48 protein-coding genes, 1 tRNA gene, 1 pseudogene and 1 riboswitch (1 of these 51 only partly in view) are annotated in these 56,553 nt (G+C 60.3%); of the genes and pseudogenes, 18 read left to right on the forward strand and 32 right to left on the reverse strand.

Translation table 11 applies throughout. The annotated features are described in order from the left end of the window. Positions 1 to 511 (forward strand): annotated as a pseudogene (locus AB5Y76_RS16030) (IS630-like element ISAhy2 family transposase); the annotation flags it as partial. Between the two features lie 15 nt (positions 512 to 526). Here the strand turns inward: AB5Y76_RS16030 and AB5Y76_RS16035 are convergent. The 3 genes from AB5Y76_RS16035 to AB5Y76_RS16045 form a co-directional block, all read right to left on the reverse strand. Then, positions 527 to 1,192 (reverse strand): hypothetical protein, encoded by a 666-nt coding sequence (locus tag AB5Y76_RS16035; RefSeq protein WP_368177759.1) that lies wholly within the window; start codon positions 1,190 to 1,192, stop codon positions 527 to 529. Between the two features lie 98 nt (positions 1,193 to 1,290). Further along, positions 1,291 to 2,310, reverse strand: a complete 1,020-nt coding sequence (locus tag AB5Y76_RS16040) for a site-specific integrase (protein ID WP_263718953.1) — start codon at positions 2,308 to 2,310, stop codon at positions 1,291 to 1,293. A 112-nt stretch (positions 2,311 to 2,422) separates the two neighbouring features. Next, positions 2,423 to 2,508 (reverse strand) — tRNA-Leu (locus tag AB5Y76_RS16045). A gap of 143 nt (positions 2,509 to 2,651) precedes the next feature. Here AB5Y76_RS16045 and AB5Y76_RS16050 point away from each other — a divergent pair. Then, positions 2,652 to 3,185: an RDD family protein gene (locus AB5Y76_RS16050; RefSeq protein WP_263718951.1), complete on the forward strand. Its 534-nt coding sequence runs from the start codon at positions 2,652 to 2,654 to the stop codon at positions 3,183 to 3,185. A gap of 74 nt (positions 3,186 to 3,259) precedes the next feature. Here the strand turns inward: AB5Y76_RS16050 and lptG are convergent, their stop codons facing one another. Together lptG and lptF are read right to left on the reverse strand one after the other, a co-directional pair. After that, positions 3,260 to 4,330 carry an LPS export ABC transporter permease LptG gene (gene lptG / locus AB5Y76_RS16055; RefSeq protein WP_106843441.1) on the reverse strand — a complete coding sequence of 357 codons (1,071 nt, stop codon included), beginning with the start codon at positions 4,328 to 4,330 and terminating at the stop codon, positions 3,260 to 3,262. 25 nt (positions 4,331 to 4,355) lie between these two features. Continuing rightward, positions 4,356 to 5,468 carry an LPS export ABC transporter permease LptF gene (gene lptF, locus AB5Y76_RS16060; RefSeq protein WP_005356742.1) on the reverse strand — a complete coding sequence of 371 codons (1,113 nt, stop codon included), beginning with the start codon at positions 5,466 to 5,468 and terminating at the stop codon, positions 4,356 to 4,358. A gap of 172 nt (positions 5,469 to 5,640) precedes the next feature. Here lptF and pepA point away from each other — a divergent pair, with 172 nt between their 5' ends. From pepA to AB5Y76_RS16075, 3 genes are all read left to right on the forward strand, one after another. Then, positions 5,641 to 7,149 (forward strand): leucyl aminopeptidase, encoded by a 1,509-nt coding sequence (pepA, locus tag AB5Y76_RS16065; RefSeq protein ID WP_005336423.1) that lies wholly within the window; start codon positions 5,641 to 5,643, stop codon positions 7,147 to 7,149. A 174-nt stretch (positions 7,150 to 7,323) separates the two neighbouring features. Then, positions 7,324 to 7,779 carry a DNA polymerase III subunit chi gene (locus AB5Y76_RS16070; RefSeq protein WP_040068777.1) on the forward strand — a complete coding sequence of 152 codons (456 nt, stop codon included), beginning with the start codon at positions 7,324 to 7,326 and terminating at the stop codon, positions 7,777 to 7,779. Positions 7,780 to 7,843: 64 nt separating this feature from the next. Continuing rightward, complete coding sequence (locus tag AB5Y76_RS16075) at positions 7,844 to 10,696, forward strand: valine--tRNA ligase (RefSeq protein WP_263718945.1); 2,853 nt, start codon at positions 7,844 to 7,846, stop codon at positions 10,694 to 10,696. A gap of 70 nt (positions 10,697 to 10,766) precedes the next feature. Here AB5Y76_RS16075 and AB5Y76_RS16080 read toward each other — a convergent pair whose 3' ends face one another. Beyond that, complete coding sequence (locus AB5Y76_RS16080; RefSeq protein ID WP_263718943.1) at positions 10,767 to 11,753, reverse strand: sodium:calcium antiporter; 987 nt, start codon at positions 11,751 to 11,753, stop codon at positions 10,767 to 10,769. A gap of 88 nt (positions 11,754 to 11,841) precedes the next feature. Continuing rightward, positions 11,842 to 11,948, reverse strand: a riboswitch (yybP-ykoY riboswitch). A 171-nt stretch (positions 11,949 to 12,119) separates the two neighbouring features. Between AB5Y76_RS16080 and AB5Y76_RS16085 the strand changes: the two genes are divergently transcribed. Then, positions 12,120 to 12,707 carry a superinfection exclusion B family protein gene (locus AB5Y76_RS16085; RefSeq protein WP_005336432.1) on the forward strand — a complete coding sequence of 196 codons (588 nt, stop codon included), beginning with the start codon at positions 12,120 to 12,122 and terminating at the stop codon, positions 12,705 to 12,707. 96 nt (positions 12,708 to 12,803) lie between these two features. Here AB5Y76_RS16085 and AB5Y76_RS16090 read toward each other — a convergent pair whose 3' ends face one another. Both AB5Y76_RS16090 and AB5Y76_RS16095 read right to left on the reverse strand, forming a co-directional pair. Next, positions 12,804 to 13,664, reverse strand: a complete 861-nt coding sequence (locus AB5Y76_RS16090) for a GyrI-like domain-containing protein (RefSeq protein ID WP_263718940.1) — start codon at positions 13,662 to 13,664, stop codon at positions 12,804 to 12,806. A gap of 4 nt (positions 13,665 to 13,668) precedes the next feature. Continuing rightward, the gene (locus AB5Y76_RS16095; protein ID WP_263718938.1) at positions 13,669 to 14,166 is read right to left on the reverse strand and encodes a GNAT family N-acetyltransferase; all 498 of its coding nucleotides are present in this window, start codon (positions 14,164 to 14,166) and stop codon (positions 13,669 to 13,671) included. Between the two features lie 161 nt (positions 14,167 to 14,327). Here AB5Y76_RS16095 and AB5Y76_RS16100 point away from each other — a divergent pair, with 161 nt between their 5' ends. Next, positions 14,328 to 15,776: a catalase gene (locus tag AB5Y76_RS16100; protein ID WP_263718936.1), complete on the forward strand. Its 1,449-nt coding sequence runs from the start codon at positions 14,328 to 14,330 to the stop codon at positions 15,774 to 15,776. 75 nt (positions 15,777 to 15,851) lie between these two features. Here AB5Y76_RS16100 and AB5Y76_RS16105 read toward each other — a convergent pair whose 3' ends face one another. Beyond that, positions 15,852 to 16,376, reverse strand: coding sequence for a GrpB family protein (locus AB5Y76_RS16105; RefSeq protein ID WP_263718935.1), 525 nt, complete (start codon positions 16,374 to 16,376; stop codon positions 15,852 to 15,854). A gap of 321 nt (positions 16,377 to 16,697) precedes the next feature. Further along, a complete protein-coding gene (locus AB5Y76_RS16110; RefSeq protein ID WP_263718934.1) occupies positions 16,698 to 17,015 on the reverse strand; it encodes a YnjH family protein in 318 nt (105 codons plus the stop codon). Positions 17,016 to 17,238: 223 nt separating this feature from the next. Here AB5Y76_RS16110 and AB5Y76_RS16115 point away from each other — a divergent pair, with 223 nt between their 5' ends. Together AB5Y76_RS16115 and AB5Y76_RS16120 are read left to right on the forward strand one after the other, a co-directional pair. After that, on the forward strand, positions 17,239 to 18,540 hold the full coding sequence (locus AB5Y76_RS16115) for a hypothetical protein (RefSeq protein ID WP_263718933.1): 1,302 nt from the start codon (positions 17,239 to 17,241) through the stop codon (positions 18,538 to 18,540). Positions 18,541 to 18,649: 109 nt separating this feature from the next. Beyond that, positions 18,650 to 19,426: an ABC transporter substrate-binding protein gene (locus AB5Y76_RS16120; protein WP_263718931.1), complete on the forward strand. Its 777-nt coding sequence runs from the start codon at positions 18,650 to 18,652 to the stop codon at positions 19,424 to 19,426. A 12-nt stretch (positions 19,427 to 19,438) separates the two neighbouring features. On the opposite strand, the gene AB5Y76_RS16125 is transcribed toward AB5Y76_RS16120, so the two are convergent. After that, positions 19,439 to 20,287: a helix-turn-helix transcriptional regulator gene (locus tag AB5Y76_RS16125; RefSeq protein WP_263718929.1), complete on the reverse strand. Its 849-nt coding sequence runs from the start codon at positions 20,285 to 20,287 to the stop codon at positions 19,439 to 19,441. Between the two features lie 146 nt (positions 20,288 to 20,433). Between AB5Y76_RS16125 and tyrS the strand changes: the two genes are divergently transcribed. From tyrS to AB5Y76_RS16140, 3 genes are all read left to right on the forward strand, one after another. Further along, entirely contained in the window at positions 20,434 to 21,699 is a 1,266-nt protein-coding gene (tyrS, locus tag AB5Y76_RS16130; RefSeq protein WP_263718927.1) for a tyrosine--tRNA ligase, read from the forward strand. Between the two features lie 168 nt (positions 21,700 to 21,867). Next, positions 21,868 to 22,779, forward strand: a complete 912-nt coding sequence (locus AB5Y76_RS16135) for a triacylglycerol lipase (RefSeq protein ID WP_031227935.1) — start codon at positions 21,868 to 21,870, stop codon at positions 22,777 to 22,779. Next, positions 22,776 to 23,525: a lipase secretion chaperone gene (locus AB5Y76_RS16140; RefSeq protein WP_263718925.1), complete on the forward strand. Its 750-nt coding sequence runs from the start codon at positions 22,776 to 22,778 to the stop codon at positions 23,523 to 23,525. The genes AB5Y76_RS16135 and AB5Y76_RS16140 overlap by 4 nt, the downstream gene beginning before the upstream one ends. A 35-nt stretch (positions 23,526 to 23,560) precedes the next feature. Here the strand turns inward: AB5Y76_RS16140 and AB5Y76_RS16145 are convergent, their stop codons facing one another. The 4 genes from AB5Y76_RS16145 to sgrR all read right to left on the reverse strand — a co-directional run bounded on the left by AB5Y76_RS16145 (position 23,561) and on the right by sgrR (position 28,993). Then, a complete protein-coding gene (locus AB5Y76_RS16145) occupies positions 23,561 to 24,262 on the reverse strand; it encodes a hypothetical protein (protein WP_042655738.1) in 702 nt (233 codons plus the stop codon). A gap of 44 nt (positions 24,263 to 24,306) precedes the next feature. Then, the gene (locus AB5Y76_RS16150; RefSeq protein ID WP_005336457.1) at positions 24,307 to 24,702 is read right to left on the reverse strand and encodes a thioesterase family protein; all 396 of its coding nucleotides are present in this window, start codon (positions 24,700 to 24,702) and stop codon (positions 24,307 to 24,309) included. Between the two features lie 264 nt (positions 24,703 to 24,966). After that, on the reverse strand, positions 24,967 to 27,144 hold the full coding sequence (katG, locus tag AB5Y76_RS16155) for a catalase/peroxidase HPI (RefSeq protein WP_263718922.1): 2,178 nt from the start codon (positions 27,142 to 27,144) through the stop codon (positions 24,967 to 24,969). 145 nt (positions 27,145 to 27,289) lie between these two features. After that, a complete protein-coding gene (gene sgrR, locus AB5Y76_RS16160) occupies positions 27,290 to 28,993 on the reverse strand; it encodes an HTH-type transcriptional regulator SgrR (protein ID WP_368177760.1) in 1,704 nt (567 codons plus the stop codon). 100 nt (positions 28,994 to 29,093) lie between these two features. Here sgrR and AB5Y76_RS16165 point away from each other — a divergent pair, with 100 nt between their 5' ends. From AB5Y76_RS16165 to AB5Y76_RS16175, 3 genes are all read left to right on the forward strand, one after another. After that, a complete protein-coding gene (locus AB5Y76_RS16165) occupies positions 29,094 to 29,270 on the forward strand; it encodes a hypothetical protein (protein ID WP_005336463.1) in 177 nt (58 codons plus the stop codon). Between the two features lie 150 nt (positions 29,271 to 29,420). Then, on the forward strand, positions 29,421 to 30,689 hold the full coding sequence (locus AB5Y76_RS16170; RefSeq protein WP_263718919.1) for an O-acetylhomoserine aminocarboxypropyltransferase/cysteine synthase family protein: 1,269 nt from the start codon (positions 29,421 to 29,423) through the stop codon (positions 30,687 to 30,689). Between the two features lie 106 nt (positions 30,690 to 30,795). Beyond that, the gene (locus AB5Y76_RS16175; protein ID WP_263718917.1) at positions 30,796 to 31,422 is read left to right on the forward strand and encodes a glutathione S-transferase family protein; all 627 of its coding nucleotides are present in this window, start codon (positions 30,796 to 30,798) and stop codon (positions 31,420 to 31,422) included. Between the two features lie 63 nt (positions 31,423 to 31,485). Here the strand turns inward: AB5Y76_RS16175 and AB5Y76_RS16180 are convergent, their stop codons facing one another. Next, on the reverse strand, positions 31,486 to 32,385 hold the full coding sequence (locus tag AB5Y76_RS16180; RefSeq protein WP_005336466.1) for a DMT family transporter: 900 nt from the start codon (positions 32,383 to 32,385) through the stop codon (positions 31,486 to 31,488). A 143-nt stretch (positions 32,386 to 32,528) separates the two neighbouring features. Beyond that, positions 32,529 to 32,969 (reverse strand): DUF2214 family protein, encoded by a 441-nt coding sequence (locus AB5Y76_RS16185; RefSeq protein WP_111901590.1) that lies wholly within the window; start codon positions 32,967 to 32,969, stop codon positions 32,529 to 32,531. Between the two features lie 83 nt (positions 32,970 to 33,052). Here AB5Y76_RS16185 and AB5Y76_RS16190 point away from each other — a divergent pair, with 83 nt between their 5' ends. Beyond that, positions 33,053 to 34,687 (forward strand): sensor domain-containing diguanylate cyclase, encoded by a 1,635-nt coding sequence (locus AB5Y76_RS16190; RefSeq protein WP_263718912.1) that lies wholly within the window; start codon positions 33,053 to 33,055, stop codon positions 34,685 to 34,687. A gap of 115 nt (positions 34,688 to 34,802) precedes the next feature. On the opposite strand, the gene AB5Y76_RS16195 is transcribed toward AB5Y76_RS16190, so the two are convergent. Genes AB5Y76_RS16195 through AB5Y76_RS16220 form a run of 6 tightly spaced genes read right to left on the reverse strand, consistent with a single transcriptional unit; the run spans position 34,803 to position 40,082 of the window. Continuing rightward, positions 34,803 to 35,456 carry an HAD family phosphatase gene (locus AB5Y76_RS16195; protein WP_101530853.1) on the reverse strand — a complete coding sequence of 218 codons (654 nt, stop codon included), beginning with the start codon at positions 35,454 to 35,456 and terminating at the stop codon, positions 34,803 to 34,805. A gap of 39 nt (positions 35,457 to 35,495) precedes the next feature. Further along, on the reverse strand, positions 35,496 to 36,503 hold the full coding sequence (locus AB5Y76_RS16200; protein ID WP_263718911.1) for an ABC transporter ATP-binding protein: 1,008 nt from the start codon (positions 36,501 to 36,503) through the stop codon (positions 35,496 to 35,498). Positions 36,504 to 36,509: 6 nt separating this feature from the next. Beyond that, complete coding sequence (locus AB5Y76_RS16205) at positions 36,510 to 37,286, reverse strand: ABC transporter permease (protein WP_263718910.1); 777 nt, start codon at positions 37,284 to 37,286, stop codon at positions 36,510 to 36,512. Continuing rightward, the gene (locus tag AB5Y76_RS16210; RefSeq protein ID WP_263718909.1) at positions 37,279 to 38,178 is read right to left on the reverse strand and encodes an ABC transporter permease subunit; all 900 of its coding nucleotides are present in this window, start codon (positions 38,176 to 38,178) and stop codon (positions 37,279 to 37,281) included. Before AB5Y76_RS16210 ends, AB5Y76_RS16205 begins: the two co-directional genes overlap by 8 nt. Beyond that, complete coding sequence (locus AB5Y76_RS16215) at positions 38,178 to 39,011, reverse strand: alkaline phosphatase family protein (RefSeq protein WP_263718908.1); 834 nt, start codon at positions 39,009 to 39,011, stop codon at positions 38,178 to 38,180. Before AB5Y76_RS16215 ends, AB5Y76_RS16210 begins: the two co-directional genes overlap by 1 nt. Before the next feature lie 9 nt (positions 39,012 to 39,020). Next, positions 39,021 to 40,082, reverse strand: coding sequence for an ABC transporter substrate-binding protein (locus tag AB5Y76_RS16220; RefSeq protein ID WP_005355254.1), 1,062 nt, complete (start codon positions 40,080 to 40,082; stop codon positions 39,021 to 39,023). A gap of 219 nt (positions 40,083 to 40,301) precedes the next feature. Here AB5Y76_RS16220 and AB5Y76_RS16225 point away from each other — a divergent pair, with 219 nt between their 5' ends. Further along, positions 40,302 to 41,111 (forward strand): UTRA domain-containing protein, encoded by an 810-nt coding sequence (locus AB5Y76_RS16225; RefSeq protein WP_263718906.1) that lies wholly within the window; start codon positions 40,302 to 40,304, stop codon positions 41,109 to 41,111. A 40-nt stretch (positions 41,112 to 41,151) separates the two neighbouring features. Here the strand turns inward: AB5Y76_RS16225 and AB5Y76_RS16230 are convergent, their stop codons facing one another. Both AB5Y76_RS16230 and AB5Y76_RS16235 read right to left on the reverse strand, forming a co-directional pair. Next, entirely contained in the window at positions 41,152 to 41,916 is a 765-nt protein-coding gene (locus AB5Y76_RS16230) for a helix-turn-helix transcriptional regulator (protein ID WP_005336490.1), read from the reverse strand. A 254-nt stretch (positions 41,917 to 42,170) separates the two neighbouring features. Next, positions 42,171 to 42,371 (reverse strand): hypothetical protein, encoded by a 201-nt coding sequence (locus tag AB5Y76_RS16235; protein WP_139126133.1) that lies wholly within the window; start codon positions 42,369 to 42,371, stop codon positions 42,171 to 42,173. Between the two features lie 821 nt (positions 42,372 to 43,192). Between AB5Y76_RS16235 and AB5Y76_RS16240 the strand changes: the two genes are divergently transcribed. After that, complete coding sequence (locus AB5Y76_RS16240; protein WP_129503096.1) at positions 43,193 to 43,819, forward strand: porin family protein; 627 nt, start codon at positions 43,193 to 43,195, stop codon at positions 43,817 to 43,819. A gap of 84 nt (positions 43,820 to 43,903) precedes the next feature. Here AB5Y76_RS16240 and AB5Y76_RS16245 read toward each other — a convergent pair whose 3' ends face one another. From AB5Y76_RS16245 to recC, 7 genes are all read right to left on the reverse strand, one after another. After that, entirely contained in the window at positions 43,904 to 44,902 is a 999-nt protein-coding gene (locus tag AB5Y76_RS16245; RefSeq protein WP_058057085.1) for a sensor domain-containing diguanylate cyclase, read from the reverse strand. Positions 44,903 to 45,169: 267 nt separating this feature from the next. Further along, the gene (locus AB5Y76_RS16250; protein ID WP_139463673.1) at positions 45,170 to 45,649 is read right to left on the reverse strand and encodes an N-acetyltransferase; all 480 of its coding nucleotides are present in this window, start codon (positions 45,647 to 45,649) and stop codon (positions 45,170 to 45,172) included. A 204-nt stretch (positions 45,650 to 45,853) separates the two neighbouring features. Then, positions 45,854 to 46,585, reverse strand: a complete 732-nt coding sequence (locus tag AB5Y76_RS16255; RefSeq protein WP_263718898.1) for a hypothetical protein — start codon at positions 46,583 to 46,585, stop codon at positions 45,854 to 45,856. 57 nt (positions 46,586 to 46,642) lie between these two features. Further along, the gene (locus AB5Y76_RS16260) at positions 46,643 to 47,449 is read right to left on the reverse strand and encodes a hypothetical protein (RefSeq protein ID WP_263718897.1); all 807 of its coding nucleotides are present in this window, start codon (positions 47,447 to 47,449) and stop codon (positions 46,643 to 46,645) included. Between the two features lie 306 nt (positions 47,450 to 47,755). Further along, positions 47,756 to 49,819 carry an exodeoxyribonuclease V subunit alpha gene (recD, locus tag AB5Y76_RS16265; RefSeq protein ID WP_263718896.1) on the reverse strand — a complete coding sequence of 688 codons (2,064 nt, stop codon included), beginning with the start codon at positions 49,817 to 49,819 and terminating at the stop codon, positions 47,756 to 47,758. Further along, positions 49,816 to 53,424, reverse strand: coding sequence for an exodeoxyribonuclease V subunit beta (gene recB, locus AB5Y76_RS16270; protein WP_263718894.1), 3,609 nt, complete (start codon positions 53,422 to 53,424; stop codon positions 49,816 to 49,818). The genes recD and recB overlap by 4 nt, the downstream gene beginning before the upstream one ends. After that, positions 53,424 to 56,553: the 3' portion of an exodeoxyribonuclease V subunit gamma gene (gene recC, locus AB5Y76_RS16275; RefSeq protein WP_263718892.1), read on the reverse strand. 224 nt of this gene lie beyond the right edge of the window; the window shows 3,130 of its 3,354 coding nt (coding positions 225-3,354); the start codon falls outside the window, past its right edge — the gene reads right to left on this strand; its stop codon occupies positions 53,424 to 53,426. The genes recB and recC overlap by 1 nt, the downstream gene beginning before the upstream one ends.

Raw genomic sequence — 56,553 nt, forward strand, 5'->3', positions numbered from 1 at the left:
TAATCCGGTGTTTTATGAGGATGAAGTCGATATAGACCTCAATCCCAAATTTGGGGCCGACTGGATGTTCAGAGCGCAGCAAAAGCGGGTTGTCACACCGGGACAGAACGCCAAACATTACCTGGCAGGCGTTCTCCATGCAGGCAACGGAAGAGTGCTTTACGTCAGCGGGATAAAGAAAAACTCATCGCTGTTTATCGCCATGCTGGAAAAGCTGCGTCACCACTACCGACGAGCCAAAACCATCACGCTGATCCTCGATAACTACATCATTCACAAAAGCAAGCAGACCGAGCGATGGTTGAAGAAGAATCCCAAGTTCTGCCTGGTATTCCAGCCAGTTTACAGTCCTTGGGTTAATCACATAGAACGGCTGTGGCACAAGTTGCATGAAACCATCACGCGCAATCATCAATGCAGAAGGATGGCCAACCTGCTGGCTCGAGTGAAACACTTCATGGATACCGTGTCTCCTTTCCCGGGGAATGGCTATGGCACAGCGAAGGTGTAGCACTATTAGGATCAGTTATTTAGAACGTTGCCCCTGCCGGGTGTACTGCCTACCCCAAGGCCTACCCAGACACGGATTGATCAGCGCTATATAGATGGCCAATCTCATCACTGTATCTGCAAGCTCCCCCGCATTTATCTTTTTAAGCGATACTTTAAAGCCCTTTCTTGGACCGAAACCTTGGTAATGCTCATAGGCTTCCATTGCTAGCAAGGGGATATCATCTTGCTGAGGAGAAATTCTATTTCGAGTACAGATCGCAGCCACCGGCTGACCGGCGCTACAATCGTCAATCACACTTTGAGCAAGGCAGCTCAATTCCCACTTAAGGCGCTCATCAGTCCATCCGATTTGCCTTAGCTTTGCGCTATACCAAATCGCCTTCTTTACCGCCTTCCGGGTGACAACCAGACGAGGAGTTTTATTTTCCCACCACCCAATATGACACTGGTCATTTTGGTGCTCGACCTCATCATCGGACGTTACTTTTTTGGCTGTGATGTCGATTGATACGCAGTCTATTAATTGACCATCTTTTGTAATCGCCAACCTCGGGCGGCCATTTAGGGAGAAGTACGGAATTCCTTCCTCTCCATCAAAAATGATGGGGTTATCATCTGGTGATTTTTGCCATACGACTAAACCCTCCAGAAAATCGCTGTTTATATATTGATCACTCATCTACTACATCCCCAGACAAACAAAAGCCCCCCGCATCCATAGATGCGAGGGGCTCAGGCTAACATGTTCAATACATCTAAGCTGCACAGCCTAATTGATTAACCACCCATGAGATTACCAAATACCCGATCAGTGAGTTTGGCTTTATGGGCATTGCACAAATGGGAATATCGTTGGGTCATGGTGATCGACTTATGGCCTAACACCTCTGCGATCTCCAGAATGCTGGCACCGTTCATCGCCAACAAGCTGGCACAGCTGTGCCGAAGGTCATGAAAATGGAAATCAGAGAGCAACGCGGCTTTCTTCGCGGCCTGCCAATGGTAATCAAACTCGGTAAACGGTCGATTGAGGCCAGAGGGATGAGGGAACACAAAGCTGGCACCAATCTCGCGAAACTTGGAGAGCTCAGTAAGCAAGTCAGCGGTCAGAGATAGAACCCTCTGACTACCATTCTTGGTCACCGCCAAGTGAGCTGTGCGCGTGTTGAAATTAATGTCTGACCATTTGAGGCCAATCAACTCGCCCCTCCGTGCACCAGTGGTCAACGCCATATGAACCAGCATATGAAGTCGCTCCCACTTGCTCAACTTGGTGGCCTTCATCAATCGAGCAAGTTCATCTGTCGACAAAAAGCGTGTGCGAGCATTGTCTTCCCTCTTCTGTTTCACTTCCAGGCAAGGGTTCACTTTGAGGTCATAGCGATCACACATGTAGGCAAAGACTGCTGACAACGCTGCTTTGTAGCGGTTCAGGGTCGCAGGCGCTTTCCCCTCTGCCTCCAGAATCGAGATGGCGTTTTTGATCCGCTGGCGATTTACCTTGTTCAACGTCTTGTCGCCGAGATGTTCAGCCCACCAGCCCAGACGCTGTGGTACAGATTTGTCCCGTCCCTTGTGCTGTTCAAGGTACTCATGGATAGCTTGTTGAATGGTGGAACTGGTGAGGGTGACGTTGGTTAAGGCATCTGCCAGCTCGTCAGATACAGTGATCTGAGCCAGGAACTGCTCTGCGTCTTTTTTGCGGGTAAAAACTTTGGATACACGGTTGCCGTTGCGCATGAACTGAACGCGATAGGACTTGCCGGTTTTTCGAGTGAGAACTTGTATGCTTGCCATTGGTTGAAGCCTCTTGCACATATTTGCACATGAATGAGAGTTATCAACCGCAGAAACTTTGAGCAGGAGCGCTATTTAGCGCTGTAACCTGTTGACCAAACAGGGAAAAGAATGGTGCCCGGGGTCGGACTCGAACCGACACGGTTATTCACCGGCGGATTTTGAATCCGCTGCGTCTACCGATTTCGCCACCCGGGCAACTGCGAGGGATTATACGAATGGCGCGATGCCATGCAAGGTGTTTTTCGATTGAACACTCCCGTTTGTTCATTTATTCAACGCCTTGCCGATGCGGGGCCAGTTACATAGAATGCCGCCATCATCTTAATGGAATAAAAACGATGGCCAAGCCTAAAAAAGTCCAACTAAAATCCCCCTCTCCCGCCACTCAGCCATACCCGTCAGCAGGTCTGCTGCGTCGCCTCGGCGCTCTGATTTATGATGCGCTGGTGGTGACTTCGCTGCTGATCATCGCCGGCTTTATCGGCATGGGTGTCGCCAAGCTGTTGCTGGTCACCGGCATGGCCAGCGTACCGGTGGGTGAAGATACCGTCTGGTTGCTGACCCGCCACCACCTGAGCCTGATCTACACCCTGTGGCTCGCCTTCGTCATCTGTGGTTTCTACACCTGGTTCTGGACCCGTGCTGGCCAGACCGTCGGCATGCGCGCCTGGCGGCTGCGCATTCAGAACGAGGATGGCAGCCACATCCGCGTTACCCAGGCGCTGATCCGTCTCGCTACCGCCGCCTTTGGTCTGGGCAACCTGATGTGCCTGTTCAACCGCCAGCGCCCACGGGCGTTTCAGGATATCTGGGCCGAGTGCGAAGTGATCGTGCTGAGCAAGCAGGAAAATCTGGAATTGCTTAACAAGTAATCCCGGATCAATGCAGCAACGAAAGAGGGCACCAACAGGTACCCTCTTTGCATTTCCTCATAATCTCGTGCGGATTACTGCTTGCGGCTGAGGATGTAGAAGGAGATGCCGCCAAACAGCAGACTGGGCGCGATAGCCGCCAGAATCGGCGGTACCGCATAGACCAGACTGATGGGGCCAAACACCCGATCGCTCACATAGACGGCAAAGCCGGTCATGATCCCCATCAGCATCCGTGCCCCCATGCTCACCGAGCGTAGCGGGCCGAAGATGAAGGAGGATGCCAGCAGGATCATCGCCACCACCGAGAGCGGTGACAGCAATTTGCGCCACATCTCCAGCTTGTAGCGACCGGCATCCTGCTTGTTGGCATCGAGATAGCCGATGTAGTCGAGCAGACCGGAGACCGAGAGGTTCTCGGGGTCGATACTCACCACCCCCAGCTGTTTGGGCGTCAGCTCCGAGCTCCACTCCATCTTGTCATGCTGTTCGCTACGGATCTGCGCCGGGTCGTCGAAGCGGGTAACCTGAGTCTGCTTGAGCAGCCAGTGGTGGCGCTCGAACACCCCCTCCTGCGCCTGCACCACGTCGATCAGCTTGCGCTCGGGGGTGAAGCGATAGAGGGTGATGCCGGTGAGGGCGCCATCGTTGCGCACCCCGTTGATATTGACGAAGTTGTTGCCATCGCGAGCCCACACCCCGTAGGCGGAAACCGTCAGACGACCTTCGGAGAGCGCGCCCGCCTTGATGTCATCAGCTATCCGCTTGGCGATGGGGGCCACATATTCCCCCATCAGCCCCACCATGATCATCAGCGGGATCGCCGTCTTGAGCGCCGCCATTACAATACTGATCTTGGAGCGACCCGCCGCCTGCATCACCACCAGCTCGGAGCTGGTCGCCAGCTGACCCAGACCAATCAGGCCACCCAGCAGCGCGGCCAGCGGGAAGAAGAGCACCGCCTCCTTGGGCATGGAGAGCAGCACATAGTAGAGGGCATTGATCATGTCGTAGTTGCCGTCACCGACCGACTTGAGCTGCTCCACATACTTGATGAGCGCCGCCAGACCAACCAGCGTGATTTCACACAGCAGGATCGACATAAAGATGACCCTACCGATATATCTATCGAGAATGCCAAACATCAGCAGAAGTTCCTATGTTGCAGCATCATGCTGATTTTCTGTTGAAATAGCGCCCTTTCACCCCGTTCCACCAGCTGGTGCCCTGCAGATTGAGGGGCAGGCCGATAAACAGCAGGTAACCGAGCGGCACCAGGAACATCCCCGGCCAATAGGGCAGCCGACCGCTGTCGATGGCCGAACGGGCGGCGCTGAGCAGCAGGAAGTAGGAGAGATAGAGCATGATGGCCGGCAACAGCTTGGCGTAGCGCCCCTGACGGGGGTTGACCCGCGCCAGCGGTACCACCAGCAGGGTGAGCACCGGAATGGAGAGGGGCAGCGAGATACGCCACTGCAATTCCGCCATCATGGCGTTGTCCTGGGTACCGAACAGTTCCATGGTCGGCTTGGCCGCCGCCTTGCGGTTGGAACGCTCCATCTCTTGCTGGCGGATCACCAGACCATATTCGCGAAAATCGGAGATCTGGAACTGCTTGCCGGAGAAGTTCCCTTCGTAGCGGGAACCATCCATCAGGGTCAGCCACTGCAGACCGTTCTCGTCGACCGTCACCACCCCTTCGGTCGCCACCACCACCGAGGGAGGATTATTCCCCTCCGCCCGCTGCAGCACGAAGATCTTTTGCAGTTTTGAGCCGTTGTCGTTCAAATCCTGGATATAGGCAACCAGACGCCCCTTGTCGAGCTCCATAAAGCGGCCAGCCTGCAGGAAGGAGATACCCGGATCCGACTTGAACTCGTCGATCACCTGATACTCGCGCTCCTTGGCCTGCGGGGCGATCCAGCCAGTGTTGAACGCCGCGACCACCGCCGTCAGCAAGGCCAGCAACATGGCGCTGCGCATCACGAAACGGTGGCTGAAGCCGACCGCATGCATCACCGTCATCTCGCTTTCGGCGTAGAGGCGACCATGGGCAAACAAAATGGCTAAAAAGAGACTGATAGGCAGCATCAACAACGCCATATTGGGCAAGTTGAGCAGCAGCAGGGTGGAGACCAGACGTGTCGGCACCTCGCCATCGGCGGCGTCACCGATGATCTTGATAAATTGTTGGCTGACAAAGATAAGCAGCAATACGAATAACACTGCCAGCTGGGTTTTCAGGGTTTCCCTGAACAAATATCGGAAAACGATCACAGTCATTCCCAAGTAAACTTGTGTTTTTAGTCGAATGCCTGAAAAATAGGGCCGTATATTGGATTTTTACCAGTTTGAACTGCGGAGCCTGTGGCTGTTCGCTCCGCCTCTGATACCCCAACAAGCACCGCATTATTCAATAAAAGGTGCCTTTTGTCTTTAGGATGTAGGAGATTCCATGGAGTTCAGTGTAAAGAGTGGCAGTCCAGAGAAGCAACGGAGCGCCTGCGTCGTAGTCGGCGTATTTGAGCCTCGTCGCCTCTCTCCGGTTGCCGAACAACTGGACAAGATCAGCGATGGCTATATCAGTTCGCTGCTGCGCCGTGGCGACCTGGAAGGGAAACCAGGCCAGATGCTGCTGCTGCATCAAGTACCGGGCGTGCTCAGCGAGCGCGTACTGCTGGTCGGATGCGGCAAGGAGCGGGAACTCGACGAACGCCAGTACAAGCAGATCATCAACAAGACCATCACCACCCTGAACGAAACCGGCTCCATGGAAGCTGTCTGCTTCCTCACCGAGCTGCACGTCAAGGGGCGGGATACCTATTGGAAGGTGCGCCAGGCGGTAGAAACCACCAAGGCGGGCCTCTACAGCTTTGATCAGTTCAAGACCAACAAGGCCGAGCCACGTCGCCCGCTGCGCAAGCTGGTATTCAACGTGCCGACGCGTCGGGAACTGACCATTGGTGAAAAAGCCATCGCTCACGGTCTGGCCGTGGCCAAGGGTGTGCGGGTCTGCCGCGACGTGGCGAACATGCCGCCCAACGTCTGCAACCCGGCCTATCTGGCCTCCCAGGCCCGTCGTCTGGCCGATGCCTACGACAACATCACCACCAAGGTGGTGGGCGAGCAGGAGATGGCCGAGCTCGGCATGAACTCCTATCTGGCGGTGGCTCGCGGCTCCGACAACGAAGCCATGATGGCCATCATCGAATACAAGGGTCATCCGGATGCCAAGCCCATCGTGCTGGTCGGCAAGGGTCTGACCTTTGACTCCGGCGGCATCTCCATCAAACCGGCCGACGGCATGGACGAGATGAAGTACGACATGGGTGGCGCCGCCTCCGTGCTCGGTACCATGCATGCGCTGGCCCAGCTGCAACTGCCGATCAACGTCATCGGCGTGCTGGCAGGCTGCGAGAACATGCCGGGTGGCAACGCCTATCGCCCGGGTGACATCCTCACCTCCATGTCAGGCCAGACCATCGAAGTGCTCAACACCGATGCGGAAGGTCGCCTGGTGCTGTGTGATGCACTGACCTATGTGGACCGCTTCGATCCGGAAACCGTGATCGACGTGGCGACCCTGACCGGTGCCTGCGTCATCGCGCTGGGTCACCACACCTCGGGTCTGCTGGCCAACCACAACCCGCTGGCCCACGAGCTGCTCAACGCCTCCGAACAGGCGGGTGATCGCGCATGGCGTCTGCCGTTGTTCGACGAGTATCAGGAGCAGATCGACAGCCCGTTCGCCGACATGGCCAACATCGGTGGTCGTCCGGCTGGCACCATCACCGCGGCCGCCTTCCTGTCACGCTTCACCAAGAAGTACAACTGGGCCCACCTGGATATCGCCGGGACAGCCTGGAAGAGTGGCAAGGATAAAGGCTCCACCGGTCGTCCGGTGCCCCTGCTGACCCAGTTCCTGCTGAACCGGGCTGGCGTGGATATCGAAGAGAAAGAGTAACTCTCCGGCCCCTGCCGATGGCTGCATCGGAAGGGTTGGCGTTACCCTGAACCACAAGGAAGAGGCCCGCCTCTTCCTTGTTTCATTCTTGAATCAGTGAGCTGCGGACGGGAAACGCCCCGTCAGCCTCATGAGGCGGTCAACAGTCCGTCACCGCAAAACGGGATCAACCTGATGAGCCAAGTGACCTTTTACCTGATGAGCGAACAGGATGACGCGCAGGCCTCTGCGGTCGAGCGACTGGCCTGCACTCTTGCTGCCGAGTCGTGGGGCGCGGGCCATATCTACCTGTTCTGCAACGATGAGGCCCAGGCCCTGCGTCTGGACGAGCTGTTGTGGCAACTGCCGCCGGAGCGCTTCGTGCCGCACCAGCTGCAAGGCGAAAGCGGCATGGCCCCGGTGGAGATCGGCTATCAGCCACCGAAACGGCGCTACGCCCGCCTCATCAATCTGGCCACTGCGACACCTTTGTTTGCAGGACACTTCGCTCAAGTGGTAGATTTTGTCCCCACTGACGAAACACAAAAGCAGCAAGCCCGCGAGCGCTACAAGCACTATCGCCAGGCAGGCCATACCCTCGAAATGAGGGATCAGCCCGTCCTTGCCGCACCGGATCCGGCGCAGCCCTGACTGCAACCAATTGATCCATAAAGAATCAACACCAGACTCCATCCATCCAGATTACGGCGAGACCATGGAAAAGACTTTTAATCACAACGCCATCGAACAGGCGCTCTATCAGCACTGGGAAGCCCAGGGTTACTTCAAGCCCCACGGCGACACCAGCAAAGACTCCTTCTGCATCATGATCCCGCCGCCGAACGTCACCGGCAGCCTGCACATGGGTCACGCCTTCCAGCAAACCCTGATGGATACCCTGATCCGCTACAACCGCATGCAGGGCAAGAACACCCTGTGGCAGGCTGGTACCGACCACGCCGGTATCGCCACCCAGATGGTGGTTGAACGCAAGATCGCTGCAGAAGAGGGCAAAACTCGCCACGATTACGGCCGTGATGCCTTCATCGACAAGATTTGGCAGTGGAAGGAAGAGTCCGGTGGCACCATCACCCGCCAGATGCGCCGTCTGGGCGACTCCGTAGATTGGGAGCGCGAGCGCTTTACCATGGATGAGGGTCTCTCCGCCGCCGTGCAGGAAGTATTTGTTCGTCTTTACGAAGATGGCCTGATGTACCGCGGCAAGCGTCTGGTGAACTGGGATCCGAAACTCAACACCGCCATCTCCGATCTGGAAGTGGAAAACCGCGAGATCAAGGGCCACATGTGGCACCTGCGCTATCCGCTGGCCAACGGCGCCAAGACCGCTGAAGGCAAGGATTACCTGATCGTCGCCACCACCCGTCCGGAGACCATGCTGGGCGATACCGCCGTGGCCGTGAACCCGGAAGACCCGCGCTACAAGGCGCTGATCGGCCAGCACATCCTGCTGCCGCTGGTGAACCGTCTGATCCCCATCGTTGCCGACGAACACGCCGATATGGAGAAGGGCACCGGTTGCGTGAAGATCACCCCGGCCCACGACTTCAACGATAACGAAGTGGGCAAGCGCCACAGCCTGCCGATGATCAACATCTTCACCCTGGACGCCCACGTGCGTGCCGAGGCCGAAGTGGTCGATACCAACGGCAACCCGAGCACCGCCTATGACGCAGCCCTGCCGGCCGAGTTCGCCGGTCTGGAGCGCTTCGCCGCCCGTAAAGCGATTCTGGCCAAGCTGGAAGAGCTGGGCCTGCTGGACGAGATCAAGGATCACATACTGCAACAGCCGTACGGCGATCGCGGTGGCGTGCCCATCGAGCCGATGCTGACCGACCAGTGGTACGTGCGCGTCGCACCGATGGCCAAGACCGCTATCGAAGCGGTGGAAGATGGCCGCATCCAGTTCGTGCCGAAGCAGTACGAAAACATGTACTTCTCCTGGATGCGCGACATTCAGGACTGGTGCGTCTCCCGTCAGCTGTGGTGGGGTCACCGCATCCCGGCATGGTATGACGATGCCGGCAACGTCTACGTTGGCCGCAGCGAAGACGAAGTGCGCGCCAAGCACAGCATCCCGGCCGTAACCGTACTGCGTCAGGACGAAGACGTGCTCGACACCTGGTTCAGCTCCGCCCTGTGGACCTTCTCCACCCTGGGCTGGCCGAACAACACCGAGGCACTCAAGACCTTCCACCCGACCGACGTACTGATGAGCGGCTTCGACATCATCTTCTTCTGGATTGCCCGGATGATCATGATGACCATGCACTTCATCAAGGACGAAAACGGCCAGCCGCAAGTCCCGTTCAAGACCGTCTACATCACAGGCCTCATCCGTGACGAAGAGGGCCAGAAGATGTCAAAGTCCAAGGGCAACGTGCTGGACCCCCTCGACATGATCGACGGCATCTCGCTGGAAGACCTGCTGGAGAAGCGCACCGGCAACATGATGCAACCGCAGATGGCCGAGAAGATCGCCAAGCGTACCGCCAAGCAGTTCCCGGAAGGGATCGATGCCCACGGTACCGACGCCCTGCGCTTCACCCTGGCAGCGCTGGCCTCTACCGGTCGTGACATCAACTGGGACATGAAGCGCCTGGACGGCTACAACAACTTCTGCAACAAGCTGTGGAACGCCTCCCGCTATGTGCTGATGAACACCGAAGATCAGGACTGCGGTTTTGCCGGTGGCGAGATGCAGTTCAGTCTGGCGGATCGCTGGATCCAGTCCCAGCTGCAAGTGGCCATCCGTGACTTCCGTACCGCCCTCGATACCTACCGCTTCGATATCGCGGCTGGCGTGCTGTACGAATTTATCTGGAACCAGTTCTGTGACTGGTATCTGGAGCTGACCAAGCCGGTACTGACCAAGGGTTCCGAGGCCGAGCAGCGCGCTGCCCGCCACACCCTCGTCAGCGTCCTCGAGACCCTGCTGCGTCTGGCGCACCCGATCATCCCGTTCATCACCGAGACCATCTGGAAATCTGTCGCCCCGCTGGCTGGCGTACACGCCGATACCATCATGATTCAGGCCTTCCCGGAGTTCGACGCCACCAAGGTGGACGAAGCCGCGATGGCGGATCAGGAGTGGGTGAAGGAGTTCATCGTCAGCATCCGCAACATCCGCGCCGAGATGAACGTGGCCCCGAGCGTGCCTCTCAACGTGCTGCTCCAGTGCGATGCCAAGGATGCCCAGCGCGCCGCTGACAACGAGGCCTTCCTCAAGTCGCTGGCCCGTCTGGAATCTATCCGCGTACTGGCGGACGGTGAAACCGCCCCGCTGTCAGTGAAGAAGCTGATCGGTGCCACCGAGCTGATGATCCCGATGGCCGGTCTCATCGACAAGGATGCCGAACTGGCCCGTCTGGCCAAAGAGGTTGCCCGTCTGGTGGGCGAGTGCGGCCGTATCGAAGGCAAACTCGGCAACGAAGCCTTCGTCGCCAAGGCGCCGGAAGCGGTCATCGCCAAAGAGCGCGAGAAGCTGGAAGATTACCGTCTCCAGCTGACCAAGCTGGAAGCCCAGCAGGCCGAGATCGCCGCGCTGTAAGCGCCGCGACCAACCGCGACAGCAAAGCCCCCTGACCCAAGGGGGCTTTTTCATATCCGCGCCTCCCGTTTCAGCTCACCAGCAGCCAGCCGCAGAAACCGAGATAGAGCAGACCAACCAGCGCCAACCGCCCGGCGGTCATGACCCCCTTTCTGAACCCCCACCAGAGCAAGCCCACTGCCAGCAGCGTCACCAGCGAGGAGGCCATCATGGCGCCATCCAGCAACCAGGGGGTAAAGAGCAGACAGAAGGCCTTGGGGATAGTGCCCTGGATCATCATGGCCCCGGAGATATTGGCCAGCGCCAGCCGGTTCTTTCCCTGCCGCACCCAGATCAGCACGTTCATCAGCTCCGGCATCTCGGTCGCCACCGGACTCAGCAGCAGGGCCGCCAGCACCGGAGAGAGGCCAAACAGCTCGCCCATGCTCTCCAGCTGATGGACAAACAGCTGGGCCGCCAGCGCTACCACCACCAGCGCAGCCAACGTCTGCAGCAACACCTTGCCAAGGGGCGGGATCCCGGCATCGGGTGCCAATTTGAGGAGCTCCGGCAATTCGACTTCGTGGCTGTCACTCTGTTTCAGCTCGCGCCTTACATAGACGAGGTAGACCAGCAGGAAGAGCGGGGCCAGCCAGCTCTTGCCGGTAAAGGCGACCAGCCCCAGCGCGGTCGCCACCAGAAAGATGCCGATAAACCAGCGCTGATCCCGGCCAATCTCGCGCTGCACCTCGCCATCGATGGCCCGTTCGGTACGCCCCATGCAAAGCAGCAGGGTGAGGCCGACTGCCGCATAGCCGATGGTGGCCAACACCAGCGGCCCGCCGAGGGCGGCACCGATGCCGATCTCTTGCTGGGCGGTCGTGTTGCCCATCAGCAGAGCGGTGAGGGTCACGATGCACTCGGGCAGTGCCGTGCCTAGCGCTGCCAACAGCGAGCCAGTGGCACTTTGGGAGAGTTTGAAGTGGTGGCCGGTCCACTCGATGCCGTTGACGAAGTATTCGCAGGCAAGGTAGATGGTGACCGCAGAGACGAGAAATAACAGCAGGGTAATCAACATAATAGATACCGCCAGGCGAGCAGAATAACCGATGGACCCGACATGGCTCGCCCGGCTGGCGTGCATATCGAGGCCAAAGGTCTTGCAGAGCGATAGTGCCTATCGCCGCCCATGCCATGGATGCGAGGATCCAAGAGTGTTGACATGGGCCCGGCCCGGAATGCGGGCGGGTTGCTACTCCCCAATGACTGAGGGGACGTTTTAGCAACTCGCCCCCCGCCTCACAAGGCAAATTAATGGCAACTCACTCAATAAGTTGTAAGGGAATGTAACCTCGCCAGCGCCCCTCCCCGCCACCATTGCGCTGTTGGCACACCGATTGCTGTAGGTAGTTCACTATCCACAACAGTTTGGGAAGGATGAACAATGAAACGGTGGATCCAACATTTCTATCAACTGAACCGCCTCAATTGGCTGATGGTCTGGTTGTTGCTCTGCTGCAGCATCATTCTGCTGTTTCCGGCCGGGCTGATGAAAGGGGCCGTCAGCCAGTGGGCTGCGGATCATGCGGCCTGGCTGGGGGTCGGCATGCTGATCGCCATCTCCTACTTCTGCAGTCAGGGCTTCCTGATCGCCTGGGAGTGGGCATGCGAAGAGTGGCAGGCGCGCCGTCAGCAGGACCAGCTGGCCCAGATGATCGGCTTCCTCGACTTCAACGAGAAGGCGGTGCTGCGCGAGTTCGTGCTGCAGCGTAAAAGCGTCATAAACTTGCCGATCACCGAGCCCGCCGTCAAAAACCTGATGGATGCCGGCGTCCTCACCTACGCCTACGGCAAGCCGACCCGGGAGAAGGATGACGAGAACCAGATCCGCGCCCTGATGATCGCCCTGCCCGCCCGACCGCTGCTCACCTACAAGGTGCTGGGACTGTCGCGCGGCAAGATGAGCGACGAGCAGGTGGAGCAGATCATGAACGCCCGTCCCAAGTTCGCCCAGAAGGGGTTCCAGCGCTAACCGCCGCCAAACCGCCAGATGCAAAAGAGCCGGACACTGTCCGGCTCTCTCGTTTCTGCGCAACGTTCTGTACCATCCCTTCCGTCTTGCTGCGTCCTACCCCTTGAGGCTGGAGCAAAAGCTGACATCGTCCTGCACAGGATCATCGCTCATGCTGTGATAAAGCTCGAAGCAGGGACCATTGCCAAACTCCAGCCCGGCAGCAACGATGTCGCCGATATGCTCCTGCCAACGCGGGCCATACTGACTGCGGTCGGTAATAAGATAACGGGACTGGGCGTAACGACCGGCGGGAATAAGCTGGATCTCGACCGCCCCCATCCCCACCGTCCCCGCAGGCACCGTCACCCCGATGTCAGTGCGACACTGGGCTGGCGGAGTCACCTCGGGGTTATCGTGATAGATGAAGATCCACTCCCCACCTTCCAGACCGCGGGCGCTGGCCCACTGATGCAGCTGACTACAAACGGGACCATACCCCTCGCCATAGGGGCCGGTGACACGTATATAGGCCAGAGTGCGGGCGTCCATCTCGATGGTTTTCATGGTATTGCTCCTTGCTGATGAGTGACCCTCAGCATAAGGATTAGGCAGCACAAGTGCGTGTCCATCCTTGCTCATCAAGTGTCCATTCTTGCTCTTGTCACGGCGAAACTCTCCCGGCGTGCAACCATAGTAACGGCGAAATACCTTGGCAAACGCCTGGGAGCTGGCGAGCCCCGCCCCCAACGCAATGGCCGTGACACTGGCATCGGTATAGCAGAGCTGCCAAGCAGCCCGCTGGATGCGCAGACGACGACACATCTCCCCGGGCGTCTCCCCCGCCACAGCCGTAAACACCCGGTGAAAATGGTAGAAAGACAAGCAGGCACTGCTTGCCAGCGTTTCGATGGAGAGATCGGGATTCTGTTCCAGCGCCCGGATCACCGGGCGCAATCTGGCATGATAGTCGACCATACCGTTAGCGACTGGCGCTCCCCGCAACTCTGGCCATATAGAGTGCATCCACATAGCGCCCCTGGCGGAAGGCATAGTCACGGGCCAACCCCTCCTGCGTGAAACCGAACTTGCGATAGAGCGCCTGTGCGGGCTCATTGTCGGTATAGACGGTCAGCTCAATCCGGTGCAGGTTGAGCCAGTTATCGGCCAGATCCAGCGCCGCGGCCATCAGGGCAGAGCCAACCCCCTTGCCAGCCCAGTCATCCCGCACTCCCATGCCAATCCCGGCCACATGCTTGCGTCTGGGATTGGGTTCTACGTGCAAGGAGATCTGGCCCACCAGCAGCCCCTCTACCTCCGCCACCAAGGCGACCACATCACTGCTCTCCAACCGCTTCTGCCACTGGCTAAGGGGAGGTGTGGGCAGGTGCAGAGTGCCCGCCTGGGCATTAGGCATGGCGTAGAGATCCCGCAAGGCGGGGGCATCGGTGGGTTCGGCATGACGGATAGTAATCTGCATATGAGGCTCCTTCTCGAAACCACCATCATGCAATATCCGGCGCGGTTACACATCCCCCAGCAACACCCATTTGTCTTGCCTATCAAAGGGCGAGGAAAGGCCCATTGGCCGAGCACGGCGCAGATCCGTAGGCTGACCCCATATCAACAAGGAGAGAAGCCATGACTGACAAGACCCTGCACAGCGCCAACGGCGCCCCCGTCGTCGACAACAACAACAGCCTCACCGCCGGTCCGCGCGGCCCCATCCTGATGCAAGATATCTGGTTGATGGAGAAACTCGCCCACTTCGACCGCGAGCGCATTCCCGAGCGGGTGGTTCACGCTAAGGGCTCGGGCGCCTACGGCACCTTTACCGTGACCCACGACATCAGCCAGTTCAGCAAGGCCGATCTGTTCAGCGCCATCGGCAAGCAGACGCCTGTATTCCTGCGCTTCTCCACCGTGGCCGGTGAGAAGGGCGCCGCCGATGCCGAACGCGATGTGCGCGGCTTCGCCCTCAAGTTCTATACCGAACAGGGCAACTGGGATCTGGTGGGCAACAACACCCCGGTCTTTTTCATCCGCGATCCGCTGAAATTCCCTGACTTCATCCACACCCAGAAGCGGGATCCGCGCACCAACCTGCGCAGCGCCACCGCCGCCTGGGACTTCTGGTCACGCCATCCGGAATCCCTGCATCAGGTCACCATACTGTTCAGCGATCGCGGCATCCCCAAGAGCCTGCGGGAGATGAACGGCTACGGCAGCCACACCTTCAGCTTTATCAACGATGCCAACGAGCGCTTCTGGGTCAAGTTCCACTTCAAGACCGAGCAGGGCCACAGCTTCTACACAGATGAAGAGGCCGCCACCGCCGTCGGGCAGGATCGGGAGACCAGTCAGGCGGATCTGTTCAACGCTATCGAGCGGGGCGACTTCCCACGCTGGAAGGTCTATGTGCAGGTGATGCCGGAGGCCGAAGCCCAGACTTACCAGATCCACCCGTTCGACCTCACCAAGGTGTGGCCGCACAGCGACTACCCGCTGATCCCGGTGGGCGTGCTGGAGCTCAACCAGAACCCGGACAACTACTTCGCCCATGTGGAGCAGGCCGCCTTTACCCCGGCCAACGTGGTGCCCGGTATCGGCTTCTCGCCGGATCGCATGCTGCAAGGGCGACTCTTCTCCTACGGCGACACCCAGCGCTATCGCCTTGGCGTCAACCACGGTCTGCTGCCGGTCAACGCCCCGCGCTGCCCGTTCCATCACGGTGCCCATCGTGACGGTGCCATGCGGGCAGACAGCAATGGCGGCGCCAGCCCCAACTATCAGCCGAACCGTTTCGGCACCCAGCAGCCGAGCGAGCAGCACGAACCGGCGCTGAGTCTGGAAGGGGCTGCCTTGCACTACGACTTCCGTGACTACGACAGCGACTACTACAGCCAGCCGGGTAACCTGTTCCGCATCATGGACGAGGGGCAGCGTTCACGGCTCGCCGCCAACCTGGCCCGCTCCCTTATCAATGTGGAGGATGACGCCATCGTCGCGGCCCAGCTCAAACACTTCGAGCAGGCCGACCCCGAGTACGCCAAACGGGTCGAACTGGCACTGGCCGCCTTGCAGCGCTAAGCCGCAAGCATGAAAGATCTGCAAAAGCAAAACGGGGGCCTGATGGCCCCCGTTTTCTATTGCGAGCAAGCTCGCTCAGAGAGCAGGATCCTGCCCGGCCTGCCACCGCAACGCGTGCGCCTCGTGCTCTTTGACAAAGGCATTCTTGCCCGCACGGTAGCGCTCGATATCGTGCTGACAGCTCGCGGCTACCGCCTGCTTTAACTCGGCGTATTCCCGGCATACCGCAGGGTGGGCCCTTAGATAGTCACGAAAGGCCAGATGGCGATGCACATGGTCATCCCCTTGCAAGAAGGCGTGGATCTGGTGAGTTCTCTCATCACCCCCCTTGCGAAAATAGCGGCGGCGCGCAATCCCGCACTCCCCCATCGCCTCATAGCCCAGCGCCTCCAGCTGACCATTCTGCTCATCGAGCCGCTCCAGCGATGATACCTCCAGCATGATGTCGATGATGGGTTTGGCGGCCAAACCGACGACAGAGGTACTGCCGATATGGTGGACAGCTAGCAAGCAGTTATCCAGCGCACTGCGTAATTGAACCTCTTCAGCTACAAAGCTGGCTGGCCATTGGGGGTTGTAGGAGACAACGTCGACTCTCACAGTTTCAGCTCTCTGGATAGTTGCCGATGGCATCGGGCAACAGGGTATGCGATGGGTGGACAAGATAACCAGACGGCAAATTGCCAGCAACAAAAACGGAGCCCGAGGCTCCGTTTTTCAATGCTGTATCAATCCCGGACGGAACGCGCTTCACGCTCTTCCCGCTCCCTTGCCAACAGGCGTTTGTACCACCAGCTACTGCGACGACGTTGTGCATTGGAAGAGCGACGAGCCATTTCTTAGGTTCCAGCCAAGAGAAGAAAGGAGCTGCATTATGCGACAGGGATCACGTCCATGTCTTTAGCTGGATCAAGAAAAGCCTCACTGACCCACGGAAATCGTCTTCTGACCTTTCGCACCACGGGTGGCAGGCAACACCACCTCAGGAGAGCGCCAGGCCAACGGGCCATTGCTCTCGAGGTCGTTCTGCGGGCCGCACTCCAGCCAGATATCTCCCTGCAGAATGCGGGCCCCTTCGGAATATTTCTGATCCGCAAACCAGCAGACCCGCTCGGGCAATGAGCCCAGCGGCAACACCAGCTCGGGACTGGCAGACTCGCCCACCACAGTGGTTTTGGACGCGGCCAGAGCGGGGATAAGCCAGAGGGAGGCCAGCAGGCAGAGCAGTACATTTTTCATGAGAGGGATCCTGTTTCGATGGAAGGCATTCTCGAAGAGTCGACCAGCCCCGGGGTTTACTTGACTGACAATCATACTGCCTGCTGGCATTGTGGAACCAATATGGTAGCCTGCCAGCGCCTGCGGGCAGTCTCTCGCTGCCACGCGCAAACTTCCGGTGAATTTGTCACATCCTGACAAAATATAACCTTATTTATCAAATCGTTATTTGGATATTATCCCAATGCGTATCATGCCGTTGCTTCAGGCGGCCTGCCTGAGCCTGATGTTGTCCGCCTGCGTTGCCCCATTGCTGATGATGAGCCCCACCAGCCAGCTGATGTGGGCCCTGCTCAAGCCGCTGGTCGGCTTTGACCCGAACGAGGTCAATCTGTTCGAACAACCCCTGATCAAGGATCGGATGACCGCCATCCTTGGCCCCAACTACGACAGCACCATGCAGTTGCTCAAGACTGCCGACAAGTTACAGCAGGAGGGGCCGCTTTTCTATGTGGTCTCCGAGTATGCGCCCGTGCCGGATATCGCCAAGCAGGCGGGGATGGTGTGGAACTCGCAAACCAACCAGATGTCGGTATTGCTGCAAAAAGGGGATGGCACCACCCTGACCTTCGGCGAAAATCTGGCGAGCACGGCACCGACCTGGCCAACCGCCATGCAGGGCTGGCAGACTTCCACCAGCCAGCTCACCCCGGCGGCCAATGCCCTGACCGGTGCGGCAACCAGTCAGAGTGGCACCTCCCCCTTCTCCCTTGGCAGCGCGCTGGGCACAGTGACCCGCGGCGTCACCGGCTCGCTGACCAACAGCGCCAGCCAGGCTATCAGCGGCGCAGCCGCCAGCGTCACAGGACAGGCAACTCAAGCGGTGACCCAGAGCGCGACCGACCTGACTCGCAGTGCGACCACCGCAGTCACTGCGCCAGCCAAGCAGGCGGTGAGCAGCACTGCTGCGACTGCAACGCAAGAAGCGACCAAGGCTGTTGCCACTCCTGCCAAACAAGTCGTCAACAGTGCCGCTGCGACCGCGGCGCAAGAAGCGACCAAGGCCGTTGCCGTTCCTGCCAAGCAAGCCGTCAGTAGCGCCGCTGCGGCCGCGACCCAAGAAGCCACCAAGGCCGTTGCCGCTCCTGCCAAGCAAGTCGTCAGCAACGCCGCTGCGACCGCGACCCAAGAAGCCACCAAGGCCGTTGCCGCTCCTGCCAAGCAAGTCGTCAGCAGCGCCGCTGCGACCGCGACCCAAGAAGCTACCAAGGCCGTTGCCGCTCCTGCCAAACAAGCTGTCAGCAGTGCCGCTGCGACCGTGACGCAAGAGGCCGCCAAGGCTGTTGCCGTTCCTGCCAAACAGGCAGTCAGCAGTGCCACCGCTACCGTGACGCAAGAGGCAACCAAGGCCGTTGCCGAACCAGCCCGGCAGGCCGTCAGTGCCGCATCCCATACGGCCGGAGAGAGCGTCGCCGATGCCGCCAGAGCGGCGGAAGCCAAGGCTCGCGCCAAGGCAGAAGCGGAGATGGAAGCCCTGCTCAAATAAACCGACAGGCCACCGCAAGGTGGCCTGTTTTTTATCCCGCTACCGGATCATGACGTTATGGAAAAGGCCACATAGACTGTTAGGTAACTACCCGCACAAGGAGTGCATCATGCGTCGTCTGCTCCCTGCTCTCGCTTCTCTCGCCCTGTTTATCGCGCTCCCGGCTCCGGCACTTATCTACTATTCGGAGCAGAACATGCCACTCAATGGCCAGGATAAAAATGGTCAGCCTGTGGGGTTGGCGGTCGAGTTGCTGCGCCTGATGTGGCGTGAAATGGGGGAGCCGGAGCACCCCATCCACTTTCTGCCCTGGGCCCGCGGCTGGTATCTGCTGACCCAGCAGCAAGAGGCTGTGCTCTTTACCACAGCGCATACCAAGGAGCGGGATCCCCACTTCCTCTGGGTCTGCCCCATCAGCCACTCCAGGGTCGCGCTGGTCGGCCGCAAGCAGGATGCCCCCAAAGTGGCCAGCAAAGCGGATCTCGCCAAGCTGCAGATTGGTGTGATGCAGGCGGATGTCGGGGAGCAGTTGCTGCTCAACCGCGGGATCAGCCCGGGCAATATGATGTCGGTAGAGCGCATGGATCAGGTGGTACGCCAGCTCATCATGGCACGCACCGATCTGGTGGCGGGCAACGAGGTGATGTTGCGCCATCAGGCCAAGGAGCTGGGTTTCCCCAGCGAGGATTTTGTCACCGTCGCGATTATTGAAGAGCAGGATAACTGCTTCGCCTTCAACCTGAGGGCAAACAAGCAACAGGTTGCCCGCCTGCAACAGGCGCTGGACAAGGTCAGACAGGGGGATGAATACAAGCAGCTGATGAAGCGCTACCAGTTGCTCAGTATCCTGCCCGAAACCACTCCCACCATCCCGCGCATCGAGTAACTCCGGCCCGCCCTATGGCGGGTTCTCTTTATCTCCCGCCGATGACGCCTGCGATGCCTCCACCGGCGCCGTAATGAGGTGGTTCAGAAAGAGATTGAACAGCTCGGCCCGCGAGCCGAGCCGCAGCTTGCCATAGAGATGCTTGCGGTGATTCTTCACCGTGCCGCTGCCAATCCCGAGCGCTGCGGCAATCGCCTCGGTATCCAGCCCCTGCAGCAGCAACTCCGCCACCTGCCGCTCGCGCCGGGTAAGCCTATCGCCCCCGACACTCGCCATCGCCTGCTCTACCGCGCTCCGGAGGCTGGCGCTGTCTGGCAGCGCAGTGCTCTGGGCCAACAGCGGCTGGCTCTGCCGCCACTGCTGACGACAGAGCGAATGCACCAGCGGGAACAGCTGCTCCAGCCTTACCAGCTCGTCACGGCTGAGGGTACTGCGCTTGTCGAGTCGCCCCAGAAACAGCATCAGCGTCAGTCCGTCCCGCACCGGCAGGATCAGCCCCACCTCCTCCTGCCAGCCGGTGGCCTGATAGAAGTGGTGGCGATATTCGGGATCGAGCCTCCCCCGCGACACCTGCGCCAGGGTCCAGACGCCGGCAGGCAAGCCCTGCTCCAGCGCCTGCATAAAGGGATCCTGACTGAAGTGGCTGGTGAGGTAGCGATCAAACAGCAGAGCCCGCTGATGATTGAGGTTGTCGTAGAGGTAGACGGGGCGCTGCCCCACCCCGAGCAGCAGGGCGCAATCAAACGCCACCTGCTGCTGGATCAGCCGCACCAGCGCCGCCGCAAAGGCGCTGCTGTGCAGGGCATCGACCACCCCGGTCATACTGCGGGTCAAGGCATCTGTGGTGAATGGCTGGGTCATGGTGGCACGTTTCCGGTGACGGGGAGCGATTCCCCGCTATGGCTGAATGCTAGCACGAGAGTGGTAAAACTGTCCCTCAGGGGACATATCCGCCACCAGCCAGAACGGCGAGGATGACGGCTTTTCCCCCTGCTGTTGGAGAACCCATGATCAACCCCCACCTGCTCGATGAGCTGACCGAGCGCGGCCTTGTGGCCCAGAATTCCGACCCGGCGGCCCTGGCCGATCATCTTGCCACCCCGCGCACCGTCTATTGCGGGTTCGATCCCACCGCTGGCAGCCTGCATATCGGTCATCTGGTGCCGCTCTTGATGCTGCGCCGCTTCCAGCTGGCGGGCCACACCCCGGTGGCACTGGTGGGCGGGGCAACCGGCCTTATCGGCGATCCCAGCTTCAAGGCGACCGAGCGCAGCCTCAACAGTGCTGATACCGTGCAGGGTTGGGTCGCCAGCCTGTCGGCCCAAATCAGGGCGCTGCTGCCCGCCGATGAGGGCCTGTCGGCCCCGCAACTGGTCAACAATGGCGACTGGATGGGGCAGATGTCCGCCCTCGACTTTCTGCGGGATATCGGCAAGCACTTCTCGGTCAACGCCATGCTGGCGCGGGAATCGGTGCGCCAGCGGCTGGCTCGCCCGGATCAGGGCATCTCGTTCACCGAGTTCTCCTACGCTCTGCTGCAATCCTACGATTTTGCAGTGCTGCACCAGCGGCTCGGTTGCACCCTGCAAATTGGCGGCAACGACCAGTGGGGCAATATCACCAGCGGCATGGATCTCACCCGTCGCCTCCATCAGGCGCAGGTGCACGGCATGACCCTACCCCTTATCACCAAGGCAGACGGCACCAAGTTCGGCAAGACCGAAGGGGGCGCGGTCTGGCTCGATCCGGCGCTCACCTCCCCTTACGCCTTCTACCAGTTCTGGCTCGGCACCGCGGATGAGGATGTCTACCGCTTCCTGCGCTACTACAGCTTTATGTCGCTGAGCGAGATTGATGCACTGGAGGCGGAAGACGCAAAGCGGCAGGGGCGCAAGCAGGCCCAGCAGGTGCTGGCCGACGAGCTGACCGAGCTGGTACACGGCAAGGCGGCGCTGGCGGCAGTGCAGCGCATCAGCGAACTGCTGTTTAGCGGCGATGTAGCTCGCCTCGGCGAGAGCGATCTGGCCCAGCTGGCGCAGGATGGCATGCCATGCAGCACCGTCAGCGGCGAGACGGATCTGGTCAGCCTGCTGGTCAGCTGCGGTCTGGCGAACTCCAAACGCATCGCCCGCGAGCTGCTGGCGGCGGGGGCTATCAGCCTCAATGGTGTGATCAAGCAGGATGAACAGCTGAGTGCCACTGATCGGCTGTTTGGTCGCTACCTGCTGCTGCGCCGGGGCAAGAAGCAGTATCACCTGGTGGAGTGGCAATAAGCCGCAGGGCGGGGAGTTCAGCCTCCCCGCCCGCACCCTGAATCCCTTTTGAATCCCGAGTTGCGATCCCCCTCACAGCCTCTCCCGTCAGCAGCCACCATACTGGCACCGGCGAACATGGAGTACGCCACACAATCTGTTCCTCACGAATCAACAAGGATGCTGATGATGAAGAGATGGCTTCTGGTGCTGCTCTGCACCCTGCCCATGCTGGCACACGCCAGCGGATACACCCAGACCCGCTACCCCATAGTGCTGGTGCACGGCCTGTTCGGCTTCGACAAGCTGCTCGGGGTCGATTACTTCTACGGCATTCCCCAGGCCCTGAGCCGGGATGGTGCCAAAGTCTACGTGGCGCAGGTGTCAGCCACCGCCAGTTCGGAACAACGGGGGGAGCAACTGCTCGCCCAGGTTGAGCTGCTGCTGGCGGCCACCGGCGCCGAGAAGGTCAACCTCATCGGCCACTCCCACGGCGGCCCTACCATCCGCTATGTCGCCTCGGTCGCCCCCGAGCTGGTCGCCTCCGCCACCAGCGTCGGCGGCGTCAACTACGGCTCCGAGATTGCCGATCTGGTGCGGGCCAATGCCGCCCCCGGCAGTGCCGCCGAGAAGCTGGCGGCCGCCGCGGCCCACGCCCTCTCCGGCATGATTTCACTGCTCTCGGGCGGGAGCCAGCTACCGCAAGATCCGGTCGCCGCCCTCGATGCCCTCACCAGCAAGGGGGCCAGCCAGTTCAACCAGCGCTACCCGGAGGGGCTGCCCAGCCGCTATTGCGGTGAGGGGCCGATGCAGGCCAGCAACGGCGTCTACTACTTCTCCTGGAGCGGACGCGGCAACCTGACCAATCTGCTGGATCCGGTGGATCCGGCGCTGGCGCTGACCGGCGCCTTCTTCAAAGAGCCCAATGACGGACTGGTCGGGGTCTGCAGCAGCCACCTCGGCAAGGTGATCGGCACCGACTACCGGATGAACCATCTGGACGAAGTGAACCAGTCCTTCGGCATCCACCATCTGTTCGAGACCGATCCGGTCACCCTCTATCGCCAGCATGCCAACCGACTCAAGGAGCTGGGACTATGAAGATAGCCACCCTGCTCGTCGTGCCCTGCGCCATCACCCTGCTGCTTGGCGGGGTGTTGCTCTGGCCCACAGCACCGACGGCAGACTCATCACAGGCTCAAACCAATCAGCATGCACAGAGCCACCCGCACGATCCCGAGCAGGAGGCCGCCGATGCCCTGCAGGCGCGCTATCGCACCTTTGTCTCCGCCCAGAGCAGCCTGACGGTGCCCACCGAGATCTCCCTCGCCAGCCTGCAGATCCTGTTTGACGAGCGGGAGCAGCTGCGCCAGCAGAGCTTTACTCCGGCCGAGCAGGCCCAGCTGTTTGCCGAGGATCGGCTGATGGAGCAGCTGACCCTGCGCCGCAGGGCGCTGGCGGAGGCAAGAGACAGCGACAAGTCGCAGCTGGCCAGCGAGCTGGATCTCTGGCTGGCGGAGCAACCGGGCTGGTTTCGCGAGGCGGAGGCCAACAGCCGTCTGCTTGAGGAGTTGCAAGGGCTGGCGCAGATGGACCCGGCCAAACGGGAGGCTCTGCTGCTGGAGACGGGGGGGCCGGAAGCGGTGGATCGGATGCGCCAACTGGAGCAGAACCGGCAAGGGTTCGAGGAGCAGCTCAGCGGCTTTCTGGCCGAGCTCAGGCAACTGCCGAACGAGGCCAGGGCCGAACAGCAGCAGGAGCTGCTGGCCCGCTGGTTCGAACCCGGACAGTGGCGCCGGGTCGAGGCTCTCACCCGGCTCAAGCTGGGGGAGCCACACACCGAATGAGAAGGGGGCCCGAGATGGGCCCCTTGCTACTGCGCTTATTGCGGCTTGTTGGCACCCGGCAGCGGCTGCCAGGTGAGGCGGGTTACCTGAGTGCCCTGCACCTCGCACTTGAGGCTCAGCTCCTGCCACCCCTTATCCTGACGCAGGGAGACCTCTCCCTCGATCCCCTGCTCGCCAATCTTCAGCTTATCCTGCTCGAAGATCACCTTGTCGCCGTGGGCGAGATCCATCAGTTTGCCGTTGCAGAGCCAGTGAGCGAGATCCGCCCCCTTCAGCTTGACGCCACCCTTGGCCGCCTTCTGCTCGGCCGCGCTCACCACAAACAGCTTGCTCAGCTCGGCGGCCCGCTTGGTGAGCCACTCCTGACGCTGCTGCATGCTCATTTTGCTGACGAACTCGGCGGGCTGGCCCTTCTCGTCCAGCCACTGGGTCAGCTTGCCGCTGTCGTCAAAGGCGAACTGGGCGGCGGGCTCTTTGACCCCGAACAGCTTGCCGCCCTTGAAGTAGTAGCGGCTCTCCCCTTCCAGCTTGCCCAGCTCGTTCATGATGGGCACGGCGATGATGACGGGGGCGCCATCGATCCAGGCCTTGATATCGACGCCGTCATGGCTGAATTGACGGGTATCGAGGGCGCTCTCGGCCCCCTTCTCCATCAGGGTAAACTGCTCGGCGAGAGAAGCGGCCAGAGAAGGGAGGGAGCAGAATCCCAGGGTCAGCGCGATCGCTGTATTGCGCATTGAGTTGTACATAGCACTCCTGTGATGGGCCATCCGGCCCGTGGTTAACTCTCTGTCAGCCAGGCCCGCAGCCCTTCCCGGTGAGCATCACTCAGGGGCAGGGATTGGCGGGCCCGGTAGTCAAAATGGATCAGGGTCGTTTCGGCGGTGACGGCCAGTTCGCCGCCCTGCCAGGCCTCCTGCCAGACCGTAAAGGAGCTGGTGCCGATGCGGCGCACGCCGGTCTTGATGGTGACCGGCTGGCCGTAGAACAGCTCCCGTTTGAACTGCACCGTATAGCCCGCGATGATCAGGTGCCAGTTATGCACATCCAGATCGGGGGAGAAAATCCGGAACAGGGGATCCCGCGCCGATTCGAACCAGACCGCCGGCACCGTATTGTTGATATGGCCGAGGGCATCCGTCTCCTGAAAGCGGGGTTGGATCTGCATTTCCAGCATGGGTTGACTCCTTGTCTCTTTGTTTCTGTCCTTGTCCGTTCATGGGACATCAGTGGCCAATGGGTGGCCGCCGGGCATCACCAGCGGATCAGCATGTTACATGATACTGCTGGCCCAAGCACAGGGATGCCAGCGGCCCTGCGCGACCGGCCAGCGGGTGTCGCAGCGCGGCGGATTGTAGGGCTGCACAGAAAAGCGGGCAGTAAAAAGCCCCGCACATCTTGGCTGTGCGGGGCGGGTGCAGATAACCAAACGGCTCGGGGACTAGCCCAACAGATCGAAGCGATCCGCATTCATCACCTTGTTCCAGGCGGTGATGAAGTCACAGACAAACTTCTCCTTGTTGTCATCCTGGGCATAGACCTCGGCATAGGCGCGCAGCACAGAGTTGGAGCCGAACACCAGATCCACCCGGGTGGCCGTCCATTTCAGGGCGCCGCTGCGGCGATCGCGGATCTCGTAGAGATTGCTCACTTTCGGCAGCCACTGGTAGCCCATGTCGGTCAGGTTGACGAAGAAGTCGTTGCTGAGCACCCCGACTCGGTCGGTAAAGACCCCGTGCCCGGTACCGCCGTGGTTGGTGCCGAGCACCCGCATCCCGCCCACCAGCGCCGTCATCTCGCAGGCGGTAAGCCCCATCAGCTGGGCACGATCCAGCAGCAGCTCCTCCGCCGTCACCACATAGTCCTGCTTCAGCCAGTTGCGGAAGCCGTCGGCCAGAGGTTCCAGCACCTCGAACGAGGCCACATCGGTCTGAGCCTGAGTGGCGTCCCCCCGGCCCGGCGCAAACGGCACGCTCACCGTCACTCCGGCGGCCTGGGCAGCCTGCTCGATGGCGAGGTTGCCCCCCAGCACGATGAGATCCGCGACGCTGACGCCACACTCGGCCGCCAGCTTGTCATAGACCGCCAGCACCTTCGCCAACTTCGCCGGTTCGTTGCCCGGCCAATCCTTCTGCGGCGCCAGCCGGATGCGGGCGCCGTTGGCACCGCCCCGCTTGTCGGAGCCTCGGAAGGTACGGGCACTATCCCAGGCGGTAGTGACCCGCTCGCTGATGGAGAGGCCGCTGGCGGCGATCCTGGCCTTCACCGCCGCCACGTCATAATCGGCACGTCCGGCTGGCACCGGATCCTGCCAGATCAGATCTTCTGTCGGCACATAGGGGCCGACATAGCGGCTCTTCGGCCCCATATCCCTGTGGGTCAGCTTGAACCAGGCGCGGGCGAAGGCGTCGGAGAAGGCCGCCGGATCATCGCGGAAGTGCTCGGCAATCTTGCGATACTCGGGGTCGAATTTGAGCGCCATATCGGCATCCGTCATCATGGGTTTGCAGCGGATCGACGGATCCTCCACATCCACCGGCATATCCTCTTCGGCGATATTGATCGGTTCCCACTGATGGGCCCCCGCCGGTGATTTTTGCAACCACCAGTCGTACTTGAACAGCAGCTCGAAGTAGCCGTTGTCCCATTGGGTCGGGTGGGTGGTCCAGGCACCCTCGATGCCGCTGGTCACTGTGTTGCGGCCGATGCCGCGGCTGTGGTGATTGATCCAGCCCAGCCCCTGCTCCTCGAGGCTGGCCCCTTCCGGCTCGGGCCCGAGCTGCTTGGCGTCGCCGTTGCCGTGAGCCTTGCCGACGGTGTGGCCACCGGCGGTCAGTGCCACCGTCTCTTCATCATCCATCGCCATGCGGGCGAAGGTGACCCGCATATCCTGCGCGGTTTTCAGGGGATCGGGCTGGCCATCCACCCCTTCCGGGTTGACGTAGATAAGCCCCATCATCACCGCCGCCAGCGGGTTTTCCAGATCACGCTCGCCGGAGTAGCGACCACCCGGCTTGCCGCTGGGCGCCAGCCACTCTTTCTCCGATCCCCAGTAGATATCCTTCTCCGGGTGCCAGATATCCTCGCGGCCAAAGGCAAAGCCGAAGGTTTTGAGCCCCATGGACTCATAGGCCACGGTGCCCGCCAGAATAATCAAATCGGCCCAGCTGATCTTGTTGCCGTACTTCTTCTTGATGGGCCACAGCAGGCGACGGGCCTTGTCGAGGTTGGCGTTATCCGGCCAGGAGTTGAGGGGGGCAAAACGCTGGTTGCCGCTGCCGCCACCGCCACGACCATCGGCGATGCGGTAAGTCCCGGCCGAGTGCCAGGCCATGCGGATCATCAGGCCGCCGTAGTGGCCCCAGTCGGCGGGCCACCACTCCTGACTGTCGGTCATCAGGGCGGTCACATCCTGCTTGAGGGCCGCCATATCGAGCCCCTTCAAGGCTTCCCGATAGTTGAAGCCGGCCCCCAGCGGATTGGTCTTGGTATCGTGTTGGTGAAGAATGTCGAGGTTGAGGCTCTTCGGCCACCACTCCATTCTGGACGTCTCGACGGAGGTGGTTCCCCCGTGCATGACCGGGCATTTTCCTGCGGAACTGTCTGAATTGTTGCTCATCGTTTTCCTCATTTGCTCTGCTGTCCATAACCTGAAACAGCATGGCACAGAGGCGTGACACAAACTGTGCAGCAGCGGCCGATTTACGGATCTTTCACGCAAGCGGCCACGGAGCACTCGTCGGCCGCGACAGAAATTGGACGAACTATGGCGCCTCTGCGGGCTGATGGGGCGGTTCCGGCCGCAACCAGGCGCTGCGAAAATCGAACCAGCCGAGCGCCGTCATCCGCACCCCGTGCACGCCGACCCGGCTCTCCAGCTCCAGCCAGTGGTGAAACAGCGGTACAAACCAGCTCTGCTGCTGCACCCTTGCCAGCAGGGCGCGGGGGCCAGGCTCCTCACCGCTGGCGCGCCACTGCATAAACCCTTGCCACAACTCATGCTGACTGCTCCACACCTTGCGCAGCAACGGGGTGCCCTGCAACCAGGCGTAGGGGGCAAAGGGACCGGCATGTTCGAGGTTGAGGGTGCCGAGCCAGAGATCCACGTCTTCATCCTCACCACTCACCCAGCGACCGTAATCGAGGGTGCGCACCTCCAGCCGGATCCCCTGTTCGGCCAGCAGGCTGCTCATGGCGTTGGCGCACTCGTTGAACTCCAAATGCTGGTTGAAGCAGGCGAGCACCAGGGTCGTCGGCAACTGCGCAGGTGTGGGCAAGGGCGTGGGCAGCGCTTCGCGCCAGTGGGGCAGCAGGCCGAGGGCGCTGGTCCAGCCCCGTTGCAACTCGGGGGCGACCCGCCCCATCAGAGCCACCGGATTGAGCAGTTGGCCGAGCCACTGGCGCAGGGCGGGATCCTGCAAGGATCCGGAGCGATCGTCCTGCAGCAGGAAGTAGCAGCCCGACTCCAGCTCCGACTCGCCGCGCATGGTGCCGAGCTCAGGGCTGTCGCGCCCCAGCTGCAGGTGGGTCTCCAGCCGCTCCGCCAGCTCCGGCAGCATCCAGATATCGATCTCGTCGAGCAGGGCGCGCAGGCCGAAGTAGTCGTCAAACGCCGCAAGGCAAAGATGCAGGGGATCGTTGGCAGCCACCCGGTAGGGGCCGGTGCCCACCGGTTGCAGGGCAAAGCCCGCCTCCCCCTTGAGCTCCCGCGGCAAAATGGTCGCCACAGGCTCCGCCAGCAGGTGGGGCAGCCAGGGATCCGGGCTGTCGAGATAGAGATCCAGCGTGCGTGGCCAGGGGCTCTCCAGCCGATCCAGATGGGCGAACAGCGGGCGATCCCGCAGGGCCAGCAGACTCTCCATCACATCTTCCACCACCAGCTCGCGGCCGTGGTGAAAGCGCACCGCCGGGCGCAGGTAGAAACGCCAGTGGCAGGGGCCCAGACACTCCCAGTGGTGGGCGAGATCCCCTTCGATTTCCCCATTTTCCTCATTTCGCCGGGTGAGGCCGTTGAAGATCTGGCGGCTCAGGTGAATTTCGGAGCGGCGCATCGGGCCGGTGGGCAGCAACTGCGGCAACGGGCGATAGTATGGCACCCGCAGGATCTGGCGCCCCTCGCGGGTGGCCTGACCGAGCTGTTCGATCAGCAGCGGAGTAAGCAGATCGAGGCGATCCTCGGCCAGCCGTACCGCCTGCGCCAGCTGGCCCTGGCTGAGCAGATCCCGCAAGCGGCGCCGGGTCAGGCTCTCCTGACTATCGAGCAGGATAAGTCGGGAGCGCCGCCCCCGCCCCGCTTCCGCCGACCAGCTGAGCCAGCCCTGATCCTGCATCCGCCGCAGCAGCAGGCGAGCGTTGCGCGGGGTGCAGCAGAGCAGATCCGCCACCTCGGCGAGGCTGATCTCCCGTTCGTCGCAGCCAAGCAGCTGGGCGAGTCGTTGAAATTGCTGGTAGAGGCGACCGGTCGGCATAAAAGAGGAAATCCTGTTGCTATAAGTCATCAGTTTTTACTTCCGCATTTTAGCTCAATACTGCTGATGAACGTGAGAACCACAGCAGAGGAGCACCATCATGAGCCACGCCAATCCCCTCAAACCGAACCGGATCCAGCAGACCTTGCGCCGTTACTTCAAGCGGATCCTGCCGCGCCCCTTGCCGCTTATCGAGGATCCCATGCAGCAGCTCAACCGCCTGATGCAGTGGGACATGAACCAGATCGATGACAAGGAGTATCGCCGCCGCCTCTGAGTACGAGCCATACCAACCACTCGGGACACGCGTCCCCTTCGGGCAACATTGCTTTGCCGGATCTTGCTGTTTACATCGGCCACGGGCCTGATAGATTGGACGTCTATCCATCTATAACTGCGACAAGCAACATCCAACAAGGAGTGTGTGATGAAAGATGCGACCCTGGCCCTGCACCACGGCTTTTCCAACGACCCCACCACCAAAGCGGTCGCCGTGCCCATCTACCAGACGGTGGCCTACGAATTCGAGAGCGCCCAGCACGGGGCGGATCTGTTCAATCTGGCGGTGCCGGGCAACATCTACACCCGCATCATGAACCCCACCAACGATGTGCTGGAGCAGCGGATGGCCGCGCTGGAAGGGGGGATCGCCGCACTGGTGGTCTCGGCAGGTTCCGCCGCCATCACCTATGCCATTCAGGCACTGACCGCCGCCGGTGACAACATCGTCTCCACCCCCCAGCTCTATGGTGGCACCTACACCTTGTTCGCCCACATGCTGCCAAGTTTCGGGGTCGAGGTGCGCTTTGCCAAAGATGACAGCGCCGAAGCCATCGCCGCCCTGATCGATGGCAAGACCAAGGCAGTCTACTGCGAGAGCATCGGCAACCCGGCGGGCAACATCGTCGATCTGGCCGCGCTGGCCAAGGCAGCCCACGCCCGTGGCGTGCCGCTCATCGTCGACAACACGGTCGCCACCCCGGTGCTCTGCAAGCCCATCGAACACGGTGCCGACATTGTGGTACACAGCCTGACCAAATATGTCGGCGGCCACGGCAACTCGCTGGGCGGCGTGGTGGTCGACTCGGGCAAGTTCCCCTGGGCGGATCACGCCGAGCGCTTCCCTCAGCTGACCAAACCCGAACCCTCCTACCACGGGGTGGTCTATACCGAGGCCTTTGGCCCAGCTGCCTTTATCGGGCGGGTACGCACCGTGCCGCTGCGCAATACCGGCGCGGCGCTGGCGCCGATGAACGCCTTCCTGCTGCTGCAGGGGCTGGAGACCCTGAGCCTGCGCATGGAGCGCCACGTCGACAACGCTCTGCGGGTCGCCCACCACCTCAAGCATCACCCCAAGGTGGCCTGGGTCAGCTACGCCGGTCTGCCGGGCCACCCGCACTATCTGCTGGCGGAGAAGTACATGGCCGGTCGCCCCTCGGCCATCCTCTCGTTCGGTCTGAAGGATGGCTACGAGGCGGGCGTACGCTTCTACGATGCGCTCAAGATCTTCAAGCGGCTGGTCAATATCGGCGATGCCAAGTCGCTGGCCTGCCACCCCGCCTCCACCACCCATCGCCAGTTGAGCGAGGAGGAGCAGGCCAAGGCTGGCGTGAAACCGGAGATGATCCGGCTGTCGGTGGGGATCGAGGCGATCGAGGACATTCTGGCGGATCTGGATCAGGCGCTGGAGGCCTGAGTCAGTCATCAAGGGAGCGGGCATCAGCCCGCTCTTTTTTAGCCATCGGTGAACCGCCCCCCTTGCCCGCTCGTATATCCCATCCTGCCACCGAATCGAGGTCGTTATGATAGTCCTGCACCACCTGAACAAATCCCGCTCCCAGCGCATCATCTGGCTGCTCGAAGAGCTGGGCCAGCCCTATGAGATCAAGGCGTATCAGCGCGATGCCGCGACCTTTCTGGCACCGCCCGAGCTAAAAGCCATCCACCCTCTCGGCAAGTCGCCGGTCATCGAATTCGACGGCCGGGTGCTGGCGGAATCGGGGGCCATCACCGAGTACCTGATCGCCCGCTATGCTGCCGATCGGCTGGCACCGGCAGCAGATAGCCCGGAGTATCCCGAATACCTGCAGTGGCTCCACTTTGCCGAGAGCTCGGGCATTCTGCCGCTGCTGCTCGACATGTTCGTGCGCAAGGATGGCAGCCCGATGCGCTTCCTGCCGGACTACGCCAGGGCGGAGTGTGCCAAGGTGCTGGGCTACCTCAATGAGGTACTGGCGAAACGCCACTATCTGGTGGGGGATCGCCTCTCCGGCGCCGACATCATGAACTCCTTCCTGGTGGATCTGCTGGCGCAAAGCGGTCAGCTGGCCAACTTCCCGCACCTGCAAGCCTACTGGCAGCGCCTCAATACCCATCCGGCCCGTCAGAAGGCCATGGAGCTGGAGCGCGAGCTGGATCAGCGCCCCTGACCGAACAGCCACCATGAAAAACGCCCCGACAGTAGGGGCGTTTTGTTATGCAGCGAGCGCGGTTTACTTGGTCGCTGGCACCTTGTCCCGACGCGACTTCCACCACCACCTCAAGCGGATCTGGGAGATCAGCATCCCCGCCAGCATCAGGGCACAACCGGCGATAGCGCGCTCGTCCAGCGTCTCCCCCAGCAGCAACACGCCACCCACGGCGGCAAAGACGGTCTCCAGACTGAGGATGATGGCGGCGTGGGCCGGATGAGCACCCCGCTGCCCTACCACCTGCAGGGTATAACCCACCCCGACCGACACCAGCCCGGCATAGAGCAGCGCCTGCCAACCGGCCACTGCGCCGCTAACAGTCGGGGTTTCGATGACAAAGGCGGTGGCGAGGCTGAGCAGGCCGCAGACCACGAACTGCACTCCAGCCAGCTTGATGGGAGCAACCCGGTTGGAGTAGTGATCCACCAGCAGCAGGTGAACGGCCCAGAAGAGGGCGCCGACCACCTGCAGCAGATCGCCAAAGCCGATGGTGAACTCGTCGGTGACGCTCAGTACATAGAGACCGGCCAGCGCGATGATTGCGCCGATCCAGGTATTGAGGCCACTCTTGTGGCGCAGCAGTAGCCCCAGTACCGGCACCAGAATGATGTAGAGCCCGGTGATGAAACCGGCCTTGGCGGCAGTGGTATAGAGCAGCCCCACCTGCTGCAGGGATGCGGCACAGAACAGCACCAGCCCGGCCAGCACACCCCCGATCAGCAGTTGGCGATGGTCGCCAGCGACGGCAACAGGTTGTCGGGATTTGAGCCACCAGAGCAGCGGCAGCAGGGAGAGGGCGCCGAGCAGAAAGCGCAGGCCATTGAAGGTATAGGGCCCCATGTGATCCATCCCGAGGCGCTGGGCGACAAAGCCCATACCCCAGATGGTGGCAGCCATCAGCAACATCAGATTGGAGCGCATGGCGATTCTTCCTTAAATCGGCGCGTGACGGGTTATCCGATCCAAGATACCCGCCTCCCTATCCTCTTGTCTCCACTCTTTGTCTTCGCTCTCGCTCTCGCTCTCCACGCGCTGCATCGCACTGCTTTTGAGCACAGCGAGTGTTACAGCAGCGAGGGCTTGGTGAACACGGCCAACAGGGCAATCAGTAGCAGATTGCCCCGCAGGATCCACACCACCCGGAAGTGCTGCTGAATGGAGATCATCGGCGCCTTGCCCAGACGCAGGGCGCGACGCCAGCGATAGAAGAGGCGGCTGGGATAAACGAGGGAGCCGACAATCAGCAGAAACAGCCCCATCTTGAGGCCGTGGGCAGGATGGGCAAAGATCTCTGCCACCGAGCTGGCATGCTCAAGGGCCAGCAGACACCCGGTGGTAAAGATGGAGAAGAGCGCCAGCGCCGCCACCCCATCTGCCAGCAGCAGGCGGCGCACTCGCAGCATGTTCAGGCCGCGCCTAAATATTAGATACTCGACACAGAGGGCAAGGATCAGTACCGCTATGCTGCCATAATGAATCATTGAGAGCAGAGTGTGGTTCAACATCGGAAACATCTCATTTTCTGCCTTTAGACGAGCCGCACAGCATCATATATGCTGGTGCCACCCGAGACGAAAAGGATCTGTTCATGTCCCCCGCCAAGCCCAAGAACACTTGGTCTTTGATCACCCGCATGCGGCTGGGCCTCCTCTTGCTCTTTATCCCTGTGTTGCTGCTCGGCAGCATCTACTACCTGCATATGGAGCGCACCCTGCGCCACGAGCAGCAACAGAACCTGATTGCTCGCAACACCCAGTATTTCCATACCCTGATCGAACCCTATCTGGCGACCCTCAAACGCCAGTTTACGCTCATTTATCAGCAGGTAAATTATCGGGATTTCAGCGGCCCGGAGATCCTTAACGGCGAGCGCTACCTGCAACAGTGGCAGGCCTATCACAAGGTGATGGAGCTCGATTACGTCTACGTGGGCACCGAGCATCGCAAGATGCTGATCCACCCCTCCTGGCAGGCCGACGAGAAGTTCGATCCCAGAACCCGCCCCTGGTATCTGCTGGCATCCAGCCATCCCGGACAGATTGTCTGGACCGATCCTTATTACGACTACACCTTGGGCACTCTCACCATGGCGCTGGCCCGGGTGATTGAAGATCCTGACGGCAAGCGGGTTGGCGTACTCTCGCTCGATACCCAGCTCACCCCCCTCGCCAGCTGGCTAAACAGTCGGCATGATCAGAGTCACCATTTGGGCAATGGCTATCAGATCCTGCTCAACCATGACGGACTGGTGCTGGCCCATCCGGATCGCGAACGGGTATTCAAACCCCTCGCTCACCCCGACTGGCTGGCCCGGATGCAACAACCGCAGGGCTTTTTCCTCGATGATGCCAGCGGCCTGATGGTCTCCTACTACCGCATCCCCGAGCAGCGCTGGATCCTGCTCAGCGTCGAGCCGACTGCCAGCATGCAGCAGGTGATCGACAGCGTCTCCATCAACGTGCAGCTGATGATTGCCGTCGCCTGCATTCTCTATCTGCTGCTGGCCCTGCTCTGGTCCCGCTACTTCCGCCGGATGCTGGGGGAGATCACCCTGCTGATCCGCGCCAGCCGCTCCGGCGGTATCGCCTACAACGGCCGCCGCATGCTGGAGCTGGCCAAGGTCTATGAAGAGATGGATGCCGCCAGTCAGGACTTTGCCCAGATCCGCCTGCAAGCCCATCAGGACAAACTCACCGGGCTCTACAACCGTCGCTTCTTCGACGAGTGCCTGCAGAAGCAGCTCAACAGTGGCGCTCCCTTCGGGGTGGTGATGTTCGATCTGGATGACTTCAAACGGGTCAACGATACCCACGGCCATCAGGCGGGGGATGTGGTGCTCAAGCGGGTGAGCAAGCTGGGCATGAATCTGTTCCACGAGTGGGGCTGGTTCTGCCGCTATGGCGGCGAGGAGCTGGTGCTGATCTTCCGTTACGGCGAAGAGCAGCCGATGCTCCCCTCCCTGCTGGAAGCGTTCCGGCTCGGGGTGGAACAGCTGGAGTGGCGCGAACCCGATCTCACTATCACCATCAGCGGCGGGGTGGCCTTCAGCCGCTCCGGGCTCTCGGCCAAAGAGCTGGTGGAGCTGGCCGACAAGGGGGTCTATCAGGCCAAGCGGGAGGGGAAAAACCGTATCTGCTTCCCGCTGCGCCACACCCCTCACCAGAGTGCCGAGGAGGACATTCCCGCCTTTGGCGAGCCTCGGCAACAAACCAACGAAGGGTAGCCCCAGCGGCCAGCCTCAACCACAACGCCGTCAGCAAAAACAAAGAGAGAGGCTCCAGCCTCTCTCTTTGTTTATCGTGCTTCTTGCCGCACGTTAAGCCAGTGTGGCGCACGACTCAGCGCTGCCACTCCCACACCGGCCAGCCCAGCTCCCCGGCTTGCTGGCGCAGCGCGGGGGCCGGATTGACCGCATGGGGATGGCTCACCGCCCGCAGCATGGGCAGATCGTTGTGGGAGTCGCTGTAGCCAAAGCTACCCTGCCAGAGGTGGTCCCTGCCGGCAAACAGCTGGTTGATGCGGGCCACCTTGCCTTCGCGAAAGCTGAGGGTGCCGCGGGTCTGGCCGGTCAGCATCCCCTCCTCCTCATCGAGCAGAATGGCGACGCAGTGATCCATCCCCAGCATCTTCGCCATGGGGGCCACCAGATGCTCGCCGGAGGCGGAGATGAGCACCAGGTCGTCGCCCCGCTCCCGATGCCATTCGATACGCGCCAACCCCTCGGGGTAGAGGCGCTCGCGCAGCACCTGCTCGGCAAAGCGGGTAGAGAGCGAGTCGAGCCACTGGCGCGTCTTGCCCGCCAGCGGTTGCAGGGTGAAGGCCATGTACTGGTGCATATCCATCTTGCCCTGATGGTAGAGGGACATCATGGCCTGCTCCTCCGCAATCATGCTGGCGGGGGCCAGCTCCTCGGCCACCATGTACTCCAGCCAGAGGCTGGCGGAATCCCCGGCAATCAGGGTCTCGTCCAGATCAAACAATGCCAGTGCCATGAGAGCTCCTTGCGGTAACAACGAAAATGAAACGAGGCGTCATGCTACCTCACAGAGTTGATCCCGGGCCACCGCCAGGGTCACGGCACTGCCGGGTGCCAGCAGATCGCCAGCCGAACGGTTGAGGCAATCCACCGTCAACAGCCCCGCCTCGCACTCCACCTGATAGCGGATGACGTTGCCGAGCAGCTGTTGCTGGCGAATGATGCCGGGCAGGCTGGGCTCGCTGCTGGCCGCCCCTGCGGGCAGCAGGGTAATGGACTCAGGCCGCAGCGCCAGCTTGCCCTGAAAACGGGGGCCAAACAGCGACTTGCCCTGCTCGGCGCCAAGCAGGTTGTAGTTGCCGATAAAACCCGCCACAAACTCGCTGGCGGGACGGGTATAGATCTCCTCCGGCGTGCCACTCTGGACGATGGATCCCTTGTTCATCAGGAAGATCCGATCCGACATGGTGAGCGCCTCCTCCTGATCGTGGGTCACGAAGATGGTGGTGAGTTCGAGCCGCTGCTGGATCTCGCGGATCTGCTGGCGCAGGCTGCGGCGGATGCGGGCATCAAGCGCCGAGAGCGGCTCGTCCAGCAGCAGGATCCGCGGCTGCACCACCAAAGCCCGGGCCAGTGCCACCCGCTGGCGCTGACCGCCGGAGAGCTCGGCCGGATAGCGGCGCTCGAAACCGGTCAGCTCCACCAGCGCCAGCGCCTCCTGCACGCTGGCCGCCAGCTCCCGCCCCGGCTGGGGTTTCATCTTGAGGCCGAAGGCGACGTTGTCCCACACCGTCATGTTGGGGAACAGCGCATAGCTCTGGAACACCATGCCGATGCCCCGCTTCTGGGGCGCCTGCCAGGTGATCTCTTCACCGGCCACCCGCACCTGACCGCCATCCACCGGGGTGAGCCCGGCCAGCGCCCGCAGCAGGGTGGACTTGCCACAACCGGAGGGGCCGAGCAGGGTCACCAGCTCCCCCTTGCGGATGCCGCATTCGATCCCCTCGAACACCGGCGTATCGCCGTAGGATTTGTGCAGTTGATTCACTTCTAAATGAAACATCTTGGATCACCGATGAAATCTGTTGGCCGCCCAGGTGAGCAGCAGGGTCAGCAGGAAGTAGCTCATCACCAGCGCACTGGTGAAGTGGCCCGAAGTGGCGCGCATGTTGTAGAGGTAAACCTGCAGGGTCTCGTAGCGGGTGCCCACCAGCATGTTGGCAAACACGAACTCGCCGAGCAGGAAGGAGAGGGAGAGAAACAGGGCTGCCAGCAGCCCCTTGCGCAGACAAGGGATCACCACCAGCAGAAAGGCGCGCCGACTACTGGCCCCCAGCAGATGGGCAGCATCCATCAAATCCCTGAGCGGTACCCCTTGCAGGCTGTTGGCCAGCGCCCGGTACATGAAGGGGAGCACCACGGTGAACCAGGTACCGATCAGGATCCACGGTGTGCCGATGATGGGCAGGACACCATCGGCGTAGATCTGCAGCAGCCCCACCGACGAGACCACGGGCGGCACCGCGAAGGGGAGCAGGATCAGCAGGTTCATCCAGGGATCCAGCTTGGGGAAGTAGTAGGCCACCACCAGCACGGTCGGCACCAGCACCAGGGTCCCCAGCAGCAGGGTGACGAAGCAGACCAGGAGGCTGCGGCCAAACGCCGCCAGAAAACGCGGATCGCCCCACAGCTTGAGATACCAGTCGAGGGTGAAGCCGTCCGGCAGCAGAGTCGCCCCCCAGCGGGTGGAGATGGAGTAGAGAAACGTGGCCAGCAGCGGTAGCAGCAGGGTGGCGACCAGCCCACCCAGCACCCACTTGGGCCAGCGCGGCGTCAAATCATGCATGGGATTGCCCCTTGTTCACATAGCTCTTTTTCAGCAGCCACTGGTTGGCGGCGGTCACCACTCCCAGCAGCACCATCAGGATCACCGCCAGCGCCGCCGCCATATTGGGCTCGAGGAAGATATCGCCGGAGACCAGACTGGCCACCCGGATGGTCACCAGATTGAAGTTGCCGGTGGTGAGGGCGTAGGCGGAGGCATAGGCCCCCACCGCGTTGGCAAACAGGATGATCAGGGTGCCGAGCAGCGCAGGCGTCAGCACCGGCAGTGCCACGTGCCACACATACTGCCCCTTGCTCGCGCCGAGCAGCGCCGCAGCCTGCGGCCACTCATCCTGCAGCGCATCAAACGCCGGGTAGAGTAGCAGCAGGGCGAGCGGGATCTGGAAGTAGGTGTAGATGAGAATAAGGCCGCTACCCGAGTAGAGGTTGAAGCCGTCGATCAATCCCCATGATTTCAGCAGCAGAGTCACTGCACCATTGATGCCGAGAATGATGATAAAGGCGAATGCTAGTGGCACCCCGCTGAAATTGCCGGTCATGGTGACAAAGGCCAGCAGCAGCCGTTTGACCCGCTCACCGCTGTGACGCAGCGCCGCCGCCCCGAGGGTGCCGATGGCAAGCCCCGCCAGACTGGCGATACCGGCAATGCGCAACGAGTTGCCGAACGATTGCAGGTAGAAGGGGGAGCTCAAAATCTCCCGGTAGTAGTCGAGGCCCCAACCATCTGGGGTCTGAAAGCTGCCCACCAGCACCCACACCATGGGGGAGAGCTGAAACAGGATCATCAAGAGAATAAACGGCAGCAGCACCAGTGCGGGCAGCCAGTGGCGGCGCACCTTGTGCTTGGTGGCCACGGGTTGATCCGCGAGGATCTCGGTGGTGGCAGGCATCATCAGTGCACCTCGCGCATAAAGGCGGCCTTGAGCAGCGGTGGCGCTGCCGGCTTGTCGTGGGGAATGCCCAGCAGATCGGCCATCAGGGCGCAGAGCTGGGTCTGGGCGATCACTACCCCATCCGGCCAGCGCTCGACGAAGGCATCGCCAAACAGCCAGAGCGGCACGGTGCGCTCTTCGGGCAGGGTGCCGCCGTGGCTCAGGTCGTTGTTCATACCGTGATCCGAGGTGATCACCACCTGATACCCCTCCGCCAGCCACTGGGGCAGCAGATCGGCCAGCAGGCTGTCCATGCGGCGCGCCTGATTGCGGTACTGGCGGGAGTCGAGGCCAAACTTGTGGCCTGCATCGTCCACCCCCATCGGGTGGATCAGCAGAAAATCGGGATCGTATTGGGTTCGCAGCCATTCCCCATCCATCAGCAGATGGCTGTCGGGGTAGTTGTCATCCCAGTAGAAGCAGCCGTGCTGGATCGGCAACTGCTCGTCGTGAGTAAAGCGATCGCGGGCCGCCAGCCAGGGGCTGCGGTTGTAGAGTTCGCTTACCCAGTAATAGGCCGCCGCTGCGGTGCGTTTGCCCGCGGCGCGGGCCAGATGGAAGATGGAGTCATGCAGACTGAGGCGACTCACCCCGTTGTGGGTGATGCCGCTCACCACCGGCGGCACGCCGGTCAGGATGCACTCGTAGAGAGGTCGGGAGAGAGACGGCAGGGCAGCATTCAGGGTCGTATGCAGGCCCCGCCCCGCCTCCACCATGCCACCGAGGTAGCCCATGGTGTGGGCTACCTCGGCTGCCAGACCATCCACAAGTACCACTATCACCTTGTGTTGCACTGGATTCCCTTACTGCATGTTGATCATGACGGTTTCTTGCCACTGGCGCGGCAGGGCTTTGGAGCTCTGCTCCCAGGCGGCGTGATCCTGCACCGGCTTGGCATTGGCGTACTGCTCGGCCGGCAGCAGCTTGGCCTTCACATCATCCGGCAGGGTCACGTTGCTGCGGATCGGGCGGGCGTAACCACGGGCCAGGTTGATTTGACCGGCATCGGAGAGGATGTATTCACGGGCCAGTTTGGCGGCGTTGGGGTTCTTGGCCCACTTGTTGATGATGGTGGTGTAACCGGCGATGACTGAGCCGTCGCTCGGGATCACCACATCAAACTTCTTGGGGTCGATCTGGTCGCGGTAGTTGAGGGCGTTGAAGTCCCACAGCACACCCACTTCCACCTCGCCCTTCTCGATGTTGGCGATGGTCGGATCGTTCAGCGACAGGCGGCCCTGTTTGGCCAGCTGACCGAACAGCTCCAGTGCCGGTTTCAGATTCTTCTCGCTGCCGCCGGTGGCATAGGCCGCCGCCAGCACGCCGTTGTTGGCCTGGGAGGCAACGCCCACATCACCCAGGGTCACCTTGTAGTCACCACCCAGCAGGGATTGCCAGCTGGTGGGGGCGGCCTTGACCAGATCCTTGTTTATCAGGAAGGCGATGGTGCCGGTATAGGCCAGCATCCAGTGACCGTCCGCATCCTTGGCCCAGTTGGGAATATCGGCCCAGGTGGAAGGTTTGTAGGGCTGGGTAACACCCTGCTTGACCGCAACCGGGCCGAAGGCACCACCCACGTCGCCGATATCGGCGGTAGCATTGGCCTTCTCGGCGGCGAACTTGGCGATCTCCTGCGCCGAGCTCATGTCGGTATCCTGATGCTTGATGCCGTAGATGCTGCCCAGCTGCTGCCAGGTATCCTTCCAGTTGGCCCAGCTGTCGGGCATACCGATGCTGTGGAGCTGGCCTTCGCCACGGGCGGCCTTTTCGAGATCCGCGATATTTTCGGCTGCATAGCTATTTGTGGCAAACAACGGTTGGCTGATGGCCACCATGGCCAGTGCACTTGCGATCACGCTTTTCATCATCCCATCCCTCTGGACTAGGTCAGTTAAGGTTCGAGAGGGATGCTAGAGGGGAATTGTGACGGTGGCGGGGCGCTTTAATGGCAGTTTGATGACAATCACCCTGTCATGGCGCTGTCATCCACAGCGGTTACAACTCTGAACCCGAGTGAGGCTGGACTATTCCAGTAAGGGATTGGCCAGCCACCCGCCTTCTGAATAAGCAACAGGGACAAGAGTGTGACCGAGCCGAGATTGAGCGAGCAGAGAGTGAACGAACAGAGCATGGCCGATGGCCGCTCCTCCTCCAAGTGCGAACAGATTTGCCAGACCCTGCGCCGCTATATCGGCAGCGGCCAATTGGGAGCCGGGCAGCAGTTGCCCGCCGAACGGGCCCTGAGCGAGCGTTTTGCCACCACCCGCATCACCATCAAGGAGGCGCTCTCCAGCCTCGAAGCGGACGGCCTTATCTACCGTGCCGAGCGGCGCGGCTGGTTTGTGGCACCACCCCGCCTCACCTACGATCCCGCCATCCACACCCACTTTCACCAGTGGATCGGCGAGCAGCAGCGTACCGCCGAAACCCGGGTGCTGGCCCACGGTAGCGAGCTCGCCAGCAGTGAGCTCTGCCGCTGGATGGGGCTGGATCCCTTCACACCGCTCTACGAGATCCGCCGCCAGCGCCTGATCGACGGCCGCCCTGTGCTGCATGTCAGCCACCATCTGCTGGCCAGCCGCTTTCCCGATATCGCCAGTGCGCCGCTGGCCAGCTCCCTCACCGAGCTCTATCAGCAGCGCTATGGCATAGGCCAGGGTGGGGCGAGTCTCGAGATCACCCCCTCGGCGGCGCGCGGCGCCATCGCCCGCGCCCTCAATCTGGCGGAGGGGAGCGCGGTGCTGCGGCTGGTGCGGGTCAACTACGACGAGCGAGGCGGTCTGGTGGATTGCGATATCGAGCACTGGCGGCCGGATGCCATCCGCATTTGTCTGGATACCCGGGCGCTGCAACCGATCGCAGGCAAGCTGCAACAAACCCGGGTCGCCGATTAGACTCCAGCCAACAGAGCGGATCCCGCAGGATCCGCCGGGATCAGTTGTCGATATTGGGGATCATGTCGTCGAAGCTCTGGTAACCGCAATCGGCCAGTTGCAGCGACATGGTGTAGGTCTTGGCGTGCTCCTGCTGACCGATGGCGGGGCGGTTGAGCTTGATCTCCTGATGCCAGTACTCCTTCATCCGGTCGATCAGCGCCATCGCCTCCCCCTCGTTGAGGTGCAGCTGGCAGAGCGCCATATAGTTGTTCGACTTGTGCATGTTCTCCACCAGATACTCCCCCAGTACCGACATTGCCTGCCGCGCCTGCTGGCGGGCGAAACGGCTGTGCTGCTCGAAGCTGATCCGCTCACTGATCAGGAAGTGGTAACTGTTGTCGATACCGAGCTGCAAAATGCCGAGCTTCTCCAGCTTGCGCAGATAAAGGTAGCAGGAGGCATCGGTCAGGCCGTACTCCCGCTTGAGATCGATCAGCGTCTTGTCGCGCCAGAAGATATTGGCGAGAAAGGCGTAGAGCCCCGGCTCGTTGTGAAACGCCTCGTCCTGCTCCTGAGTGAAGACGGCGCGGCGGCTCTGGGCGTCCTGAGTGCGATCCAGCAACTCCTCGAACGAGAGCCCCACCAGATGGCAGATCTCCAGCAGAGTATCGAACGGCAGCGAGGGCTTGTTCATCATCCGTTTCACGGTCGCGATGGAGACACCCATGGCTTCTGCCAGGGTCTGATAGCGGATCCCCTTGTCGGTCAGAGTCTTCTTCAGGGTGTCGAGAATATTGTTGGCCAGGGTCTGGCTGTAGGTCATGCCACTCTTCCTTGTTATCGCACTTTCATTGCATGGTTATGCCGAGTCAGCTTCTGACCTGTTTTTACCTTCAAGGCTCAGATATTGACACCGAAAAAACAGCCTAGAGAAAAAATCGCCTATAACGCCCATCAGGACAGACCAGTTGAACGATGAGGTCGCAAAATCTGACACCAGACAGTGCATATCTTTCAACCCGCAAACATTTTGCTAGTGCTGCATAGAACATCGCGCATAATCGAAACGTATCGAATTCAAGACCCTTCCTGGTTGAGAAATCGATTGTTTGCTTCCAAATTTTTATCTTTTAAACCGTAAGGTTTTTTCTCTTTCCTGGCATTGGGCGGCGCTGATAGCACCGCCCTTTTCTTTTCCCTGAATTCGCAGGTCAGGTCAAGGGCCCCGGCAAGGGGAAGTGTCACCGGCCACCCGCCGCCCACTGATGCGCCAGCCACTACGACCTCTCTGGCAAGGTATCCTAAACGATCATCAATAGCGTTTCATTGCCATTCAATATATTTAAATGGCTTGCTTGGAAAGCTTCGTTAAATATAAAAACGAATATAATAAAGTTATTTAAAACTCCAAAAACCTATCTTTTAAATGGCTTGTGTATATAAGCAAACAAAATTAATCAGGCCGCACGACCCATATCTGCTTATCACACCACATGCCCACCCCAACAACTGCTATCGGGTAAAGAGAAAAGCCACCCATAAGAACCCACCCACTCATCTGGTGGGCAACATGGCCTACGCATAAACAGCCTCAAAAGACCACCAAAAGTCACAATGGGAACAATCCCAAACCTCAAAAAGTGCAAAAAACAGGCAAAAAGATAGATTTTTTTCTCACGGTTTCACCTTGTGATACGTTCAAAAAATCATCGAAAAGAACCTGATGCCAATCAGTGACATCTGAGATGCCAATTTTTAGACAACTCATCACGGCTACGCTCGAATGAAAATTTAATGCCGATACAAATCAATCACATAGAACCAAAACCGAACTCTCAGCCTGTCATTTGCCTCACCAGTTAATTATTTAAACCTCAATAAAGCTAAAACTCTAATAACACCATTTATTAAACAAAATGTCCCTGCTTGCAGCCAGTCATATTTAGAAGAATGGGGAAATTACTCTCTTGTTATTCAGAAATTCGCTGACTATACTGCGGCCCCTCTGTGAAAGCAGAGCAATGACGGAAATATAAAAAGCTTCATGGATTGAGCAATATAAATCACACGCAGTTCACGCAACACAAGGTTATTTATCCATGAACAAGTTTAATAAAATTGCCGCTTTCTCCCTGCTTGCTCTGGCCATGAATGGCGGCGCCCATGCCGAAGGCTGGTATGCAGGTCTGGATCTGACCACCTCCAAGATGGATCTCGATGGTGCAGCCAAAGACGCCTATGACGCCAAGCTCATCGATGACCAACTCGACGGCGGCAGCCTGATCGTGGGTTACAGCTTCAAACCCTGGCTAGCCGTTGAAGGTGGCCTGCACGCCCAACAGATGGATCAGCTGGTCTGGGTGACCTCCCCGATTGCAACCGGCTTTGCCGACACCACCATCGAAACCCGCAGCATCAGCCTGGCCGCCAAGCTGAGCCAGCCGCTGGCCTGGGGCTTCAGCGCCTATGCCAAACCGGGCATCGCCTACACCCGCACCGAAGTGGAAGTTGTCGGCAACGCCACTCTCCTCGGTTTCAGCGGTCAGGGAAGCAAGAGCGCAACCAAGAGCAAGGTACACCCCAATCTGGAAGTAGGTCTGGACTACGCCTTCAACGACCACTTCTCTGCCGGTATCGGTTACGAGCGCCAGTTCGACGCCCTGAGCCTGGGTGACGAGCACTACTCTCTGGATACCTTCAAGCTGGGTCTGCGCTACCACTTCTAAGTCGCGCCGAGTCAGTAACAATACAAAAGGGCCGCAGGTTTCAAACCTGCGGCCCTTTTTACTGCTCTTTTTCCGTACCCCGCGTTAGCAGATCTGGTCTTTACCCAGCTGCTTGGCCTGATAGAGCGCCCGATCGGCACGTACCATCAGGCTCTCCTTCTGCTCATCCTGCTGATACTCCGCCAGCCCGAAGCTCATGGTAGCGGGCGCATGGGGGCAGATGGGCTCGCTCGCCATCAATGCCTGAAACTTGCTCGCCACCACCAGCGCATCCTCGCGGCCGGTGTTGGGCAACAACACCATAAACTCGTCACCACCCCAGCGGGCCAGCAGATCGATCTCGCGGATATGACGGCGCACCAGCGCCACTATGTTGATCAGGGTCTGATCCCCGGCGTTGTGGCCATAGCTATCGTTGATCTGCTTGAAGTTGTCCACATCCATGGCGATCACCGTAAACGGCTGATGGAAGCGGCGCGCCCGCTCGCACTCCAGCTGCAACGCCCGCTCCAGCCGATAGCGACTGGCTGCGCCGGTCAGGGCATCGGTCTCTGCCAACAGACGGTTCTCCTCGGCTTTCTGTTGCAGCGCCTCGTTGAGTCGCACCAGCTCGGCGGTACGCTCGGCAACCTGCTGCTCCAGCGACTGATTGCGCCGCTCCAGCTGCTCCAGCAACAACTTGCTGGCGTGGATATCGCGATGGGCACCGATCATCCGCGCCACAGAGCCATCGGGATTGCGCTCAATGATCCGGCCGCAATCCTCAATCCAGAGGTAACTGCCATCCCGGCAGCGGCAACGGTACTCGGCACGATACTCATGGGCGCTGCCGCTCAGACAGAGATCGAACTTCGCCATCACTGCCGCCAGATCGTCGGGGTGGATCACGTTCTCCCAGGTGAAGACGGTATTGCCGAGGGAGTGAGGCTCGTAACCCAGCATCCGGTACCAGCCCGGGTTGCGATAGACAAAACCGGTATTGGCATGCCAATCCCAGATGCCATCGCTGGTCACCTCCAGAATGCCATGCACCACGGCCTCGCTGACATCCGAGATCCTGATCGTGTCACTGTCCTGCACCATAGCAGTTATCCTTGTTCTTCCGCCCCGCGCCACCACGGGGAATCGCGCAGTTGTCGTGAGGCGCTACCTTGGCATATTGCAACAGATCTGTCAGCCAGAACCCCACCGCACCACCGTTTCCCCGGTTATCGGCCACTCACGGCGCAGGCTGAATCAGGGTGGCCATAAGTGTGGCTCAAGCGCGCCCCATTTACCGGATTTAACTCACGATTCAGTCATTTGGAGGATGGGAATAAATGAGGGGATACCCAGGGGCCCCCACAGAGGTCACTCGGCCAGAGTCAGCCGATAAAAATCCGTCTCCTGATGTTTTGGATTGGGGCGCAGAAATACCCAGCCAAAGCGCCGGTAATGATTCAAGGCTCGCACATTGGTGCGACTCACGGAGAGGATCGCCCATTTACAACCCGCTCCCAGCAACTGCTGGCGAATATAGGCCTGCAACACGGCAGCCAAGCCAATGCCACGATATTCGGGGAACAGATAAATCAGCTGCACATAACCGGTCTCGGGCTCATCGGAAAAACTGCGAAACTCCAGCTGGCCCACCCGTTGTTCACCCGCCCAGACATGAAGGTAGTGCCATTGCGTTTGCCCCAGCCTTTCGCGGATCCGCTCCCGATAGCCGTCGATAAAGTCGGCAAAACCATCATGGGTATGAAAGCTGCAAAAATAGGCATCCCTGCGTGCCTGCACACAGAGCTCGTAATCCCGATCCAGATCGATGGTGTTAAATTCAAGTCTCAAGCAATGACATCCTGTCGTGTGTTGGTTGGATATAGGGTGTAATAAGCGCAGCGCATTACACCTTTTGGCAGATAAATAGCAGCGGTGCAATTCACTTCGTTCTTTGCACCCTACTCGCCCTCACCCTGCCCTCTCCCGGAGGGAGAGGGGATAAAGCGGCACCGGAAATATGATCGCCAGCCACACCGGTTCGATTGGAGAAACTTAACCTGGGCGCGGGAACGAGATTACCCTCTTATTTAGTTGCTGGAGAGCGGTTGGCGGTGAGGGGATAGAAAAGTAAGATTTTTCTGGATATACCTTGTAGCTCTCCAGGTATGACCCAGCCTCATTAACCCGAGTTTTCACCCATACCTCACCATGATCCCGAATCCGTTCCTTTCCAAGCTTATTATTACTGTAACAAATATTGAACCAATACCCAGTATGCTTATCTTTTATCTTTAAGCCTGCCTCACAATGCCCGCTTTTACCTTTGGATGGTCCGGGGTGAACCACTTTATATTCCGTGTCATAACTAATAGTTCTATCTGGATAAAAATAGACGTACATATCATAGCCACTCCATGACGATATAAACATCATAAAAAAACAATAACCAAAGGCTTTTGTGATATGTTTTAATGCGTCGCGACTGGGACACCGAAAAGCAGTAAATATCGCACCAACCAATCCAAACAGTGCACTGATAGTAATATAGGTGAGCAACTCTGGAACCGAGTCAGCAATCACTGTCTTATCTGACAAAACCCATTGAAACAATATGTTTGCCAGCCATATAAAACTCAAGAGTATAATACCAGCGCCAAGCAACTTTGCCTTGCGACGCTCGTTTTCAAAACTATAAATTGTCATTTTACTGCCTGATTTATCATTAAAAATGAAAAGTATCTCACCATTTTGCAATATAAATATGAGAGGTGCAATTCTACTCACCACTGTAAACTTTTGGATTTTTACGCTCGGTCACACAACATTCGACAAGACGTAAAATTATTCATTAATAGGAATTCCCATTACAGATAACCTTGCAGGTATAATCTTCAATCTAAAGTCATCCTCTAAATCACTAGGTGTATTAAAAGGTAATAACTCAATAAAATCATCTAAGTTTTTATATTGAACTGAAAGCTCTCGAATATGAGATGGAAATTCAGATTGAGTAATTTTAAGTGCATTCTCAAAAATATAGAGTTCAAAAATTAACACCTCATACAGAAAGAACAAATCACATATTACTCCATACAATGAGTCACTAGTTTGATTTTCTTTAAGCTCAGACACAGAACAATTAAACTTCTTTAAATACCTGAAGCTATCACCACCGTTAGAAATAAATTTGCCAGCTACACCAACTATATCCTTACGATGCCTTTCATTTATTAACCTATGTAGAGATGTATTGAAAAATAATTCCATCTCGCTATCAATAACTCTTGCCTCAAAAGGGGATATTTTTGTAGATGAAATATATTCAATAAAATTTTTATGTGTTTCTTCATCTCTACTTGTAGAAATTATTTCAACACATAAATTACGAAGTTCTTGCCTGAAATCAGTCGAGTTACTGACATCACCATACTCAGTAGATAGAGATTTCCATAGTGAAAAAATTTTATTTGGATAATAAAGATTAGTGAAATGATATATCACTTCACGCACACAACTATATTCTAAGTATTTGTTTTCATAGACTCTAGATTGTAGTAACACGCATTCATTATATTGGTTTATGACTTTGTTATACTTTGCGATAGCTTCCTTTCTTTCTGACGATTTTATTTTACTGTCTTCAATCATTGTATTTACAATCAAAATGACTATTGAAAACATTAAGGGTGATAGTAGTTTAGATATTTCAATGAATAGGTCTTCTTTGTATCCAAGAGACCTCTCAAGATGAGCGGAAAATAAAAAAGCACCACTGGAATTAACGATATAAATAATACAGCAAGTATTTTAATTGAAAGCTTCATTAAGACTCCCACCGTAAAATGAAAATTAAAATATGACTATTGGCTATTTTCATATTCACCTCTCATGATTTTCTATCTATTGGGCGATATGTACATCAGCAGTAGTAAATCCCTTTACCGCCGCCATCAATCACACCCCCAACCTCTCCGCCAAACCGGAATAACGCTCGGTCTTTTTCCGTACTGCCTGTGCCAGCAGGGCGCGATCGCCGTAGAGATCGAGTTTCGCCTTGGCGCGGGTGATGCCGGTATAGACCAGCTCGCGGGTCAACAGCGGGCTGGGGCTGTCGGGCAGCACCAGCACGGTATGGGTAAATTCCGAGCCCTGGGATTTGTGGATGGTCATGGCATAGACCGTCTCGTGGGGCGGCAGCCGGCTGGGCAAAAGCGCCCGCAGGGTGCCATCCGGCTGCTCAAACCATACCTTTAACCGGCCAGTTTCATCGGGCAGGCAGAGCCCCATATCGCCGTTGTAAAGGCCGACCCCGTGGTCGTTGCGCACCACCATCACCGGGCGACCGGCATACCAGTCGCCATCACGGGCAATCAGGCCAGCCCGTGACAGGGCCAGTTCGAGCCGCTCGTTTAGCCCCAGCACGCCGAACGGGCCGTCGCGCAGGGCGCAGAGGATCTGGAAGCTGTTGAATGCCTTGAACACGGCGGCGGGCGCCTCCCCCGCGCGGGCCGCCTGCAGATAGCTGCCATAACCGGCTACCCCCTGGGCAATCAGAGCGTCGTAGGCCTCCCCCGCCCAGGGGTGCAGGCTGATATCGGCAAAGCCCATGCCCCAGACTGATTCCACCGCCGTGGCATCGCCGCTGTTGCAGGCGCGCGCCAGCTGGCCTATGCCGGAGTGCTGATCAAAGCGCCAGCTCTTGGCCAGCAAGCAGAGGCTGTCGCGCACCGGTGCCCCTGCGGGCGTGCCCTGCAAGCGGTAGCCGGTCTGGCGAGAGAGCCACTCCGCCTGCGCCGGGCTGATGCCCTGTTCGATAAAGCTGCAGATATCGCCGAGTACGGCCCCCGCCTCCACCGAGGCGAGCTGATCCTTGTCGCCGAGCAGGATCAGGCGGGCGTGGCTGGGCAGCGCATCGAGCAGGCGCGCCATCATCGGCAGGTCGACCATGGAGGCCTCATCCACCACCAGTAAGTCGAGGTGCAGCGGGTTGCCCGCGTGGTGGCGAAACTGGCTGCGCCCCGGAATGACCCCGAGCAGCCGGTGCAGGGTGCCCGCTTCGGTGGGGATCGCTTCCACCCACTCGGGGGGCAGATCGAGGGCCTGCAGGGCGGAGCCGATACTCTCGGTCAGGCGCGCCGCCGCCTTGCCGGTGGGGGCCACCAGCCGGATCGCCGGGGCCTTGCCCGCTTGCAGGCCGGTCTCCACCAGAATGGCGAGCAGCTTGGCGACCGTGGTGGTCTTGCCGGTGCCGGGGCCGCCGGAGATCACCGCAAAGGGGCGCGCCGCCGCGGTGGCCGCCGCCAGCTTCTGGCCGTTGCAGCAGAGCGCCTCGGGCACTAGCGCATCCAGCTTGCTCAAGTCGCTCGCCGCCTGGGCGCTGGCCAGCAGCGCCTCGATGGCGGGCCAATCCACTTCACTCGGGAACACCAGATCCAGATACTTCTCGATAAAGTGGCGGACCGAGAAGTCGGGGGCGAGGCGGGCTTTGAGCAGCGCCCCAAACACGAGGCCGTAGTCGCGGGCAAACAACCGCGACAGGGCGGGAGCAATCTCCGGCCATTCGGCGCGTTCACTCAAGGCGCGCAGATGGCGGGCTACGCCCTGCTCGTGATCGTGGTAGCGGGTGAGGTAGAGCCGCCCATGCCACAGCCGCAGCGGCCAGCGCGGGGTTAGCCCCTCATCCTGCTCGGTGCCAACCAAGGGACTAGCCGCAAACAGGGCGGGCCAGCGGGCAGGCTCCGCCAGATCCAGCAACAGATCCCGGCTCTGTTGGGGATCCAGCCCGAACGGGCGCAAAGATCCGTTCGCCAGCATCTCCAGCGGCAGGCAGACATGGCCACGGCCCAACTCGAAACAGGTGAGCGCCGCCCCCAGCACCAGCTCGGGGCTGCCGCCAAGGTCGGCCACCAGCCTGGCAAATTGCAGATCCAGCTGGCGGATGCGGCCAGCCAGCGCCAGTGTTTTGAGCCGTTCAACCATCATTGCGCTGGTTGCGGTGCTGATCATGGTGCCGCTCATGCCTCTACCTCGTTAAATGCTTGGGATCCCGCTGCTGGCAGCTCACTGCCTTCGCGAAACAACTTATCCAGCCCCAGCACCAGTTCACGGCTCGGGCGGGTATGGAAAATGCCCCCCTGCGGCATGCCGCGCAGGAACAGATAGAAAACGCCGCCAAAATGCTGCTCGAAGTCGTAGCCCGGCAGGCGCAAAGTGAGCAGCCGGTGCAGCGCCAGCGAGTAGAGCTGGTATTGCAGGTCGTAACGGTGCTCGGCCATCGCCCGCTCCAGCGCCGGACGGCTGTAATCGGCGGGGCTCATGCCGAGGTGGTTCGATTTGTAGTCGAGCAGATACCAGCGCCCCTGCCACTCGAACACCAGATCGATAAAGCCCTTAAGCATCCCCTGCACTGTGGCAAAGCTCAGCGGCTTGTTGCCCCGCGACAACGGGTCGTGCTGCTGGCAGAGCGCGGTCAGCGCCGATGCCGTCACCCGCCCCATGGGCAGGAAGAACTCCAGCTCCACCTGCTTGCGCTCGGGCGCCAGATCCCGCAGCCGCACCGGCTCGCCAAAGCCTGTTTCCAGCGGGGTATCCAGCACCGCTTCGACCTGCTGTTGCAGCACTTGGGCCCAACACTCGTCAAAACCATCCTGCGCCAGCAGGGTGGCGACATGCTCTGCCAGCGGCTCGCCAGCGGCACTTTGAAAGTCGATGGTCTCGAACAAGCTGTGCAGCAATGTGCCGGGGCGCGCCCCTTTCGGGAAGGTGAAGATGGAGGGCTGGGGCGCCTCTTCAGGTTGCTCGGAAGCCAGCGCAGCCGCCTCGGTGACGACCTCATCATCGAAGCCGGGATTGGCGAGCACGCCCTTGCTGTGGCCGTGGCCCTGCGCCGCCAGCCCGGAGTAGGAGCTGATCCACCAGTCCCGCTCAAGGGAGCCGCTAAAGTGGCGCACCTGCGGCTCGCCCAACTGCTCCTCCTCTGGTGGCAGCGGGGCCGGACGGGTGAGCGAGGGCTCACCGACGGCCACCCCGGGCAGCGCCTGAGACAGCTCGGTGAGGGCGGTCGCCAGCGTCTGCGCATCCCCCTCCTCGCCCTTTTGCAGCAGGTAGCCGATGGCGGTGTGGTGCAGGTCGGTCTTCTCCGACTTGCCTGCACCTGCCCGCACCGGCGCCAGCCCCAGCCAGGTGGCGTAGACGCCCCGGGTCAGCGCCACATAGAGCAGCCGCAAATCTTCGGCAAGGCGCTCCCTGTCCGCTTCGGCGAGCGACGAGTCGGCGCCGGTCAGATCGAGAATGGTGCGATTGCCCGCCTCATCCGCTTCGTGATAGAGCGGGGTCTCGGCGGTTCTGTGGCTGCAGATAAAGGGCAGGAATACCAGCGGGTACTCCAGCCCCTTGGATTTGTGGATGGTGACGATCTGCACCAATTTCCGCTCGGATTCGAGGCGCAGTACCTGCTCCGCATCCTGCCCGTTGGGGCGACTCACCGCCTCCCCCAGCCAGCGCAGCAGGGCGTACTCCCCGTCCAGCTCGCTGCTCACCTGTTGCAGCAGCTCGCCAAGATGGAGGAAGTTGGTCAGCCGCCGCTCGCCATAGGGGCTCGCCAACAGCGAAGAGGCAAGATTGCGCCGATGCAGCAGGGCCCGCAGCATCGCCAGCACGCCGCGGCGGTGCCAGATCGATCGGTACTCCATAAACTCCTGCACCGCGCCCTCCCACGCCCGCTCGTCGCTGGCCAGCCCATCGAGCGCCTTGGCATCCAGATCGAACAGCCCGGTGGCGAGCGCCGCCCGCAGGCTGCGCTCTTCGCTCGGGTTCTGGCAAGCGTGCAGGATCAGCAGGATCTCCCGCGCCTCCACCTGCTCCAGCACGCTCTCGCGGTTCGACAGATAGACGGAGGCGATGGCGAGCCGCGCCAACTCCTGCTGCACCAGCTTGCCCTCGGCGCCGGTACGCACCAGCACGGCGATATCTCCGGCCTTGACCGCTTTGTCACCGATCTGCGCCTTGCCCTCACGGGCCTGGGCCAAGAGGCGGTGGATCTCGGCGGCGGTGGCGCGCGCCATCTTGCTCTGGTAATCCCCCCGGTTGAAGGTCGGCTGGCCGGTCAGCTGCCAGCAGTGGAGCACGGGCGCGGTGGCACCATCGAGCAGCAGCGCCTTGCTCTTGCCCTGCGCCTCCACCGGCAGGAAGGGGATATCCGCCTCGTAGATAAAGGGATCTTTTGCCCGCTCGAACAGGCCGTTGACCGCCCCCACCAGCGCACTGCTGGAGCGCCAGTTGCGCCCGAGGGTGTAGTGGGCGCTCACATTTCGCCGCGCCTGAATGTAGGTAAAGATGTCGGCGCCGCGAAAGCCGTAGATGGCCTGCTTGGGGTCACCGATCATCAAGAGCGCCGTGTCGCTATGGCCACCGTAAAGACGGTGGAAGATGCGGTACTGCTGGGGATCGGTATCCTGAAATTCATCTATCATCGCCACCCGGTAGGTGGCGCGAATGCGCTCGCAGAGCCGCTCGCCAAGGCTGGAGCCGAGCGCCCCGTCGAGATCTTTGAGCAGGTCATCGAACGAGAGCTGATGGGCCTGCCGCTTGCTGGCCTGCATCCGGCTACGCACTACTTTGGCCGCCCGTTGCAGGATGAGATCCCGAATACCGGGGCGGCGGGCCAGAAGCTCGTCTATCTGACTGAACAGCGGCAGGGTCGGCACAGAGCCCCCCTTCTTGAGGTTCTCCTCCAGCACCGTCTGGCCAAAGCGCTCCAGCTCCTTGGGGATGGCGTAGCCACTGCTTTCGTCCTGTGCCCAGTCGGCTATCTTGGCAAGCCACCCTTCGTAGTTCTTGCCGGTGTAGCGGCTTACTTGCCCATCCGTCTGGCGGCGGATCTCGTCCATCTGCGCCAGCCATTCACTCTTCACCGCCGCGATGCGGCTCATGGCCGCCTGATGGCGGGCGGCGAGTGTCTCGTCCCCCAGCGCGGGGTGGATCTCCAGCTCGCTGTTGTCGAGCCAGCTGCCCATCTCCCGCAGCAGGGCGGCGGGGCTCGGCCAGAGCGCGCGCACCGCGCTGGCGAGGGCTTTATCCACCGGATAGAACTCGGATCGCCAGTAGTCGCTCACCGCCTGCAGCCTGAGCTGGCTATCGTCGGTGAGAAATTCGGTTTCAAAGAGGGCGCCCGACTCGAAGGCGTTCTGTTTCAGCATCCGCTGGCAGAAACCGTGGATGGTAAAGACCGCCGCCTCATCCATCTGCCGCTCGGCAGCCAGCAGGCGACGGGCCGCCAGTTCGTGATCGTCCACCTCGGCCAGTAGCATGTTCAGCAGGGCGTCATTGCTATAACCACGCATAAAGGCGAGCCGCGCCTCGTGGATACGACCGCGGATCCGCCCGCGCAGCTCGGCGGTGGCCGCTTCGGTAAAGGTCACCACCAGAATTTCGGTCACTGACAACGGCCGCTCGTGGGCGCTGGGCTGACCGGCATCGGCGCCCTCACCGATCATGGGGCCGTGGCCCAGCAGCAGGCGCAGGTAGAGGCCGGCGATGGTGTAGGTCTTGCCGGTACCGGCGGAGGCTTCGATCAGTCGTTCACCATGGAGGGGAAAACGCAGGGTATTGAGCGGGTTAGCCATTATTTCAGCTCCTCCAGGGTCTTGAGCAGCGGGGTCAGGTGTTCGCGGGCCAGCGCCTGCAACTGCCCCAGCACCTCGTCATCGAGTTCGGGGAAGCAGCGGGCAACGTAAACGTCTTGCCCCTCCCCATTGATCATCCAGCCGCCGTTGAAACGGGTGAGGGCCGCCTTGTCGGCCGCCTCCGGCTTGTCGGGATCCTTCTCGATCGCCTTGAGCCAATCCCAGGCAGTGTTGGGGAAAAACGGCAGCGGCCGCTTCATCCCCTGCGCCCAGCACGCCACCAGCGCCGCCAGCTTGGGGCGCGCCTCGTCGGCAGCGAGCTTGGCTAACCGCAGACTCTGTTTGGCGTCGAACAGCAGGGTGTCGCCGGGGGCGCCGCTCAATGAGAGGCAGAGGTGCTGGATCCAGCCCAGCAGCAGATCCTTGCCGTTGAAGCTGCCGGGTTTGACCACCAGCAAGCGTCCCTTCTGGGTGTCGATCCACCCTTGCAGCTGACCCTGAGTCAGCGAGATATCGATCTCCACCGCCTGTTTTTCTGACTCATTGGCAGCAACCCATGGCCGCAGCCGATCCGCCAGCTTGCCCATCTCGGCATCCAGATCGTCCAGCAGCAGGCTGCCGAACCACCCTTGCGGCAAGAGGCCGGTGAGCTGCAACCGCTCGCGACGCTCGGTACTTTCACCTTCCGCCAGATGGGCATCGAGCAGCAGATCTTTCAGCTGATAATGTTGCAGGCCATCCAGCTCGAACGGCTCGCTGTCCTCGATATTGGCTTCGTTCAGCTCAAACCACACCTTGAGACGGCGGTTGAGGAAATATTTGGTGGGCTGGCGATAGAAGCGCAGCAGCTCCGCCAGCTCCAGCCCCTGCTCCTTGCCCCATTCGGGAGGTAAAGGCAGCTCGCCGCTCTGGAAGTTGGCCGCGCCGCGCACCGGATTGAGGGCAGGCAACCAGTCGGCAGCATAGGTAAAGAGGCGCGAACCCGGTTCCGGATAGAAGTAGTTGCGGCTGTAGGGGGTGAGCAGGTGCGCCACCATCAGGTGGTTGAGCAGCCGCTTACCGGAGGTTTCGTCATCGAGATCCTCATCCCCCGCCAGCACGAAGCCCTGCCGCACATAGTCGATCAGCTCCGCCAGCAGCACGGAGGGCACCTTGTCGCTGTTGTCCTGCGCGCTGAAACCCTGATAACTGATATAGAGCCCCTGCTGGGCGCTGAGCAGCGCCTCGAGGAAGAGGTAGCGGTCATCATCACGACGGGAGCGATCCCCACGCCGCGACGCCACCGCCATCAGATCGAACCCCATGGGGGCCAGGGTACGCGGGTAGACGCCGTCGTTCATGCCGAGCAGGCAGACCTGCTTGAAGGGGATGGAGCGCATCGGCATCAGGGTACAGAAGTTGACCTGACCGGCGAGGAAGCGCTGGCTGGATCGGGACTCCCCCAGCACGCTGCCGAGGTAGTCCTGCAACAGGTCGGCGGTAATGGGCTGCTCGAAGCGGGCCTCGCCAAGCCGGGTCTGCCACTCGGCCAGCTGGCTGCGAATGAGCTGAAGCTGACGCTCTTCATCCTCGTCGGCCAGATAGAAGCGCTCCAGCAGCGCCAGCAGGCAGGCATTCCACTCGGCCAGCGGCTGCGCCTGTTGCAGCTGGGGCAAAAACTCGGCCAGCGAGTCGACAAACCAGGCGAGCTTGCCGAGCGCCAGCCCCTGCTGACCCTCGATATCGGCGTAGGGCAGGATGCCCGCCACCGGCTCGCCATCCCCCATGGCAAAACCGAGCAGCATGCGGCGCAGGCCGAACAGCCAGCTGTTGCCGGACATGGGCGGCAGATCGAACCGGACAGGGTAGCCGTCATCCAGCCCCCAGCGGATGCCGGTCTCCTGCACCCAGACCCGCAGCTGGTTGAACTCGTCGTCATCCAGCTCGAAACGGCGCAGCACGGCGGGCACCTCGAGAATGGCGAGCAGCTCCCCTGCCCCGAAGCGAGCGTTGGGCAGCCTGAGCAGGGCGAGGAAGCTTTGCAGCAGCGGGCTCTCCTGACTCGCCGCCCGATCCGAGACCGCAAACGGGATCTGACCGCGCGCGCCAAACACCGCCTGAATATAGGGGCCGTAGCTATTCACATCCGGCATCATCACCACCACATCTTTCGGGGTGAGGGTGGGATCCTGTTCGAACAGCGCCAGCAGCCGGTCGTGCAGCACTTCAAGTTCCCGCATCGGGCCGTGGCAGGCGTGGATCTGCAAGGATCCATCCGCCGGATCGATCGGGCTCTTGTGATGGCTGCTGTCGAGATCGAACTGACCGGCGCCTCGCTCGGCCAGCTCCAGCACATCCTTCTGGATGGCGCGCAGCAGGCTGACATTGCCCTTGCCATCCACTTCGTCGATATCGACGAAAGCCTCGATTTGCGGCACCTCCAGCTCCATCAGCTGATGCAGGTAGTCGCGTCCCAGCTTGCCCATGGAGGCGAGCAGCGGGTTGGCGGGGCCCTGCAATGTCTCGATATCGGTGCCGGGTTTGAGCTTGTTCTCGAGGCGTGCCAGGGTCTTGCGATCCAGCAGATCCCCCCAGTAGTAGCGGCAAGGGTTGGTGACGAACAGGTGCACCTCCACCTCAGGCCGACTGCCGAGGGCCAGCAGCGCCTCCACATAGCGCGGCGGCAGCGCCGAGATGCCGAACACAAAGACCCGCTGCGGCAGCTTGCCCGGCAGATCGGCGGTACGCGCCAGCTCGTGGATAAACTCCTCGTAGAGGTTGGCACGGTGGTAACCGCTCGGAGAGAGCGCCAGGGTGCGGGCCACCAGCTCGCGCCACAGTTCGGGCTGCCAATCCTGACCGCTCACCCCGGCCAGCTCCTGACTCAATCCTTCCCCCTCTTCCCAACGGGCGATCCAGTCCGGCCGGTAGACCAGATACTGGTCAAAGAGATCCGCTACCTTCTGGCAGAGCTGCCACAGCCGCACCTGCTCGGGATCCCTGGCGGAATCCTCCTCATCTCCCCCGCCCAGATAGGCGGCGAGCGGGGCAAAGGCGGGGCGCTCCAGCAAGGCAGGCAGAATGGTCATCAGCTGCCAGCTCATGGAGCCCTTGTTGTAGGGACTCTGGCGCGGTACATCTGCCAGCACC

It is taken from the genome of Aeromonas sp. R1-2 (assembly GCF_040908505.1).
Lineage (GTDB): Bacteria > Pseudomonadota > Gammaproteobacteria > Enterobacterales > Aeromonadaceae > Aeromonas > Aeromonas veronii.

What these genes read in the sequence shown, in the direction of transcription:
- AB5Y76_RS16035 (WP_368177759.1), bottom strand. Translation starts at nt 1,192, where the DNA reads ATGAGTGATCAATATATAAACAGCGATTTTCTGGAGGGTTTAGTCGTA.
- AB5Y76_RS16040 (WP_263718953.1), bottom strand. Translation starts at nt 2,310, where the DNA reads ATGGCAAGCATACAAGTTCTCACTCGAAAAACCGGCAAGTCCTATCGC.
- AB5Y76_RS16050 (WP_263718951.1), top strand. Translation starts at nt 2,652, where the DNA reads ATGGCCAAGCCTAAAAAAGTCCAACTAAAATCCCCCTCTCCCGCCACT.
- lptG (WP_106843441.1), bottom strand. Translation starts at nt 4,330, where the DNA reads ATGTTTGGCATTCTCGATAGATATATCGGTAGGGTCATCTTTATGTCG.
- lptF (WP_005356742.1), bottom strand. Translation starts at nt 5,468, where the DNA reads ATGACTGTGATCGTTTTCCGATATTTGTTCAGGGAAACCCTGAAAACC.
- pepA (WP_005336423.1), top strand. Translation starts at nt 5,641, where the DNA reads ATGGAGTTCAGTGTAAAGAGTGGCAGTCCAGAGAAGCAACGGAGCGCC.
- AB5Y76_RS16070 (WP_040068777.1), top strand. Translation starts at nt 7,324, where the DNA reads ATGAGCCAAGTGACCTTTTACCTGATGAGCGAACAGGATGACGCGCAG.
- AB5Y76_RS16075 (WP_263718945.1), top strand. Translation starts at nt 7,844, where the DNA reads ATGGAAAAGACTTTTAATCACAACGCCATCGAACAGGCGCTCTATCAG.
- AB5Y76_RS16080 (WP_263718943.1), bottom strand. Translation starts at nt 11,753, where the DNA reads ATGTTGATTACCCTGCTGTTATTTCTCGTCTCTGCGGTCACCATCTAC.
- AB5Y76_RS16085 (WP_005336432.1), top strand. Translation starts at nt 12,120, where the DNA reads ATGAAACGGTGGATCCAACATTTCTATCAACTGAACCGCCTCAATTGG.
- AB5Y76_RS16090 (WP_263718940.1), bottom strand. Translation starts at nt 13,664, where the DNA reads ATGGTCGACTATCATGCCAGATTGCGCCCGGTGATCCGGGCGCTGGAA.
- AB5Y76_RS16095 (WP_263718938.1), bottom strand. Translation starts at nt 14,166, where the DNA reads ATGCAGATTACTATCCGTCATGCCGAACCCACCGATGCCCCCGCCTTG.
- AB5Y76_RS16100 (WP_263718936.1), top strand. Translation starts at nt 14,328, where the DNA reads ATGACTGACAAGACCCTGCACAGCGCCAACGGCGCCCCCGTCGTCGAC.
- AB5Y76_RS16110 (WP_263718934.1), bottom strand. Translation starts at nt 17,015, where the DNA reads ATGAAAAATGTACTGCTCTGCCTGCTGGCCTCCCTCTGGCTTATCCCC.
- AB5Y76_RS16115 (WP_263718933.1), top strand. Translation starts at nt 17,239, where the DNA reads ATGCGTATCATGCCGTTGCTTCAGGCGGCCTGCCTGAGCCTGATGTTG.
- AB5Y76_RS16120 (WP_263718931.1), top strand. Translation starts at nt 18,650, where the DNA reads ATGCGTCGTCTGCTCCCTGCTCTCGCTTCTCTCGCCCTGTTTATCGCG.
- AB5Y76_RS16125 (WP_263718929.1), bottom strand. Translation starts at nt 20,287, where the DNA reads ATGACCCAGCCATTCACCACAGATGCCTTGACCCGCAGTATGACCGGG.
- tyrS (WP_263718927.1), top strand. Translation starts at nt 20,434, where the DNA reads ATGATCAACCCCCACCTGCTCGATGAGCTGACCGAGCGCGGCCTTGTG.
- AB5Y76_RS16135 (WP_031227935.1), top strand. Translation starts at nt 21,868, where the DNA reads ATGAAGAGATGGCTTCTGGTGCTGCTCTGCACCCTGCCCATGCTGGCA.
- AB5Y76_RS16140 (WP_263718925.1), top strand. Translation starts at nt 22,776, where the DNA reads ATGAAGATAGCCACCCTGCTCGTCGTGCCCTGCGCCATCACCCTGCTG.
- AB5Y76_RS16145 (WP_042655738.1), bottom strand. Translation starts at nt 24,262, where the DNA reads ATGCGCAATACAGCGATCGCGCTGACCCTGGGATTCTGCTCCCTCCCT.
- AB5Y76_RS16150 (WP_005336457.1), bottom strand. Translation starts at nt 24,702, where the DNA reads ATGCTGGAAATGCAGATCCAACCCCGCTTTCAGGAGACGGATGCCCTC.
- katG (WP_263718922.1), bottom strand. Translation starts at nt 27,144, where the DNA reads ATGAGCAACAATTCAGACAGTTCCGCAGGAAAATGCCCGGTCATGCAC.
- sgrR (WP_368177760.1), bottom strand. Translation starts at nt 28,993, where the DNA reads ATGCCGACCGGTCGCCTCTACCAGCAATTTCAACGACTCGCCCAGCTG.
- AB5Y76_RS16165 (WP_005336463.1), top strand. Translation starts at nt 29,094, where the DNA reads ATGAGCCACGCCAATCCCCTCAAACCGAACCGGATCCAGCAGACCTTG.
- AB5Y76_RS16170 (WP_263718919.1), top strand. Translation starts at nt 29,421, where the DNA reads ATGAAAGATGCGACCCTGGCCCTGCACCACGGCTTTTCCAACGACCCC.
- AB5Y76_RS16175 (WP_263718917.1), top strand. Translation starts at nt 30,796, where the DNA reads ATGATAGTCCTGCACCACCTGAACAAATCCCGCTCCCAGCGCATCATC.
- AB5Y76_RS16180 (WP_005336466.1), bottom strand. Translation starts at nt 32,385, where the DNA reads ATGCGCTCCAATCTGATGTTGCTGATGGCTGCCACCATCTGGGGTATG.
- AB5Y76_RS16185 (WP_111901590.1), bottom strand. Translation starts at nt 32,969, where the DNA reads ATGTTGAACCACACTCTGCTCTCAATGATTCATTATGGCAGCATAGCG.
- AB5Y76_RS16190 (WP_263718912.1), top strand. Translation starts at nt 33,053, where the DNA reads ATGTCCCCCGCCAAGCCCAAGAACACTTGGTCTTTGATCACCCGCATG.
- AB5Y76_RS16195 (WP_101530853.1), bottom strand. Translation starts at nt 35,456, where the DNA reads ATGGCACTGGCATTGTTTGATCTGGACGAGACCCTGATTGCCGGGGAT.
- AB5Y76_RS16200 (WP_263718911.1), bottom strand. Translation starts at nt 36,503, where the DNA reads ATGTTTCATTTAGAAGTGAATCAACTGCACAAATCCTACGGCGATACG.
- AB5Y76_RS16205 (WP_263718910.1), bottom strand. Translation starts at nt 37,286, where the DNA reads ATGCATGATTTGACGCCGCGCTGGCCCAAGTGGGTGCTGGGTGGGCTG.
- AB5Y76_RS16210 (WP_263718909.1), bottom strand. Translation starts at nt 38,178, where the DNA reads ATGATGCCTGCCACCACCGAGATCCTCGCGGATCAACCCGTGGCCACC.
- AB5Y76_RS16220 (WP_005355254.1), bottom strand. Translation starts at nt 40,082, where the DNA reads ATGAAAAGCGTGATCGCAAGTGCACTGGCCATGGTGGCCATCAGCCAA.
- AB5Y76_RS16230 (WP_005336490.1), bottom strand. Translation starts at nt 41,916, where the DNA reads ATGACCTACAGCCAGACCCTGGCCAACAATATTCTCGACACCCTGAAG.
- AB5Y76_RS16240 (WP_129503096.1), top strand. Translation starts at nt 43,193, where the DNA reads ATGAACAAGTTTAATAAAATTGCCGCTTTCTCCCTGCTTGCTCTGGCC.
- AB5Y76_RS16245 (WP_058057085.1), bottom strand. Translation starts at nt 44,902, where the DNA reads ATGGTGCAGGACAGTGACACGATCAGGATCTCGGATGTCAGCGAGGCC.
- AB5Y76_RS16260 (WP_263718897.1), bottom strand. Translation starts at nt 47,449, where the DNA reads ATGATTGAAGACAGTAAAATAAAATCGTCAGAAAGAAAGGAAGCTATC.
- recD (WP_263718896.1), bottom strand. Translation starts at nt 49,819, where the DNA reads ATGAGCGGCACCATGATCAGCACCGCAACCAGCGCAATGATGGTTGAA.
- recB (WP_263718894.1), bottom strand. Translation starts at nt 53,424, where the DNA reads ATGGCTAACCCGCTCAATACCCTGCGTTTTCCCCTCCATGGTGAACGA.